Below are 57,671 nucleotides of genomic sequence, written 5' to 3'. Positions count from 1 at the left end.
AGCTTATGTACAAGCTCGTACGCTTTGCCAGAGTTCATCGCGTCAATCGCTTGCTGAGCGTTGGCTTTTAGGTCTTCGTGACCAAATAGACGCATCAGCAGAGCTACGTTGACTGCCACTGCGCCAACTTGAGCATCAGTGCCTTTACCCGTCAGGATATCAGTTGTGATGGCTTTGTTCTCTTCTGGCTCGCCGCCCTTAATCGCTTCAAGAGGGTGAGTGTTCAAACCAAAGTCAGCCGGAGTCACTGTGTACTCGTGAATCTTGCCATCTTTGATTTCAGCAACCATGGTTTCGCCGTGAATCGCTACTTCATCAAGGCCGCTACCGTGAACAACCGCCGCGCGCTTCATGCCCATTTGCAGCATGGTTTCCGCGATAGGGCGTACAAGCTCTTTGCTGTAAACACCCATTAGCTCGATGTTAGGGCGAGCTGGGTTAATCAGTGGGCCAAGGATATTGAAGATAGTGCGCGTTTTCATGGTTTGACGAACAGGCATCGCGTGACGTACACCAACGTGATACTGCGGAGCAAATAGGAACGCTACGCCAAGTTCATCAACAGCCGTACGCGTGTCTTCTGCTGTCATCGCTAGGTTGATACCGAACAAATCCAATAGGTCAGAAGAACCTGATTTGCTCGATACGCTGCGGTTACCGTGCTTCGCGACTTTTAAGCCACACGCTGCGGCAACAAATGCAGAAGTCGTCGAAATATTAATGGTGTTGTGACCGTCGCCACCTGTACCAACGATGTCTGCGAAATCGTAATCAGGGCGAGGGAACGGGTTTGCATTCGCAAGCAGTGCTTTCGCCGCACCAGCGATCTCATCGGGCGTTTCGCCTTTGATTTTTAGTGCAGTCAGCGCAGAAGCCATCAAGATTGGGTCAAGTTCCCCCTTGATGATCACATCAAACAATTGTTGGCTTTCTTCTTGAGTAAGAGACTGCTGTTCGTAAAGTTTATTAATCTGTTCCATGATCGTTTCCTATTTTCCAGTCTTTTCAAGGCGAAGAGGTTTCTCAAGAGCCCATTCGATAGCGTTTGCTAGAAGCGTTGCACCGTAGGTCGTCATAATTGATTCAGGGTGGAATTGGAATCCACACACCTTGTCTTGTTCTTGAACCACAGACATCACCAAATCATCGACTTCAGCTGTCACCGTTAGGCTATCAGATACATGCGTTGCCACTAAAGAGTGATAGCGAGCGATAGCCAGTGGCGAAGGTAAGCCTTGGTAAGTCGCATGGTTTTGGTGTTCCATCATCGACACCTTACCATGAATGATTTCGCCAGCGCCTGCAACGGTGCCGCCATAGGCTTCAACAATCGCTTGGTGGCCTAAGCAAATACCAATCATTGGTACTTTACCTTTTAGAAGCTGAATTAGCTCTGGCATACAGCCCGCATCTGCTGGAGCGCCAGGGCCTGGCGAAAGCAGTGCAACGGGGTTGTCTAGTTCGTTGATCGCAGCTTCAACAACCTTTGCCGGAATGTTGTTACGGTAAATCTTTACGCTGTGACCTAATGAACGAAACTGGTCTACAAGGTTGTAAGTGAATGAGTCGAAGTTATCGATGAATACAATATCAGCCATGATTACGACTCCTTCTTGTTTGATGTGTTCTGATTTACTGCAGCGCTTTTAGTGTGTGCAGCTTGAATCGCTGAGATAACCGCTTGTGCCTTGCCGCGAGTTTCATCGGCTTCTGCTTGTGGGTCTGAGTCAAATACGACCCCAGCGCCTGCTTGTACTTGTGCCACGCCATCTTCAACGTAAGCAGAGCGAATTACGATACAAGTATCTAGAGTCCCTTCACCAGTTAGATAACCGACTGCACCACCGTAGCTACCACGACGCGTTTTTTCTACGTCTCGAATAAGCTGCATTGCGCGGATTTTTGGTGCGCCCGTTAGCGTGCCCATGTTCATACAAGCTTGGTAAGCGTGCAGAGCATCTAAGTCTTCACGGAGCTGACCAACAACACGAGAAACCAAGTGCATTACATGGCTGTAGCGGTCTACTTTCAGTAAGTCTGCTACGTGGCGAGTGCCAGCTTCGGCAATACGTGCCACATCGTTACGCGCTAGGTCAACTAGCATCATGTGCTCGGCGTTTTCTTTCTTGTCGGTACGCAGTTCAAGCTCGATACGGCTGTCTAGGTCGAAATCGATTTGACCGTCAGGGCGCTTACCACGACGACGAGTACCAGCAATCGGGTAGATCTCGATTTGGTTGGTTTCTGTCTCGTATTTCAGAGCGCTTTCTGGAGAAGCACCGAACAGAGTAAACAACTCGTCTTGCATGTAGAACATGTAAGGGCTTGGGTTACTTTGTTTGAGTTCTTTATAAGCCGCCAGTGGAGCAGGGCAAGGTAGAGTAAAGCGGCGTGAAGGTACCACTTGGAATACATCGCCTTTAACTACGTACTCTTTTAAATCACGAACCGTTTGGCAGAAGTCTTCATCTGAAACGCTTGGTACAGCTTCAACGTTGTCTAACGGCGTTACTTCAGTGATGGCTTTCAGGGACTGACACTGAGTTTGAATGTCGGCTAGACGGTCAGTTAATTGCGCTTTGATGTTGTCATCTTGAGCAAATAAGCTCGCGTGAAGTAGGCCTTCGTTCTCTTGGTGATCGAAACGCAATAGTGTTTCAGCTACGTAGAATACAAAGTCAGGACAATTGTTGGTTGCTTCAGCATCACCTAGTGGCTCAAAGTTTGCCACGATGTCGTAAGCGAATAAGCCCGCCATGAATAATGCGTGTTTGTTATCCGCGTCTTGCTCAAAGCTGTGCTGAACCAAACGCAGTGCATCGAATGAAGAGGCTTCTCTTAAACGTGAGTCTTCGTCTAATTCGTTGCTTGGTTCGATAAAAGTCAGCGTCAAAACGTTATCAGTAAGGTCAGATTTAATTTCTGCTTTCACGTTTTGAGTGAGATGTTCGATAAGCGCTTGACCGTTTTCAGTCAATGCTTGAAAGGTTACTTCATGTCCGCGACATACGATGCGAACAGCAGAGTCGATAAGGAGTAGGCTTGTCAGGTTCTGTTTAGATTCAATCTCGGCAGATTCCAACAAAAGACTATCAGTTTTGTTTTCACACAAAGTATGAAAAACGCTGGTTGGATCTTGCGAGTAAGGAACTGAGGAATTGATGACCTCAATGGTTCCCAGCTTTTTGATTTCAATGGCCTTGTTCACAAGACCTCCTTTATGATTCTTTAAATTTCCTGCCGTACATAGTCGCATAAAGATACCTTTCACCCAATCTAGAATATGGTCAATTCGATGATTTGTTAGTCAGTTGAATGTGAGATGTTCGACAAATTAAAAAGCCCGCTATTAAAGCGGGCTTAGTGATAACTTTTTTATAAACAAACTGTTTAATTAGAAGTACACGTTAGCCCACCAAGAACTTGTCCAAGTGCGCCACCAATTAAGCTCTGAACTTGCTTCTACTGAAGAAAGTTCTAAAACTTTATCTTTATGGTTTTGGTTAAATTCTTGTAACATGGTGAACCTATCAAATGTGATACTTCGTATTTGTGTACTAGTTAACTAGTTTTCTGCTTGCGGGTCAAGTGTGTTGACACAAATATAACGATAAAAATTGAAAACAATGAAAAAGAATATATGAGAATTGATCTACATAGTCATACAACAGCCTCAGATGGCCGACTTACTCCACCTGAGCTAATTGACCGAGCGCTTGGCTTTAACATCGAAGCGCTAGCGATTACAGATCATGACACGACTGATGGGCTTGCTGAAGCACGCAGCTACATTGCGGATAACAACCTTCCTATTCAGTTGATAAACGGCATTGAGATTTCGACTGTTTGGCAAAACAAAGATATCCATATTGTTGGGTTAAACGTTGATCCTGAGTCACCAGAACTCAAAGCGCTCATTGAACAACAGAAGCAACACCGTATTGGACGTGCAGAGATGATTGCTCAACGTCTTGAGAAAGCGACTCGTGAAGGGGTACTAGAAGAAGTTAAATTGATTGCGGGTGATGCGCCTATTACTCGCGCTCACTTTGCTAAGTGGTTAGTCGATAACGGCTACGCAAAAACCATGCAGCAGGTGTTTAAAAAGTTTCTTACTCGCAATAACCCAGGTTATGTGCCGCCAACGTGGTGTTCAATGAGTGATGCTGTCACGGCTATTCATGCTGCTGGTGGACAAGCCGTGCTCGCTCACCCTGGGCGATATGGCCTTACAGCCAAGTGGGTTAAGCGCCTGCTAGCGGCATTTGTTGAAGCGAAAGGGGATGCGATGGAAGTAGCTCAACCTCAGCAAGCGCAACAAGAAAGACGCACACTCGCGGATTATGCTATACAATACAAACTATTAGCCTCCCAAGGCAGTGATTTCCATTACCCATCTCCGTGGATGGAACTTGGACGCAATCTCTGGCTACCTTCTGGGGTCGAGGAAGTATGGAAAGATTGGGAGTTTCAAACGGTTTCACCATCTGAATAGTCTTTAGGTGAGCCAGCTCCTTCTGATGATAGAGTCGAGAGATTCGATAACGAGGATCAACAATGAGCCAGTTTTTTTATGTACACCCAGATAACCCACAAGCACGCTTAATTACTCAAGCGGTTGCGATTATTCGCAATGGCGGCGTTGTGGTTTATCCAACAGATTCCGGTTATGCGCTGGGCTGTCAGCTTGAAAACAAACAAGCACTTGAACGTATCTGTAAAATTCGTCGCATCGATGACAAGCACAATTTCACCTTGTTATGTCGTGATCTTTCTGAATTATCACTGTATGCACGCGTCGATAACGTGGCTTTCCGTCTACTGAAAGCACATACACCAGGTGCTTACACGTTTATCTTTAAAGCAACCAAAGAAGTGCCAAAGCGTTTGATGAACGCCAAGCGTAAAACGATTGGTATTCGTGTCCCAGACAACAAGATTGCACTCGACCTTTTGGAAGCGATGGGTGAACCATTAATGTCGACGTCTCTGATTCTGCCGGGTAACGAGACTACGGAGTCGGATCCAGAAGAAATTCGTGACAGCCTAGAGCATGCGGTTGATGTGATTTTGAATGGCGGTTACTTAGGTGAGCAACCGACGACGGTTATTGACTTCAGTGACGATGATGCCGTGGTTCTACGTCGTGGTGCTGGCGATCCTGCGCCGTTTGAATAATCGCTTTACTGATTAACATTCTGTAACGATACAGCAAACCTGCCACAGTAAATAACAAGTGCTTTTTGGCAGGTTATTTGCGATAATACGCGACCGCGATTTGGTCGCGAAAAATTCATTCGACGTCTGTGAAGACGACAATTAGGTAGAAAAGAGTAAATGAGCGAAAAATTACAGAAGGTTTTAGCGCGAGCTGGTCACGGTTCTCGTCGTGAACTAGAAGGTTTAATCAAATCTGGTCGTGTAAGTGTTAACGGTCAAGTTGCGAAACTGGGCGAGCGTCTTGAAGACGAGAACTCAGTGATCCGTATCGATGGCCATACTGTTTCAGGCAAGGCTTCTGAAGAAGTGGTTTGTCGTGTACTTGCTTACTACAAACCTGAAGGTGAGCTTTGTACTCGTCACGACCCTGAAGGCCGCCGTACTGTTTTCGATCGTCTACCTAAGATCCGTGGTTCTCGTTGGATTTCAGTTGGTCGTCTTGATGCAAACACATCAGGCCTTTTGCTTTTCACTACTGATGGTGAGCTTGCAAACCGTCTAATGCACCCAAGCCGTCAGGTTGAGCGTGAGTACCTAGTACGTGTATTCGGTGAAGTGACTGAGCAAAAAGTTAAAAACGTTACTCGTGGTGTACAACTAGAAGACGGCATGGCTCGTTTTGAAGATGTTGTTTACGCTGGTGGTGAAGGTATGAACCATACTTTCTATGTAGCGATTAACGAAGGTCGTAACCGTGAAGTTCGTCGTCTTTGGGAATCACAAGAAACAACAGTAAGCCGCCTGAAACGTGTACGTTACGGTGATATCTACCTTGATAAGAAACTGCCTCGTGGCGGTTGGAAAGAGCTAGATCTTCAAGAAGTTAACTACTTGCGTGAGCTTGTTGAGCTTAAGCCTGAGAAAGAGACACTGTTGGATCTTGATCCTTCAAACACTTCTCGTAAGCGTGAGCGTTCTCGTAGCCAAAAAATTCGTCGCGCTGTTAAGCGTCACGAAGAGCGTGCAAACGCACCAAAAGGCCGTAGCAACCAAACTAAGCGTAAGAAGCCTGCAACTCGCGGTACTACAACACCTGATTCAGGTCGTAGCGCTCCAGCTGCAAACAAAGGCAAACCTCAGGCTAACAAAAGTAAGCCTAAACTGAACAACGGTCGTCCGGCTAAACCAGCTAAGCCAAGAACACGTCAGTAATTACGTAATTTATTGCGCGTAAAGCTTCATTAGCTAAAAGCACTGAATACTAAAAAACCTGCTCATTGAGCAGGTTTTTTTACGTCTAGAAGAAATAAAAGATTCGGGATGCGAGTAATCGAGTATCGAAAACATACTGCCATAATCGGCAGTAAGCATGCTCTTCGCATCTCTTATCTCGTGTAGGCGCATCTATAATCTGCTCGTATCTCGTATCTCGTTTCTTTTACTTATGATTCGAAAAGTTATCGCCTTTCGCCAGTCGGTCGTAAAGCACAACATTCACTGATGCCGCTAGATTCATACAGCCGTTGGTCGGAACGTAAATCGTCTCACGACAGAAATCTGTGATTTCTTTCTTTAGCGTGCCATCTTCTGGGCCAAAAATGTAAAACGCACGTGGTGGGTGCTTGTAATCAGGTAGAGGCTTAGCACCTTCAATCAGATCAACAGCAACCGGCACGCAGCCTACTGGAATAATATCTTTCAGTTCTTCAACACCAATCAAAGGCAGGGCTAAGTGCTTTTCTTTGGTATCGGTATGGAATTTTCGCGCATGGTCGTAGCGTGTGCCAGTGTAAAACACAGAGTTGGCGCCGTAGCAGCCAGCTGCTCGCATCACTGAGCCTACGTTTTCTGGCGTCTTTGGGTTAACTAGGCCAATGCAGGCATAGCCTTTTGATTGTGTGTCTGTTTTTGCTTTGGTCATAATCAGTGAATCTAACGTTGATGATGAAAGTGATGAATCACGATGGAAAATAGCGTGATAAAAATAGCCGAGCAATGGGCTCGGCTAACTTTTAACTCGCTTACATGAATACTTGTTTACTCATGCAGATGAGCGTCAACAGCGGTATTAGTCGCGTTTCCACAGCATGTGACAGAACTTATGTTCTGGATCACGGCTGATTAACATGCGAGCAAATACGTCGTCTAGAACGTCATCAGCTTCATTCACAAGACCAATGCGCACTTCAGCGTAGATCTCTTTGTCGACTTCAAAGCCAACATGTTCAACCCAATCATCGCCAGTTTCAACAAGCTCTGCTGCGCCACGATCTTCAAACTGAGCAGTGAAAAGAATCACGTCTGCAGGCTCTAGGTTGTCAGGTGCCATCTCTAGGAAGATGTCGTATGCAGTGTCAATTGCGTCGTCATAAGACATTAGGTCGTTAGCTTCGGTCATAATAAGTATCTTAGCTTGCGCGGTTCATGTATTTACGTTCAGCAGTGTTTACTACTACTTTGTCGCCAGTCGCGATGTATTCAGGCACTTGAATAGTAAGACCTGTAGAAAGACGAGCAGGCTTAGTACGAGCAGACGCTGATGCACCTTTGATTGAAGGATCAGTCTCTTCGATAACTAGTTCAACAGATGTTGGTAGCTCAAGCGTTGCAGCGTTGCCGTCGATAAGGATCGCGTACATGCCTTGAGTTTCTTCGTTGATGAACAGTAGTTCGTCTTCGATAGTCTCACCGTTGAAGATGAATTGTGTGTAATCTTCGTTGTCCATGAAGATGTACTCGTTGCCATCAACGTAAGAGAACATTACTGCACGCTTAGTTACGTCAATAGTTTCAACAATTTCGTCAGCCTTGTGGCGAACTTCAGTTTTAACGCCAGTTGCTACATCGTTACCACGGAAGCGGTAAATCTTTTGGCCGCCACGGCCGCCTGGTGTTGTTACTTCGATATCTTTAACGATCACTGTTTTGCTTTCTACTGTGATAGCAAAACCTTTTTTAATTTCACTTGCTCTAGGCATTTTGTGTTTGTCCTTAGTGGGTCTATCCGCTGATTATATCTCGGAGATGCTATAAATAGGAATAGCTTGAATCATAAAGTCACCTAGGCGATCATAGAGTTATAGTTAAATCATTATTTTATTTACCGAAACGACCTATGCAGCTACCCGTTATTGACCCAACACAGCCTTTTCAACCTGAATTTCAACCTGTGGTTAACGATCTGATTACCTTTCTAAAAGGTGGGTTAGGATCTAATCTGCACAGTATTTATATTTATGGCAGTGTGGCTCGTAAGCAAGCCGTCTTCGGTCGCTCCAATCTAGATGTGGTTGTGGTGACCCATCGACCGTTTCCTGACCAACGAACCACTTTGTTGAACACCATCAAATGGCGTTTCCAAAAGAGCTTCCCGCAGGTAACTCAAGTGGCGATAAAAACTACCTTAGTGAGTGAGATAGTCGATTTCGACAATATCTTCACTTGGGGTTTTATGCTCAAGCATTTAGCCGTGTGTGTGCATGGTGAAGACTTATCAGATTGCTATGGTGATTTTGAAACGAGTTGGGAAATTGCCAAGCATTGGAATATGGATGCGGAAAACTGGTTAGCGGTGTATCGCAACAAGATTGCCCGAGCTACAACGCCAGAACAACAAGTGGCCGCACAAGTGATCATTGCCAAGAAGCTTCTGCGAGCGAGTTACTCTTTGGTGATGTATCGCGATAAGTATTGGTTCGATGATCCTGTAGAGTGTGGTCAACAGTTCTTGAAGTATCACCCAGATAGAGAAGTCGAAATTCAAAGGTTGGGTATTTTACTCTCAGGTAGACCGATCCCTAAACGTTCGGTGATCGGTATTCTTGATGGCTTTGGTGAGTGGTTAGTTAAGCAATATCAGAAAACCGAGTTTAGAATCGGATAGAGTTTCTTAATCTATCGATATAAAAAAGCAGAGCGAATTGAACATTCCTCTGCTTTTTTGTTTTGATGAAACCTCGACAATAATCTTAGAATAAACCTAATTGCTGTCCACTGACTCTCTCAAAATCTAACCCGATGAAGGGTAAGATAGCTTCAGCGACGGGTTTAATCTGTTTGTCGATGTAATGCTGATAATCAATACCACTCTTTAAATACTCTTTAGGCTCAGGGCCGCTCAGAGTAATCAAATATTCAATACGTCCTTTGTTTTGGTATTGAAGAGGGCGCCCTAACTGAGCATTGATTTCATCGGCCATACGAGCTGCACGAACCTGCGGTGGAATGTTCTTTTGGTATTCATGTAGCTTACGACGCAGACGCTTCTGGTAAACCAGTAAATCGTCATGTTTGCCAGCAGAGGTTTCATCAACAAACTGTCTGACGTAGTCGGTTGGATCTTGATCGTGAAACACCATCTCATACAAGGTTTGTTGGAACTGTTGTGCCAACGGCGTCCAGTCTGTTCTTGCACTCTCAAGCCCTTTGAAGATGATTTTCTCTTGGTCGCCTTGATTGATTAAACCGGCATAGCGCTTCTTCGAGCCAGTTTCTGAACCTCGAATGGTTGGCATAAGAAACTTGCGATAGTGAGTCTCATATTCCAATTCGAGTATAGAGGTTAGGTTGTAGGTTTCTTTTAAGTGATTCGTCCACCAATCGTTGATGTAAGTGACAAGTTCATTCCCGATCTCGTCTGCTTTTAGCTGATCATAGCTGCCGTTCAGAGACACGAAGGTTGAATCGGTATCGCCATAAATCACCTGATAGCCTTTGTTTTCGATCAGAACCTTGGTTTGCTTCATGATTTCATGACCGCGCATGGTGATCGACGAGGCTAGGCGAGTATCAAAGAAGCGACAACCAGACGAACCCAACACACCATAAAACGAGTTCATGATGATCTTAATCGCTTGAGAGAACGCCTTCTCGTTGTTCTTCTTCGCCACATCACGTGCAGCCCATAGGTTTTCGATCATCTCTGGCAGAAAGTGCTTTGAACGGTGGAATTGACCGCCTCTAAAACCCTCGACCGCTTGGTTTTCTTCAGGGCCTAGTTCCAGCTTCAATCCTTCGATTAACCCCATAGGGTCAATCAGGAACGAGCGGATGATTGATGGGTATAGGCTCTTGAAGTCGAGCACCAATACAGAGTCGTACAGGTTGGGAATTGAATCCATCACATAACCACCGGGGCTAGCAATCCAGTTCTCAGGCTCTAAGTTAGGCGCGACATAACCCGCTCTGTGTATCTGTGGTAGGTACAAATTAGTAAAAGCAGCAACAGAACCGCCAACACGATCAAGCTCGACACCAGTCAGTCGCGAGCGCTCAATCGCGAAGTCGAGTAGGTGAGTGTGCTCGAAGATGCTGTTTACCAGTACGCAGTCTTGAAGGTTGTACTTAGCGAGTGAGGGTTTATCGAACTTAAACATTCGGTTTATCTCATCCATACGGTCATGAACGTTATGGATGTCTTTGCCTTCCCCAAGCAGCTCTTGCGATACCGACTCAAGAGACCAAGAACGGAAGTGGTAGGTCGCTGTCTTGAGCATATCAATACCATCCAAGACAACGCGCCCCGGAATCGTGATAAAACCTTGCTGATTTTGAGCAGAACTGCGGAAAAAGCTCGGTTGGTTGTCTCTGCCGATGTTGAGCTTCACTTCGTTCCATTCTGAACGTTTGTGCAGCAGCCTAAAATCGAAGTCGATAACATTCCAGCCAATGATGATGTCAGGATCAAATTCAGAGAACCAAGCTATCATGGCTTCAAGTAGCGCTTTCTCGTTGGCAACCCATTGGATATTGGTTTCAGCTTGTTGTGCTTCGCCGACCATGATTACTCGGCTGTCCATCGGGCTGTCTAGGCCAATTGAATAAAGCACGCCTTTTTCCGAACACTCAATATCAAGCGAGACCACAGATAGACTGGGTAAGTAATCACCTGCTCGGCATTTTGCGTTTGAGACTCGATGATGCTGATTTTTTTGCACAGCAGATCCGGTGAACTCAATACTTCCCTTGATAAAACGTTCCATCAAGAATCGATCGGCGAGTCGAATATCGCTTTCAAAGGTTTGGATTTCTTCGTTGTGAAAGGCTTGCGCTAAACCAAAGCTGCTTCTCGACAGTGAGGTGTAACACGCGGCGAGAGGTGTTTGCTCGAATGTGGCTAATTCTAGAGGCTTAAATTGGCAATCGATCGACTCTTTCGCTGCGATTGCCTGACATGCCTCAACGTCAGATTGAGCGACAAAAAATACCGGTTTTTCATTTTGAATCGTCAGCAGAGTAGGGCCTTGAGGGGTGCTTAACCACAAGTCGATTTGTGTGCGCCCTGAAAAATCTCTTGCTTGTCTTGTGAGTACAAAGCCTTGCTGAATATCCAATGTAGTAACCTATTGAAATGGGGAATCGAATACTACCATCTAGCGACCCTCTGCGCACAAAAGGCAGTAAAAATACTAACTAAATTCTAGTTAGTAGAGGCAAATAACGGGACTCTATAAGCAAATAAGTGAAATTGTCGCGAATGGTTATTCAATGGTATTGAAAATATCTTTATCTTATGTAATTTTATTGGGTGTTGTTTTAACTGGTTGATTTTTAGAAAAAGCTTGTTGTTTTAGTTAGCTTATTTGTTAATAAGTACTTGCTAAAGTTCGTGTTTCAGCACATATTCAACAGAGCTTTTTTTTAGTAATTAAGTTAAGATGTACTCAATGCTGCGATCCACTGTTCCTTTGTTCAATTGTTTCAAACAGATGAAATGACACAGTGGTTGCAGAGCCAATTAATAGTGTGGAGATACAAGTTTGATAAATGTTTTCCTTGTAGATGATCACGAGCTGGTTCGCACAGGGATACGACGTATTATTGAAGACGTCCGTGGAATGAACGTAGCAGGGGAAGCTGAAAGCGGTGAAGATGCTGCAAAATGGTGTCGTACTAACAATACTGACGTTATTTTGATGGATATGAATATGCCTGGTATTGGTGGCTTAGAGGCAACCAAGAAAATCTTGCGTTTCAACCCTGATGTTAAAATCATCGTTTTAACTGTTCATACGGAAAATCCGTTTCCAACTAAAGTGATGCAAGCTGGAGCTGCTGGTTACCTTACTAAAGGGGCAGGTCCGGATGAAATGGTAAATGCAATTCGAGTGGTTAACAGTGGCCAACGATACATTTCACCAGAAATTGCGCAGCAGATGGCTTTGAGCCAATTCTCTCCTGCGTCTGAAAATCCATTCGCAGACTTATCTGAACGTGAACTTCAAATCATGATGATGATTACCAAAGGTCAGAAAGTGACGGATATTTCAGAACAACTCAATCTAAGTCCTAAAACAGTCAACAGTTACCGCTACCGTTTGTTCAGCAAGCTGGATATCAGTGGCGATGTAGAGCTGACGCATTTAGCGATTAGACATGGAATGTTAGACACTGAGACCCTTTAATACTGAGATCGTATAGTGACCAACTTGTTTGACTCAGTCTCATTCCTCAAGACAGTAACAGAGCAGCCCGGCGTTTATCGAATGTATAACGCCGAGGCTGCCGTTATTTACGTCGGTAAAGCTAAGAACCTCAAAAAACGCCTTTCCAGTTATTTCCGTAAAAAAGTCGACAGTGAAAAAACACGCGCTCTAGTTAGTAATATTGACAAGATCGATGTCACTGTAACGCACACGGAAACAGAAGCGCTCATTCTTGAGCACAACTACATCAAGCAGTACTTGCCTAAATACAACGTACTTTTGCGTGATGATAAGTCGTACCCTTATATTTTTATTAGCGGTCACAAGCATCCTCGTTTGTCGATGCACCGTGGTGCTAAGAAGAAAAAGGGCGAATACTTTGGTCCTTATCCTGATTCCGGCGCTGTGCGTGAGACGCTACACCTAATCCAAAAGATTTTCCCTGCCCGCCAGTGTGAAGATACGGTTTATGCCAATAGAACGCGCCCGTGTTTGATGTATCAGATTGGTCGTTGTGCTGCGCCATGTGTTAGCTCAATCATCTCTGATGAAGAGTACAGTGAACTTATCGACTACGTTCGTCTGTTCCTGCAAGGGAAAGACAAATTAGTCCTTGAGACGCTCATCGACAAAATGGACAAGGCAAGCCGTGAGCTTCGTTTTGAACAAGCTGCCGCTTTCCGTGATCAAATCCAAGCGATTCGACGTGTGCAAGAACAACAATACGTATCTGACGATTCAATGGAAGATATGGACGTGTTGGGATTTGCTCAAGAGAATGGCGTAGCGTGTATTCATATCTTGATGATTCGCCAAGGCAAGGTTTTAGGCAGTAGAAGCCATTTCCCTAAAATTCCCAACAATACGGTGCGAGAAGAGGTCTTTTCGAGCTTTTTAAGCCAATACTATCTTGCGCATAGTGAAGCGAGAACCATCCCAACCCGTTTGATTCTCAATGCCGATTTGATGGAAGATGTCACACCGATTCAAGAAGCCTTGTGTGAAGTAGCGGGTCGTAAGATTCACTTCAATACCAACCCTTCAGGTACTCGAGGTCGTTACCTTAAATTGTCTAATACCAATGCATTGACGGCTATTACCACCAAGATTAATCACAAGATGACGATTAATCAGCGCTTCAAAGAGCTCCAAGAAGTGCTGTCGATGGATGCTATCAAGCGCATGGAATGTTTTGATATCAGTCATACCATGGGTGAAAGCACGATTGCGTCGTGTGTGGTGTTCAATCAAGAAGGCCCGGTTAAACCAGAGTACCGTCGTTACAACATCACCGGCATTACAGGTGGCGATGATTATGCAGCGATGGCTCAGGCGCTTGAGAGACGTTATTCGAAGCAACTCGATGTCGACAAGATCCCAGACATCATCTTTATCGATGGTGGTAAAGGTCAGCTAAACCGCGCTCATGAGATCATTTCTCAATATTGGGGTGATTGGCCGTTTAGACCAAGAATGATGGGTATTGCGAAAGGCGTGACGCGTAAACCGGGTTTAGAAACTTTGGTAACCCTTGAAGGTGAAGAGTTTAATTTACCTAGCGATGCACCAGCGCTGCATCTTATCCAGCACATTCGTGATGAGAGCCATAATCATGCGATTGCAGGGCACAGGGCGAAACGTGGTAAAACGCGCAGAACCAGTGCTTTGGAAGGAATTGAAGGGGTAGGACCTAAACGTCGTCAAGCTTTGCTGAAATATATGGGTGGCTTACAAGAACTTAAGCGTGCAACTGTCGAAGAAATAGCCAAAGTGCCGGGCATTAGTCATTCTTTGGCAGAAAACATTTATCAAGCATTGAAACAATAGTAAAAATCCCGCACCATTAAAGCGCAATTAATAAGAGCCCAATAATATGCGTTTGAATATACCTAACATTTTGTCCTTACTGAGACTATTTTTGATCCCAGTATTCGTTGTCGTTTTCTATCTACCTTATCAATGGGCTCCTTTCGCTGCTGCGATGGTGTTTTGGGTAGCCGGTTTCACTGATTGGCTAGATGGCATGCTAGCTCGTAAGTTAGGGCAAACGTCTCGCTTCGGTGCCTTCATTGACCCTGTGGCTGACAAAGTGTTGGTCGCTACGGCTCTTATCCTGATTACAGAGCATTACCACTCTATTTGGATAACTATTCCAGCCGTGACCATGATTGCTCGTGAGATCATCATTTCAGCGCTTCGTGAATGGATGGCTGAAATCGGTAAACGCGCAAGTGTTGCGGTATCTTGGGTTGGTAAAGTCAAAACGGTTTCTCAGATGTTCGCTCTTTGGGTACTTATCTGGAGATACGACGACTGGATGGTGTGGGTAGGTTACATTGCACTGTATGTCGCCACCGTTCTTACTTATTGGTCAATGGCACAATACTTGATGGCTGCCAAAGACGATTTGTTAGACGAAAAACATCATTGATGAAGAAGCGAGCTGAGGCTCGCTTTTTTTGATCTTTAACCTAAGGTTAAGTTATCAATAGTGGATATCTAATGTGATATAGATCTCCTTTGAATAACCCGCTCACAGTGTGTTTTGAACATAAAGTCAGCTATTTGGCCTGTTTCGTATGAAATCTATTCAAACGAATTAAAAATACAAAAATAATATTGACTCAATCGTCTGAATCCGTAGAATGCATCCCGTACCCAAGAGGATGGCAATGAGCGATTCGATTGGAGTTACTAAGGCGCCTTGGCAGAGTGGCTATGCAGCGGATTGCAAATCCGTGGACCTCGGTTCGACTCCGGGAGGCGCCTCCATTCTCTCTTTCTTCTAGAAAGAATTTGAATGAAAATGCGATACTAGCTCAGTTGGTAGAGCGCAACCTTGCCAAGGTTGAGGTCATCGGTTCGAACCCGATGTATCGCTCCAAATTTTGTAATGTTGATTGGCGTCAGCATTAAGATGGTGTTTTACTTTTCAGTAATCGGCATCGCAATAAAGAATTGCGTGCCCTGGTGGTGGAATTGGTAGACACAAGGGATTTAAAATCCCTCGGCGTTCGCGCTGTGCCGGTTCAAGTCCGGCCCGGGGCACCATCTATTAAAGTCTTTATATCGATAAAGCAAATGCGATACTAGCTCAGTTGGTAGAGCGCAACCTTGCCAAGGTTGAGGTCATCGGTTCGAACCCGATGTATCGCTCCAAATTAAAAAGCCCGAACAGAAATGTTCGGGCTTTTTGGTTTCTGTGGTTTAGCTTTTGCGTGTAAGTACTTTGCTTGCTCGAGCCCTCACTTAGAATTCATCTCTATCTCTATCTCTATCTCTATCTCTATCTCTATCTCTATCTCAAAATTTCGCAATCAAGTTCGTTTAGATAAGTTAGTTTTTAAAAGCGAGATTCCCTATGAACTCGTTCCTCGTACTAGGGAATGACGAAAAGATGCCACAGCCTCGAAGCTATCACTAACGCCGCCTGTATACCTGCCTCGTCAGCCTTGGGCTCGAGGAACGAATGAACAGGGGAGCTCTTTCTTAAACGATAGTGTTGACGATATTTACAGCAATTGCTTAGCCACCACTGCTATTTATCAAGCTATTATTAAAAACTATTGATCGTTCATTTCACTTTATGTTACTTTTCCGCGCAATCTCGGAATGAACAATGTTCAAGAAGAGCAACGATTGCTTCTGGGGGATACGCGTAGTGACCATTCTTGCTGATTGGGACATTACGTAGGGTAGGTATTGGCTAGTCCTTTAGCTGATAGACGGGATACTTATGGCGCAGTTCGCCATGTTAATGGGAAACCCAACATTGAACACACTAATTACAACATTGCTAATCAGCTCTGCATTTCCAAAGGGACCAGCTCCTCATAGCTGCCCGATCCTGCAAAAATGTCCAATTCTTCAAAACAGTAGCATTACTGAACCTTGAGCTCACGCTAACAATTTATCGCTGTCTTAAGACGGCTTAATTTCGTATTCGTCATTTGACTTATGCGAGCGTACAGCTATATCTCATTTCTAGACAATACGTGTACTTCACTATGAACTCTCTCCAAATTTAACGAGAGTTGGTAGGTAATTGCGTCTGATGGAGGTGAGTATGAACACATTCAAGGGGACTTTTATGACTACCGCCTTTGAAGTCGATATCAATACTATCGCAAATTCATTTTCAACTATGGTTCCTATCTTAGAGGGAACGTACGACCTAACACCTGACGCTATTTTGCTAGAACAAGAACAGCATGAGTCGGATGTTCGCTCTTACCCAAGACGCCTGCCTATTGCTATTAAACGAGCATGTGGCGCTTTAGTTGAAGATACTCGTGGCCAACTCTTTCTCGATTGCTTAGCCGGTGCAGGTACACTTTCTCTGGGTTACAACCACCCTGAGATTAACCAAGCACTTAAAGACCAACTCGATTCTGGTTTGCCATACCAAACACTTGATATCACGACTCAAGCAAAAGAGACGTTTATCAAGCGAGTTAAAGCTTTTCTTCCTCAAGACTTTTCAAATAACTCGGTTCTTCAATTCTGTGGCCCATCTGGCGCTGACGCTGTGGAAGCGGCGATCAAGCTCGCCAAGCAAACCACAGGTCGCAACACCATGTTTGCTTTCCGTGGTGCTTACCATGGTATGACGAACGGCACCATGGGTATGATGGGTAACCTCGGCACTAAAGAGCGTCGTAGCGGCTTGATGTCTGATGTGCACTTCATGCCTTTCCCATACAACCTACGCTGCCCGTTTGGTATTGGTGGTGAAGTGGGTGCTAACGCGAGCATTCGTTACATCGAACGTATGTTGAATGATGACGAGTCTGGCATCATGAAACCGGCGGCGATGATCGTTGAGCCTGTGCAAGGTGAGGGCGGTGTGATTCCTGCTCCAGCATCTTGGTTACAAGGCCTACGTCGCATCTGTGATGAGCACGGCATCCTACTGATTTTTGATGAGATTCAGTGTGGTGTGGGCAAAACTGGCCATCGATTTGCGTTTGAAGAGTCTGGTGTTAATCCAGATATCTTATGTTTATCTAAAGCGATTGGTGGCGGACTGCCTATGTCGCTGCTTGTGTTCGATAAGAGCATTGATACATGGAAAGCGGGTGAGCACACCGGTACATTCCGTGGTAACCAATTAGCAATGGTCTCTGGCGCTAAGGCGTTGGAGATCATCGAACGAGATGGCTTAGTTGAGCACGCGAACATCGCAGGCCAATATTTACGTCACGGGCTTGAGAAGATTCAATCACGCGTTAGCTGTATTGCTGAAGTTCGTGGTAAAGGCCTGATGCTCGGTGCTGAGATCAAACAACCAAATGGTGAGCTTAACAAGTTTGGCGAACCACAATCAGACGGCGAACTAACCCTAGCGATTCAACGAGCAGCGTTAGAGCGTGGCTTGATGGTTGAAAAGGGTGGTCGTGATGGCTCGGTAATTCGTTTCCTTCCGCCAATGATTATCTCTTTTGAGCAGATTGACTTTGCACTCCGCGTAATGGAAGAAGCGATCATCGCAGCGGGCGGTGGCTTACAACAAGACCCAGCTTCAAGCGAACAAGCAAACCAAGAATGGAACAAGCATTTCATCCATACAGGTTTAGGCGGTAGCGACGAATTTGCTAACGTGATGAACCAAACCACTCAAGCGATGAAAGCGGTTTTTGAACAGGTTGAAACCCCTTATTCGGGTTTAGATCCTAAAGTGCTAGAAGCAGCTATCAATGCTGTCGACCTTGATAACAATCAACACGCTTTGGTTGATGTTGTAGATAGTACTGCAGACCTTGTCGCTGCAAACTCCATCTTCGTGCAACACCCAGATTGCATTGCACACCTTCACACTCCTCCTCTTATGGCTTCGGTAGCAGCGGAATCGATTATCGCGGCGTTGAATCAATCAATGGATTCATGGGACCAAGCATCGGCTGCGACTTATGTTGAGCAGCGCGTTGTGGATTGGATGTGTGACAAATACCAACTTGGCGCACAAGCTGACGGTGTTTTCACTAGCGGAGGCACGCAAAGTAACCTAATGGGTTTATTGCTTGCGAGAGACTGGGTTGCGGATAAGCACAATGGTCATTCTATCCAAAAGCTTGGCTTACCAGAATACGCGAGCAAACTGCGTATCTTATGTTCAAAGAAATCTCACTTCACGGTTCAAAAGTCAGCCTCTCTACTAGGGCTAGGCGAAGCGGCAGTGTGCTGTGTTGATACCAATGCAAACGGCACTATCAAGCCTGACTTGCTAGACGCAGAAGTGAAAGCACTGAAAGCACAAGGTCTGATTCCTTTTGCTGTGATTGGTACTGCGGGCACAACCGATCATGGTGCTATCGATGACCTTGATGCGATTGCAGAAATCGCAAGTCAGCAAGATCTTTGGTTCCATGTCGACAGTGCTTACGGTGGCGCGCTTATCTTAAGTAGCCATAAAGCTCGCCTGAAAGGCATCGAGAAAGCGGATTCAGTGAGCGTTGATTTCCACAAGTTGTTCTTCCAAACAATCAGCTGTGGTGCTGTGTTGCTGAAAGACAAAGCGAACTTTAAGTTCCTACTGCATCACGCAGACTACTTGAATCGCGAGCACGATGAGCTGCCAAATCTTGTCGATAAGTCTATTGCGACCACCAAGCGTTTTGATGCATTGAAAGTCTTCATGACGATGCAAAGCGTTGGACCAAAGCAGTTGGGTGATATGTACGACCATCTTCTTGAGCAAACGCTAGAAGTGGCAGACCTGATTCAAAACCAAGCTGACTTAGAGCTACTCGCAGAGCCGTCACTATCAACAGTGCTGTTCCGATCTAAGCCGTCAGCAAACGGCGAGCTAGATTTAGACAAACTGAATCAAACGTTAAGACTGGAAGCTCTGACTCGTGGTGTTGCCGTGCTTGGCGAAACGGTCGTCGACGGTAAAAGCGCGCTGAAATTTACAATCTTGAATCCGTGCTTAACGACATCAGATTTCAAATCTCTAATTAACAAAATTCAAACTTTAGCTATTGAGCTAGCAGAACAACAAGGGTAATTAAAACTATGGCTATTCTACAAATTGGTGCAGGCGGCGTTGGTTGGGTTGTTGCACACAAAGCAGCACAAAATAACGAAGTACTGGGTGATATCACAATCGCTTCTCGTACCATCGCGAAGTGTGAAAAAATCATCGAATCTATCAAGGGCAAAAACAACCTTAAAGATTCAACTAAGAAACTAGAAGCACGTTCAGTAGACGCTGATGATGTTGATGCGCTTGTTGCTTTGATTAAAGAAGTTCAGCCAGATCTTGTTATCAACGCTGGTCCTCCTTGGGTAAACATGGCAATCATGGAAGCGTGTTACCAAACTAAAGTCTCTTACCTAGATACATCGGTAGCGGTTGACCTATGTTCTGAAGGCCAGCAAGTACCACAAGCTTATGATTGGCAATGGGGTTATCGTGAGAAGTTCGCAGAAGCGGGCATCACAGGTATTCTTGGCGCTGGTTTCGATCCTGGTGTGGTATCAATCTTTGCTGCGTACGCGGTTAAGCACTTGTTCGATGAGATTGACTCAATTGATGTAATGGATGTGAATGCTGGTGACCACGGCAAGAAGTTTGCGACAAACTTTGACCCAGAAACCAACATGCTTGAGATCCAAGGCGATTCTTTCTACTGGGAAAATGAAGAGTGGAAACAAGTACCTTGTCACTCTCGTATGCTTGAGTTTGAATTCCCGAACTGTGGTTCTCACAAAGTTTACTCAATGGCGCACGATGAAGTTCGTTCAATGAAAGAGTTCATCCCAGCTAAGCGTATCGAATTTTGGATGGGCTTTGGTGATGCATACTTGAACTACTTCAACTGCATGCGTGATATCGGTCTTCTTAGCCCAGATCCGCTAACACTGCACGATGGTACTGTGGTTCAGCCTCTGCATGTTCTTAAAGCACTACTACCGGATCCAACATCTCTAGCTCCGGGTTACACTGGTTTAACGTGTATCGGTACTTGGGTTCAAGGTAAGAAAGATGGTAAAGAGCGTAGCGTATTCATCTACAATAACGCAGACCACGAAGTGGCTTACGAAGACGTAGAGCACCAAGCGATCTCTTACACAACTGGTGTTCCAGCGATTACCGCTGCACTTCAGTTCTTCCGTGGCGAATGGGCTGATAAAGGCGTGTTCAACATGGAACAGCTAAATCCAGATCCGTTCCTAGCAACTATGCCGGAAATTGGTCTAGATTGGCATGTTCAAGAGCTTGAAGCAGGCCAAGGTCTTCCAGTGATTCATGAGCTGAAAAAATAAGAACTGATTTCTTGTTTTGATTGCTAATTAAAGGGGACATGGATTGTTCCCTTTTCGATGATGATAGCCTTGAAGCTTTGGTATCATTTACTTTGATTTTGTAACTCACTGCGCTCGGACAGGACAAAATCAAAATAAATCACACCAAAATTGTTAATTTACCTTTCCATCTATAGATGCTGCTTGAGTGTTTACAAAAATGACGTTTAAGAAAGAAGAACTAAAAACCCCATATTTCATGATCAACGAAGACAAGTTGATTGCGAACTTAGAAAAAGCCAAGCAACTGAAAGAGATTTCAGGTGTGAAATTGGTACTTGCGCTTAAGTGCTTCTCGACTTGGGGCGTGTTTGACATCATCAAACCGTACCTAGACGGTACTACTAGTTCTGGCCCTTATGAAGTGAAATTAGGTCACGAAACTTTTGGCGGTGAAACTCATGCTTACAGTGTGGGCTACAGTGAAGATGACGTGAGAGAGGTTGCTGACATCTGCGACAAGATGATCTTCAACTCTCAAAGCCAACTTGCTGCTTACCGTCATATTGTTGAAGGTAAAGCTTCACTGGGTTTACGTTTAAATCCGGGCGTGAGCTGCGCAGGGCAAGACTTGGCGAATCCAGCACGTCAATTCTCGCGTTTGGGCGTGCAAGCTGACCACATCAAACCAGAAATTTTCGATGAGATTAATGGTGTGATGTTCCACATGAACTGTGAGAACAAAGACGTCGATGCGTTTATCGGCCTGCTTGATTCAATCTCAGAACAGTTTGGTGAGCACTTAGATAAGTTGGACTGGGTGAGCATGGGCGGAGGTGTGTTCTTCACATGGCCTGGCTATGACATCGAAAAACTCGGTCTTGCGCTGAAAGCCTTCTCTGAAAAGCACGGTGTGCAGATGTATCTTGAGCCGGGTGAAGCGATCATCACTAAAACAACCGACCTAGTTGTGACAGTGGTCGATATTGTTGAGAACGTGAAGAAAACAGCGATTGTGGATTCAGCGACTGAGGCGCACCGCCTTGACACGCTTATCTACAATGAGCCCGCATCAGTATTGGAAGCATCAGAAACAGGCAGCCATGACTACGTGATTGGTTCGTGTTCATGTCTTGCGGGCGATCAGTTCTGCGAAGCGAGCTTTGATGAGCCACTTAAGATTGGTCAAAAGCTGCATCTGTTAGACAGCGCGGGTTACACAATGGTGAAATTGAACTGGTTCAATGGCCTTAAAATGCCTTCAATCTACTGTGAACGTAGCAGTGGTGAAGTTCAGAAGCTAAATGAATTCGGCTATGAAGACTTCAAACGCTCATTATCACAATGGTCAGTTAAGTAACTGAATCACAAGTTCAGAGCAATACAAAGAGCAGCTAATGAGCTGCTCTTTTTTGTTCTTTAATTTTGTTTATTTAGCTTTCAATCATCACACGAGTATCTTCACTGAGCGTTTCGAGTTCATTAACTACGTCGTCGATCTGTACTTCGATTGGCAGCTTAACGGCGATTTTTGATGTGAATAGACTTGAGCTAACACCGCCGCCACCAGCGATAAAGACGCGGTGACAATCCATATCGAGAATACTGATTCCTTGTCTATCCAATACATGAGTCACTTCGTTGACGATACCTGCTCGGTCGTTAGAGTCGAGTCTCAAGTGATGGACCGTGTCTTGAACATTGTATGTATGATCGGAATCGACAAACTGCACGATGAGATCTGGATTGGCGCTGAACGCTTCTTTTACAATCGATTCGTTGATGGCTGGAAGTTGAACCTTTAGTACGCCTGCGACTTGGTCTTCAATAAAGTTCACTTTACTGATGAGCCATTTGCCGTCGTTTTCGTGAGTAACCGCAGCAAGCTGTTTGATTGTTGCCGGTGATGCTTTTCCGATAAAGTTTACGATAAATGTACTGTTCATATCAGCCCCCAAGGTTTCAATTATTCTTTGCTAATTAAATGTTTGATATCACGCGATAAAGTTCTTTAATTTCAGTGTAGAAGGTTACATCGAACAATGTTTGACCTAGGTCAATTTTTGAAACTAAGCTTCGATGCAAAAAAAGAGAATGAAGAGTAGGGCACAAAAAAAGCGGCTAGAGAGCCGCTTTTTAGAAGAGTTGTCACTGTGATTGATGATTCAGCAACTTATATTCAATAACTTATATTGAGTAGTACTAGAGACGAATTAGAACGTTACTTTGAAGTTCATACCAACAAACTGAGAGTCGTATGGTGCGCCAGCATCGTAAGCAAAACGTGCAGCGTCTTGGTTATCCCACCAAGGGTTAGTATTCAGGTTAACTTCTGCATCACCGCCCCATGCGTCACTTACCCAGTAGTGAATGTGTCCAACAGGGTTAAGGAAGAATAGCGACACATCACCCATGGTTTGAGAGCCCATCACTTCGCCACCTGAAGCAATGATATCCTGCTCTGCTTCTAGCATCATTTCACCGACAACCGCACCGAAGAAAGGTGTGATGAAGAGATCTTGCCATGAAGGTACTTCTGCAAACGCTTCTACGCCGTATTCCCAGAAGAACGTCGACATAGTCCAAGAGTATAAGAATGACTCAAACTCGTCGTAACCTGCGTGTCGAGCTGCGGTGTAGTAAACACCACCGAAATATGGGTGCATTACGTAGTTTAGGAAGTGTTCGTCACGGTCCCATGTTGGACCAGCAGAAACGTTATCTTTCCACTTTTTACCTAATGAGCTGATATCACGTTGGTCATCATCCCACTTAGTAATACTTTCAGGGAGCAGAGTCATTAGACCCACTGTCGCGACACTCAAGCCAAGAATGGTGTAGGTTTGACCCATTAGGTAATCCCAATCTTTCTCCTGACTCACCAACATGTGTTTTGGTTGTTGGATTGAGAAGTCGTACTCATCACTCGACTCGCTCAGTGCGTAATTGGTACTAGGCTTGTAGGTGTACAAGTTGTCATTAAAACAGTAATCTTGAGCACATTCATCCGAGTAAGAAAGGTTGATTGGCTGGTCGAAGTCGTATTGGCTTGCAACCGAGTTAACTGACATTAGCATTGAAAATGCGGCAGTAACCTTTGCTAGTAACGGTGATTTGGCCACAAGGGTCTCCATGACAAAGTTTGGAATTGATCAGGGTCACAATTATCTATTAAATGCCTGATTTAGGGAACTAATAATTTATAGCTTTTCCTAAGAAAACCTTAGGCTTAACATTATTAATATTAGTGAAAAGGCGAATTGCTCCAAATTCAACCATAGACCAGTTTGTAAATAATGCAGTGTCTTTTTATGACAACAAGGGATAGAAATATGACGAAAATCGCAATGTTAAGCACAGGTGAAGAAGTTCTTCATGGAGACATTGTAGATACAAACGCAGCTTGGATGTCTGCTGAGTTTTATCAGCATGGTTTTGCGCTTGCTAAGCGCTCAACTGTGGGTGATCAAATGAATGCTCTTGTTGAAGAACTGCTGATGCTGAGCTTTAACTATGATGTGGTTATCGTTAATGGTGGTTTAGGCCCGACAACCGATGATATGAGTGCTGCCGCCGCTGCAGCTGCTTCCGAGCAGAAACTCGTCATGTTCCCTGAATGGCTTGCTCGTATGGAAGAGATGTTCTCTGGACGTGGCATGCCAATGCCAGACAGCAACCTTAAACAAGCTTTGTTACCTGCGAGTTCAGAGATTGTCGATAACCCTGTAGGGACGGCTTGTGGCTTCAAACTGAAAATTAACGATGCGACTTTCTATTTCACGCCGGGTGTACCAAGTGAATTCAAGCGCATGGTGACGTTTGAGATTCTTCCTGACTTGTCGTGTACCTACCCTCAAGTGGTTGCCTCTGAATGCAGTCGACTGTTTACGTTTGGTTTGTCTGAGTCCGGTATCTCTGATGTTTTGGATCAACTAAAGCTGCCAGAAGGTTATGAACTTGGTTATCGCTCTTATCTGCCGTTCATTGAGGTCAAACTGTTTGGTCCTAAGGCAGACTTAGAAACTCGCGTTAAGCTTCTGCAGATGGTTTACAAGCTGCTAGAGAGTAATGTCGTTAGTGTTGATGAGCCGATGGTTGACCATATTGGACACATCATGGCGGAAAAAAAGAAGACGTTATCTGTGTCTGAAGTGTCGACCAAAGGTTCACTGTCAGCGTGGCTGCAATTGAATGAGCAGATAGAAGATTGCTTCGGACACTCATGGGTGATGGCTGAGCCAAAAGAGAGCGAACTTGAAAAGAGCGATCCATTAGCCGCGACCTTTGCGCTGGCTGGAGCAACAAGAGATAAGTGCGGAACTGAATTGGCTTTGGTGACTGGTAAGCTGGAAGGCAACACATTCAGCGTTGCATTGTCGACTGAAGCAGGCGAGTGGGGGCAGGTACTTGAGTTTTATCGTCAGTACTCGCGTGAAGACCAACGCAACGTGATTAAGACCGTTGCCGCCGATATGCTGAGAAGGCATTTAGATAACAAACCGATGTTTGGTACTTATTCTTCGGTTAAGCGATTAAAAGACATGTTTATTCCAGCGGCTATCATTAAGTAGCTATGTAAGCTAACGATGTAAGCGAACTCGCTAAGTCTGTATTAAAAACGCTAGAAAAAACGAAATAAAAAGGCCCAACATCTAAATAGGTGTTGGGCCTTTTGTTTATCTAGCCTTCTAGATAACCAAACAAGCAGCGATGTTTACACGCAACTCATGTCTGTAAGAACTCGATTACAAACCGCTTGTCATATGTAGGCTGTAGAACAAACCACGGCCGATTAACTCTGAAGCCAAGAACAATACTAGTGCTAAGCCAAGGTTAACTGGGTTCACTTTTGCTTTGTTCAGCATAGGTAGAATCCAAATCAACAAGCTTGCCATTAGCAGTGCCACTTGAAGAATCACATAGCTACCTAAACCATCGACTAACTCAGACGCTTTTGCCGCTGAAGTTTGGATGTCTCCGATTAGGTTCAGTTTTCCTACTGTCACAAGCAAGCTGATAGCAACAGCGATAACAGCCAACATGGTGATGTTACGGTCAACCGTAAAGCGGCTGTCGTTTGCGAATACAATCACGAACTGAGATAACAGCAAGCCACCCACAACCATCGTCATGATGAAGCTCAGTGGTGTGTAGATGTTGTCCCACGTCGGTACTGTGTTGATCATGTATACGTTGATCATCGCGTACATGAAGATAACACCCAGTACCATCGCGCCAACCATCAGTGCTTTCTGGATAGCAACGCCACCTTTCTTGACTACCGACAGTAACCATTGCAGGCCACCGACAGCGAAGAATGCCGCACCGAAGAACACTTCGTTAGACAACCAAGCCGAACCTAGCTGATTAAAAGCGTTAAACGCGCGCAGTGGAGAGCCAAGGTGCGTTGTCGAGAACATGAAGCCAAGCCCCATCAGTACCCATAGGATAAACATTGGAACCTTGTAGCTGTTCAGTTTCTCTTCGTCATGACCAAGTACCAGTGCACGTGCGCCAATCAGTAAGTAACCACCAACCGCAGTTTGCGCCAGCACCGTAAAGAAGATTAAAGACCACTCATGAAAAATCATCTTACACCTCCTTCGGGTTTGCTAGGTGACCGCTGGTATCGCCAGTCGGCTTCGCGTTTTTGTTCAGCTTAATCACGATGTTTGGTAGCGTTTCTGTTGAAGATGGCAGTGGAGCCACATCCGCACCAGAGCCGTACTTCTCGCGAAGTGTATTGATTTCACCAAACTCCAATGCACGAAGTGGGCAAGACTCAACACAGATAGGCTGTTTGCCTTCAGAAACACGTTGGTAACAACCATCGCATTTCGTCATATGACCTTTCTTAGCATTGTATTGTGGTGCGCCGTAAGGACACGCATTGCTACAGTGCTGACAACCAATACATACGCTCTCATCAACCACAACCAAACCGTCTTCATCACGTTTGTGCATTGCGCCCGAAGGACACACTTTCACACACGCTGGGTTAGTACAGTGGTTACAAGCGATAGATAGGTAGTAAGAAAAGACATCTTTCTGAACCCAGGTATCACCATCTTGAGTGAAGCCACCACCGGCATATTCGTATACGCGACGGTAGTTCGTTTTGATGTCTAGATCGTTATAATCTTTACAAGCAAGCTGACAGGTTTTACAACCCGTGCATTTACTTGAATCAATGTAAAAGCCGTATTGTTTCATTCCAACCTACCTTATGCTTTCTTTAGCGCTTTGATTTGAACTAGGTTTGTATGCTGAGGGTTACCCTTAGCAAGTGGGCTCGGGCGCTGAGTCGTCAGCACGTTGATAGAGCCTGCATGGTCGATCTTCTGACCATCTGGTGCGTACCATGCACCTTCGCCTAGTGCGACAACTCGAGGAAGAATCCTAGGTGTCACTTTCGCTGGAATATGTACTTCGCCACGGTCGTTGAAAATACTCACCATGTCGCCGCTTTCAATACCACGTTCTTTTGCATCGATTGGGTTGATCCACAACTCTTGCGGTGCTGCTGCTTTGATTTCTGCAACGTTGCCGTAAGTCGAGTGAGTACGAGCCTTGTAGTGGAAACCGGTTAGCTGAAGTGGGTACTTCTCTGCTAGTGGGTCGTTATGACCTTCGAAAGAGTCCGCGTAAATCGGAAGTGGGTGAATCACTTCGTCTTCTTTCAGCTTCCAAGTCTTCGCGATATCAGCCAGTTGCTCTGAGTAGATCTCGATCTTGCCACTTGGTGTGGTCAGTGGGTTCGCTTCAGGATCTTTACGGAAATCTTCATAAGCGATGTAGTGGTGGTCGTAGCTACGTTTGTAGATACCCAGCTCTTTCATCTCTTCGAAGGTTGGCAGTGTTGGATCGTTCTTACGAGTTTCTGCGTAAAGGTGCTCAATCCATTGCTCTTGAGTACGGCCTTCGGTGAACTCTTTTTCTACGCCCATTCGTTTCGCAAGCTGAGTACACATCTCGTAGATAGATTTCGCTTCAAACTGAGGCTCAATCGCTTTCTGCGCGTAGATGAAGTAAGGCATGTTCGCCGCTTTACCGTCCATACACCAGTCGTCTTGCTCAGACGTTGTTAAGTCTGGCAGGATGATATCGGCGTACTTCGCTGAAGACGTCATATGGTTATCAACCACGACAATCATTTCACACGCACTTTCATCTTGAAGAATCGCGTGAGTCTTGTTGATGTCTGAGTGTTGGTTAATGATGCAGTTACCTGCGTAGTTCCAGATCATCTTGATTGGGTTCTTAAGGCGTTCTGCACCGCGAACACCATCAGTGATGTCGGTCATTTCATGGTGACGGTAAATCGCGTCTGTCCACATGAACATTGAAATAGACGTTTCAATTGGGTTTGGCACAGTAGGGAAGCGCACAAATGGAATGTTGATGTCGCTTTCACGAGCGCCTGTTGAACCGCCTGATACGCCCACAGAACCAGTGAGCAGTGACAGCATCGCGATTGCACGACACGCTAGTTCACCGTTCGCAGTGCGTTGTAAGCCCCAACCTTGGTGAATCGCACATGGTTTCGCTGTGCCCATTTCACGGCCAAGCTTAACGATGGTGTCAACTGGAATACCGGTGATCTTAGAAGCCCATTCTGGTGTCTTCTCTACGCCATCTTCACCTAAACCTAGGATGTAAGATTTGTAGTCGCTGTTTTTAGGCGCTGATGCAGGAAGGGTCTTCTCATCGTAACCGACACAGTATTTGTCTAGGAACGGTTGGTCGACAAGGTCTTCAGTGATCATCACGTGTGCAAGACCCGCTACCAATGCCGCATCTGTAGAAGGACGAATTGGGATCCATTGATCTTCACGGCCACCGGCAGTATCGGTGTAGCGAGGGTCGATGATGATCGTTCTTGCGTTTGATTTGTTTTTGCTTTCAACGTAGTGGTGGATCTGGCCGCCACCAGACATACGTGTCTCAGCAGGGTTGTTACCAAACTGAATGTTAAGTTTAGTGTTCTCTAAATCAGAGAAAGAGTTGTTGTTTGCCCAACCGCCGTAGGTGTAGCTCAAGCCTTTCGTGATTTGCGCTGTTGAGTAGTCACCGTAATGGTTTAAGTAACCACCACTTAGGTTCATTAGACGAGCAATCAGCGTTTGAGCTGGTGGCCAAGATTTAGTAACCGTGCCGCCCAGCGTACCTGTACCGTAGTTTAGGTAGATAGTGTCGTTACCGTAGTCTTTGATAAGGCGTTGCATGGTGCCAGCGACTTCATCATAAGCCTCTTCCCAGCTAATACGCTTAAACTTACCTTCACCACGTTTACCCACACGTTTCATTGGGTACTTTAGGCGATCTGGGTTATAAACACGGCGGCGCATCGAGCGACCACGTAGACACGCACGAACTTGGTGATGACCGTATTCGTCAGTGCCTGTGTTGTCTGTTTCTACGTATTTGATTTCACCGTTTTGTACATGCATACGCAGTGGGCAGCGAGAGCCACAGTTTACTGTACATGCACTCCATACGATTTTCTCATCCACATTTTCAGCAACTGCAGCCGCTACTGGTTTGGATTTGAAAGGTAATGCAATACCGCCCGCAAGTGCAGCTGCACTACCTACTGCAGAGGAAGCTTTCATGAAGCCTCTTCGAGTAAGATTCATTACCCCAGATTCTTTCTTATTCGTCATTCTAAGATGCCTTTTGCTATTGATAGCTAGCACTTTATAGGTAGTTTGTTCTTTATGTATTTATTTCGAATTATTGATTGATTGGCATCAAATAAGTGTGGAATTTAAAGTTTATGAATTGAATGTATAAAATAGATCAAAGAATGAAATGAGTTAATTAATATAATTATCTTTAAACCTATAACGGTATAAATAATAATGATTATCGATACGCATAAATTGTTGGGTTCGCTATTTTATCAAGCGACAAGTAAAGAACAGTTAATCACCATTGTCGAAGCTTTGGTTGAGAGCGAAGTACTCTCTGAAGAATGCTTGCAGGCATTAAGAAGCGAAGACGAAGATGCGCTCGCAGCAGAGTTCAGCCGCCTGTTTGAAGGCGTTGGAGACATGCCAGCTCCGCCTTGGGGTTCTGTGTACCTAGATAAAGACCGCGTTGTGTTTGGTGCTTCTACGGTTGAGTATCGCCAGTTTTTAGAATTGAATCAGATTGAATTAGACACTGGGTTAAGAGAGCCGGAAGATCAATTTGGTTTAATGTTATTCGCTCATGCGTATTTGTTAGAAAATAATAATATTAATTCAGCCGGTGAATTACTTGAGGGTCACTTATTAACTTGGTCTTCTGTTTATTTAGAAAAACTAAATAAAGCATCAGAGTTATCTTTTTATAAAAAACTATCGGTTGATGTAATAGATTGGTTTAAGTACTTAATATCTGAATATAATTTAAACGTTGCTACTAAAAAGTTATATATCGACTAATGTCTGAACAAATAAATTCAAATAGACGCGGTTTCTTAACTCGACTTTCTAAACCGGTTAAAGCAGCCGCGAATTATGAAGAGATATCACAGCGCTTGCATGCAAGACCGCCAAGAGCGGTCGATGAGGTGCTGTTTGAGCGTCTTTGCGACGGTTGTGGATTGTGTGAACAATCGTGTCCAAATAGCGTTATTGAGATGCTAGAGGGCAGTGCGCTGCTGAATTTGGATTACAACAGTTGTTCTATGTGTAACAAATGCACTGAAGTGTGTCCGACCGGCGCACTTCATCCAACGGTCACGCCTTATATCGACCTCAAGCCGAGCTTTGCGGATAGCTGCAATAATTACATGCAAATGGACTGTTCAGCATGCCAAACGGCGTGTTCAGCTGGTGCAATACACATCGAAGTAGGAGAGTTGCCTACAGTGGACAAAGATAAGTGTAACGGCTGTGGAGAGTGCCGAAGCGCTTGTTATATTGGCTCTGTGACTCTTAACCTGACTCAGCAATAAACGTTTGGCTTTGTATGACACAAGCCAACAGGAAGATTTGGTTGAGTGATAGACGAGTCGCTTTAGATACCTAAAGACATAAATAGAAAAGGGTCCGCATTCCTAAAGGAAGCGGACCCTTTTTTGATTCTTATTGACGATATTCGAACAAAGTGACCTAAAGCCAGCTGGCTTATGCGCGTTTTTGCTTGTTTCTATGAATAACGTTACTCAGCGATAGCTCAGTCTTTGCTTTACAGATACAAGGCAATATCTCATTACCTTGCGTGTAAGCCATAGCAAAACCAACGTACTCGACCTCACCAGAATCCAACGTGCAGCGGCAAGCGCCACAGTGACCATCTCGGCAGTTGTATTCTGGCTCTAACCCAGCTTGTTCCATTGTTTCCAACAGAGTGTTTGAAGGGTTAGATTCAATTGAAGTCAGTTTGTTGATTTTGATTGTTGGCATTACAGCTCAAATCCTTCAAAGTCGTCAGCTTTTACTTCGTTGTCGATTTGGCCAACTAGGTAAGAACTGATTTCTGCTTCTTGTGGAGCAACTTGAACGTTATCTGAAGACAACCAAGCGTTGATCCATGGAATTGGGTTCGACGTTGCTGCTGGGTAAGCCGTACCTAGGCCAACAGCCTGCATACGGATGTTGGTAATGTACTCAACGTATTGGCAAAGAATGTCTTTGTTCAGACCAATCATAGAGCCATCTTTGAATAGGTATTCTGCCCACTCTTTCTCTTGCTCAGCCGCTTCTTTGAATAGGTCGAAACACTCTTGCTTACACTCTTCAGCGATCTGCATGAATTCAAAATCATCTTGACCATTGCGTAGCAAGTTGATCATGTGCTGTGTACCAGTAAGGTGAAGGGCTTCATCACGAGCGATTAGCTTGATGATCTTCGCGTTACCTTCCATTAGCTCACGCTCAGCGAATGCAAATGAACATGCGAAACTTACGTAGAAACGAATCGCTTCTAGTGCGTTTACAGACATTAGACATAGGTAAAGTTTCTTCTTCAGGTCGTGAAGTGAAATCTTGACGTCTTCGCCGTTGATGCTGTGGTTGCCTTCACCGTAGCGGTGGTAGTCAGCCGTTAGCTTGATTAGGTCGTCGTAGTAGAAAGCGATGTCTTTAGCACGCTTCAGAATCTCTTCATTTTCAACGATGTCGTCGAATACTACGCCTGGATCATTCACGATGTTACGGATGATGTGCGTGTAAGAACGAGAGTGAATCGTTTCAGAGAAAGACCAAGTTTCAATCCAAGTTTCAACTTCTGGTAGAGATACCAATGGAAGTAGGGCAACGTTAGGGCTGCGGCCTTGGATTGAATCTAGAAGCGTTTGGTACTTCAAGTTAGAGATGAAGATGTGCTTTTCATGCTCAGGAAGCTTGTTGTAGTCGATACGGTCGCTAGACACGTCTACTTCTTCTGGACGCCAGAAGAAAGAAAGCTGCTTCTCGATAAGCTTTTCGAAGATTTCGAATTTCTGTTGGTCGTAACGTGCAACGTTTACCGACTGACCCAAGAACATTGGTTCTTTTAGCTGGTCATTTTTTTGTTGAGAAAAAGTACTGTAAGCCATAAATGCCTCAAATCCTTTAAAGACCCGCAATAAAACGGACCCTGTTAATGCTTTAAACCCAGAGAAGATAACTTCTCTGGGGTCTTAATGTTTATTGCGGTTTAGATCTTACAACCGCCGCCTTCACAATCTTCTTCCGGCACTTGAACTGCGTCGCCTTGGTCGTCTTTAGCACCATCACGAGTGTTATGGTAGTAAAGCGTCTTAACACCGTACTTGTACGCTGTTAGTAGGTCTTGAAGCAGTTGCTTCATTGGTACTTTACCGCTGTCGTAAACACTTGGGTCATAGTTAGTGTTTGCAGAGATAGCTTGGTCAACGAATTTTTGCATGATACCCACTAGGTGTAGGTAACCGTCGTTAGAACCAATGTTCCAAAGTAGCTCGTAGTTCTCTTTAAGATTTAGGAAATCTGGAACCACTTGCTTAAGGATGCCGTCTTTCGATGCTTTCACTGATACGTAACCACGTGGTGGCTCGATACCGTTAGTCGCGTTCGAGATTTGAGACGATGTCTCAGAAGGCATAAGCGCTGTTAGCGTAGAGTTACGCAGACCGTGCTCCATGATCTCTTCACGTAGAGAATCCCAATCGTAGTGCAGTGGCTCTTCACATACTAAGTCGATATCTTTTTTGTAAGTATCGATTGGCAGTAGGCCTTTCGCGTAGTTGGTCTCGTGGAAAGATGGGCAACGGCCTTGCTCTTTCGCTAGTTCAACAGATGCTTTTAGCAAGTGGTATTGAATTGCTTCAAAAGTACGGTGAGTCAGGCCATTCGCGCTGCCATCAGAGTACTTAACACCATTCTTCGCTAGGTAGTATGCGTAGTTGATTACACCTACACCTAAAGTACGACGGTTCATTGTCGACTTGTATGCAGCTGGAAGCGGGTAGTCTTGGTAATCAAGCAGTGCATCTAGAGCACGAACAACCAGCTCAGAAAGCTCTGCTAGGTCGTCCAGTTCATTGATTGCGCCAAGGTTGAATGCTGAAAGCGTACATAGTGCAATTTCGCCTTCGTCATCTTCTACGTTAGAAAGTGGCTTAGTAGGAAGCGCGATTTCTAGACATAGGTTCGATTGACGAACAGGTGCTACTTCAGAATCAAACGGGCTGTGTGTATTACAGTGGTCAACGTTCTGAATGTAGATACGACCAGTAGAAGCACGCTCTTGCATTAGCAGAGAGAAAAGCTCAACGGCTTTAACCGTTTCACGCTTCACTGAAGGATCGTTTTCGTACTTAACGTATAGCTCTTCAAAACGGTCTTGGTTTTCGAAGAACGCATCGTAAAGGCCAGGTACGTCTGAAGGTGAGAACAGGCTGATGTTGCCACCCTGAACTAGGCGAGAGTACATAAGCTTGTTCAGCTGTACGCCGTAATCCATGTGACGAACTCGGTTCTCTTCAACGCCGCGGTTGTTTTTCAGTACTAATAGAGACTGAACTTCACCGTGCCATAGTGGGTAGAATACCGTTGCTGCACCGCCACGAACACCACCTTGAGAACAACATTTTACTGCTGTTTGGAAGTATTTGTAGAAAGGGATACAGCCTGTGTGGAACGCTTCACCATTACGGATTTCAGAACCAAGCGCACGGATACGACCTGCGTTGATACCAATACCAGCACGTTGAGATACGTAACGAACAATTGAGCTTGCTGTCGCGTTGATTGAATCAAGGCTGTCACCACACTCGATCAGTACACAAGAACTGAATTGACGAGTAGGCGTACGTACACCAGACATGATCGGTGTAGGTAGAGAAATCTTAAACGTAGACGATGCGTCGTAAAAACGTTTGATGTAGTCAAGACGAGTCGATTTCGGGTATTTAGCGAATAGACACGCAGCAACTAAAATGTAAAGGAACTGAGCACTCTCGTAGATTTCTTTCGTTACACGGTTTTGCACGAAGTATTTACCTTCGAGCTGCTTAACCGCTGCGTAAGAGAAGTCTAAGTCACGTTTGTGGTCGATGTACTCGTCAAGCTCTTCGAATTCAGCTTTCGTGTAATCTTCCATAAGGTGGCTATCGTATTTACCCATATCAACCAGTTTTGCAACGTGGTCATACAGTGCAGGCGGCTCGTATTCGCCGTACGCTTTTTTACGTAGGTGGAATACAGACAGACGTGCTGCTAGATATTGGTAATCAGGAGTCTCTTCAGAGATTAAATCCGCTGCTGACTTGATGATAGTTTCATGAATGTCAGTAGTGGTGATGCCATCGTAAAACTGAATGTGAGCTTTCAATTCTACTTGTGATACAGAAACATTGTGCAAGCCTTCAGCTGCCCATGTAATCACGCGATGGATCTTCTCTAGATCGATCGTTTCTTTGCGCCCGTTACGCTTGGTAACAGTAAGTTGTTGGTTCATTCTGCTTAATTTCCCTAACAAAACTGAACAAGGCCGTGTTTTTGTGTATTTCTGTGTAATTTTTGTAAATTACGTTTCGGCTTTGTGATCTTGGTCTACCCATACATTGTAGTTCAAACACAACATATAGGGGTCATTTGTTTGTTGGGTTACAAGATAGTGCTACAACTGATATTTTTCAAGGTAAAGAAATGGGGTTGCTTGTGGATAAGTGGTGGATTGAAAAAAAACTGTAAGTGACCACTAACTGATGAGGTTATATGTGACTTGATTGTATAAAAGTCGGCTTTTAATGATGCTTTATTTTTGCACGCCCATAAAAAAAAATTCCTTGATCTTTGGCCAAAATGGGCGATTGATTTTAGGCGATTAAATTTAAATCGAGGTGGTCAAAATGGAAGCTAGCGCACGAAATTTAGACTGAAAAAAGTCGCAAAGTTATGGTAATTGCAACTCTTTTCATTCGTCTTTTTTACAAAAGGTTTTACGGTAGGGCTACCGATATTTTTTAGCCAAAGTTTTGCGTGTGGACGATGTAGTTTACGTCTACATTTGTGCCTAAACGATAAGTGTCCGTAAGAGGATTGTAGTGCAGCCCTGTAATCCCTAGTTCTTGCAGCGGAGTGTTATCGACCATCTTGATAAGTTCTGCAGGGCGAATGAACTTCTCGTGCTCATGAGTGCCCTCAGGAACAATCTTAAGTAGCTTTTCTGCACCAACAATAGCGAACAGGTAAGATTTGAAGTTACGGTTCAAGGTAGAGAAGAACACGTGACCACCCGGTTTCACTAATTTTGAACATGCACTAATCACAGATTGTGGATCAGGAACGTGCTCTAGCATTTCCATACATGTCACCACATCGTAAGTTTGTGGATTCTGTTCTGCATGGTCTTCGATGGTGCTCTGGATGTAATCGAGCTTGGTGCCAGTTTCCAATGCGTGAAGACGTGCCACTTCTAGCGGTTCTTTACCCATATCTAGGCCAGTGACTACTGCGCCCTCAACAGCCATGCTTTCAGCCAAAATGCCGCCACCGCAGCCAACATCGAGGACTTTCTTACCAAATAAACCTTCGGTCTTTTCTAGCACGTAATTTAGGCGCAGTGGGTTGATTTGATGTAGAGGCTTAAACTCGCCTTCCAGATCCCACCAGCGCGACGCCATGTCTTCGAATTTCTTGATTTCTGCTGGGTCTACGTTCTGTGATTTAGTCATAATCGGCATTTCCAAGTTAAATAATGCATCCATGAAATTGCAGGCATTATAACTTGCCTTTTCGCGCTGACCAGAAGATCTACAATTTTGCTAGTTTATTGGATGTAAAGTGACCATGTTTCAGCAAGATATGATGCGGAGGTGCAATTTCTCATCAATTGATTGGCTACAAGGGTCACAAGATGGTAAAAGGAGAGGGAAAGTGATGCCTCCGTAGGTAAATTTGTGTTATATTTTTCGGTCTTATACGTATTCAAAAATACGATCTGACTATAGAGGGAAAATGGCTCTATGAGCGATCTAGCGAAAGAGATCACGCCCGTAAATATTGAAGATGAGCTTAGAGGTTCATACCTAGACTACGCGATGTCCGTCATCGTTGGTCGTGCCCTTCCAGATGTGCGTGATGGCCTAAAACCTGTACACCGCCGCGTTTTGTTCGCGATGAATGTACTAGGTAATGATTGGAACAAACCATATAAAAAGTCTGCTCGTGTAGTAGGTGATGTAATCGGTAAATACCACCCACATGGTGATAGTGCTGTATACGATACTATTGTTCGTATGGCGCAACCGTTCTCACTGCGTTACATGCTAGTTGATGGCCAAGGTAACTTTGGTTCTATCGATGGCGACTCCGCGGCTGCAATGCGTTATACCGAAGTTCGTATGGCGAAAATTGCTCACGAGCTCCTGGCTGACCTTGATAAGGAAACTGTGGATTACGTACCGAACTACGATGGTACAGAACAAATTCCAGCAGTACTTCCTACAAAAATTCCTAACCTATTGGTAAACGGTGCTTCTGGTATCGCAGTAGGTATGGCTACCAACATCCCACCACATAACCTTGGTGAAGTTGTTGATGGCTGTTTAGCATTTATCAATAATGAAGATATCACTATTGATGAGCTAATGGACTATATCCCTGGTCCTGACTTCCCAACAGCAGCACTTATCAGTGGTCGTAAAGGCATCGTAGATGCTTACAAGACTGGCCGCGGTAAGGTTTACATGCGTTCAAAAGCGGATATCGAAGTAGAGAAGAATGGTAAAGAAACCATTATCGTTACTGAGATCCCTTACCAAGTAAACAAAGCTCGTTTGATCGAGAAGATTGCTGAACTGGTTAAAGATAAGAAAGTAGAAGGCATCAGTGCACTGCGTGACGAGTCTGATAAAGACGGTATGCGTATTGTTATTGAATGTAAGCGTGATGCAGTAGGCGAAGTGGTTCTTAACAACCTATACGCTCAAACTCAACTGCAAACGACTTTCGGTATCAACATGGTTGCGTTGAATAACGGTCAACCACAGTTGTTCAACATCAAAGACATGCTTAAGTGCTTCGTAGACCACCGTCGCGAAGTTGTGACTCGTCGTACTATCTTCGAATTGAAGAAAGCACGCGACCGTGCACACATCCTTGAAGCATTGTCTCTAGCACTTGCTAACATTGATGAAATCATTGAACTGATCAAGAGCGCGCCAACACCAGCAGAAGCTAAAGTTGGTTTAGTGTCTCGTGGTTGGGATCTTGGTAACGTTGCTTCAATGCTTGAGCGTGCAGGTACTGACGCAGCTCGTCCTGATTGGTTAGAAGACCAATACGGCATCCGCGATGGTCAATACTTCCTAACGGAAACACAAGCACAAGCAATTCTAGAACTTCGTCTTCACCGCCTAACTGGCCTTGAGCACGAGAAGATTCTAGACGAATACAAAGCACTTCTAGAAGAGATCGCTGAGCTAATGCACATTCTTGCAAGCACTGAGCGTTTGATGGAAGTTATCCGTGAAGAACTTGAAGCAGTACGTGAAATCTATGGCGACGAGCGTCGTACAGAAATCACAGCGGCAGTTCATGACATCGACATGGAAGAGCTGATTGCTCAAGAAGACGTTGTAGTAACGCTTTCTAACGCAGGTTACGTTAAGTACCAAATCCTAAGCGACTACGAAGCTCAGCGTCGTGGTGGTAAAGGTAAGAGTGCAACTAAGATGAAAGATGAGGATTACATTGAGCGTCTGCTTGTTGCTAATACTCACGATAACATCCTATGTTTCTCTACTCGTGGTAAGACATACCGTCTGAAAGTTTACCAACTGCCATTAGCAAGTCGTACTGCTCGTGGTAAGCCTATCGTTAACATTCTTCCTCTAGAAGAAGGTGAGCGTATCACGGCTATCCTGCCTGTTTCTGAGTTCTCTAACGAGAAATTCATCTTCATGGCAACGGGTGACGGTACTGTTAAGAAGACATCACTGGATCAGTTCGCAAACGTACGTGCTAACGGCCTAATTGCCGTTAACCTACGTGACGATGATTCACTGATTGGCGTTGACATCACTAACGGTGATAGCGACATCATGCTGTTCTCTAAATCGGGCAAAGTTGTTCGCTTTAACGAGGACAAAGTACGTGCAATGGGCCGTACTGCCTCTGGTGTTCGTGGTATGAAGCTTCCAGAAGACGATCAAGTAGTATCGTTGATTGTTCCTTCTAACGAAGGCGATATCCTAACTGTGACTCAAAACGGTTACGGTAAGCGTACTGAACTAGCTGAATACCCAACGAAAGGCCGTGCAACGCAAGGTGTGGTTTCTATCAAAGTCTCTGAACGTAATGGCCCAGTTGTTGGCGCTGTTCAAGTTGAAGAAGGCGACGAAATGATGATGATCACCGACGCAGGTACGCTAGTACGTACTCGCGTTGCGGAAGTGAGCCAAGTTGGTCGTAACACTCAAGGTGTAACACTGATTCGTACTTCTGACGACGAGAACGTTGTAGGTCTACAACGTATCGACGAAGTAGAAGAAGCTGAGGTTGTTGAAGGCGAAGCTGAAGTAGCAAACGCTGAAGCAGCAGTCGTTTCTGAATCAAGTGAAGAGCAAGCATCAGACGCTTCTGATAGCGAGCAAGACACTGAGTAATCTTTCACTTCTATAAATAGAAGTTGAGACAAAAAGCCGAGCCATTGTGCTCGGTTTTTTATTACCTAGAATTTGGCTGTGACTTGTTTAAAAGCCAATAGCTAAACCTCGATCAATATTGTTTTAGTGAGAAAAAGGTACAGTAAAGCGTCAATGAAAGGAGAATGGAATGGATATCTGGTTACTGATTGCTTTGCTGCTAATGAGCCTATTTCTAGTGGCAATCGTGATCGCATCAAACAGAAAAACCAGTCATCTTAAAGGCAACCTCCTTATTTCATGTGTGGCGATATTAGCCAGCATTCTGGTTTGGTCTCAGATGAAACAAGAAGCCCCTCAACTTACTTCAAGTGACGACAGCAGCTATACAGCAACAGATTTCCAAAATGAACTTCAGCAGAGCCTGGAGCAAGACCCTAATCAATCAGACCTTTGGTTTAAGCTTGGTGGTGTTTATATGCAGAAAGGGGAGTTTGATGCTGCATTTACCTGTTACGACTATGCGATTCGTTTAGACCCACAGGCGCCTTCAGGGCTTTATGCAGCTAAAGCGAGCGCCTTGTATTACCTAAGTTCACAGGCGATGAGTGATGATGTGAAAGTGCTCTTAAATCAATCCATGGAGCTTGATCCCAACGATCGTACGGCATTGATGTTGATAGCGACCGATCACTTCATCAGTATGCGCTACCAACAAGCGATCGATGCTTGGACTCAAATTCTCGATTCTAACCAGAAAGGCATTGATCGTGTCTCTATCATCCATTCGATCAACCAAGCTAAGCAAATGATCCGTTAAACGGGCACTATCTGTAATTTCGAGATTATTTGCTTTCTTGCATCTCAATTAAACCGCCAGCGTTGTGGATCTGTGTAAACCCTTGAGCTTTCAAATACTGGTAAGCTTGTCCTGAGCGGTTACCACTGCGGCAATACAAAACGATAGGTTGAGCTTTGTCTATGCTGGCAAAGTGCGTAGCGACTTCAGAAAGAGGGTAGTTAATCGCATTGTCCAGATGACCTTGCTTGAACTCTCCTGGTGTCCTGACATCAACGACCAGCGCACCTTCCTCAATCATTTCCCACCCTGTTTCTGCTCGTTCTGAGGCGTGAAGTCCTGAACTTGTTAATGCGATGCATAATGCCGAAAGCGAAAGTAAGTGCTTCATTCTTTGTTCCTTGAATTAGCTAAAAGGTAATGTGAAATTGGGACGGTTGAGTGCGCCCAAATCTAAAAAACCAGCCACACCTTTACAGTGTGACTGGTTTTATCTTATTGGTCTATTTGAAGGAACTAGTATTCGTAGTTAGCTTCACGCTTTTCAGCTTGCTCTTCCCACTTAGGAACCACGGTGTCTAAGAAGTGTTGCTTCTCAGCATTCATCTTATCCATGTCCATTCCTAGCGCTTTCTGAGCGGCTTCTTTGGTTGAGATATCTGGAATCTCGATTGGATCGGTAATGCCTTTCTTCGCAAGTAGACGAACAATCTTAGTTCGCGCGTCTGCTGCGCGGTCAACAGCCGTTCCAAGAACCTCTAGGGCTACTTCAGGCGCGTGCATGTGAACACCATGAGATGCGATAGCGTAGTCCCAACGCCATTGCGCATGACGAATATCTTGTAAGATAGGTGCCATCTCTTGTTCTGTTGCGCCTGCTTCCCATGCTGCGCCTGCTTCAAAGTGAGCGGCTACGATTTGTTTCTCAGCGGTCAGCTTCATGTTTAGTACTTGAGCTTTGCGGCTTGAAACGATGTTACGCATGGTCTCTTTAGATTGAGTATGGCAGTTAGCACAAGTGTCTTCGAAGCGGTCAAACGGGTTACCTACTTTATGGTCGGTGTAAACGGTACCGTCTTCTTTCGTCACTTTAGGCATGTGGCAGTCAACACAAGCGACGTTGTTCTTACCGTGAATACCTTCACGCCAAGTTTCGTAACCTGGGTGCTGAGCCTTTAGCATTGGTGCTTTAGAGACTTTATGTGTCCAATCTTTAAAACCAATCTGATCGTAGTACTCTTCCATCTGTTCAACACGCGTCCCTTTATCCCAAGGGAATTTCACACCTTTGGTTGGACCCGTGAAGTAGTATTCCACGTGACACTGAGCACACACAGAGGCTTGCTGATCAAAGCGACCTTGCTCTTCGAAGTTCTTCCCAATCGCATCGAACGCACGTTCAACATAAGGACGAGTGATCTTTAGTGCAGGTTCGCCAATTTTAAAGCCTTCACTTTGAGTATCGTGACAGTCGGCACAACCAATTGGATTGACTATCTCGCTGCCAAGACGAGCCCATTTACCTTCAAAGTAGCCGTCTTCACCACGCTCTTCAATAACGCGTGCTACGTCTGGGCTTTTACAGCTCCAGCACGCCATTGGCATTGGGCCTGAATTTTCGTCGGTTGGTCCGCCAGTACGCAGGGTTTGTCTTACATCATCAACCGCATAAAAGTGGCCGCGGGCTTTGTTGTAGTCTTTCGCGAAACCGTAGCCCGCCCATAGAATAACCATGTTTGGATCTTCTTTTAGTGCGTCTTCAATGGCTTCGCTCTCTGACGTTTGTCTCCATGAATGGTATTGATCTGGGTGGTTTTGCTCGAACTGGTCGTTACGAGGATCACCAATTTCTTTTTGTTCAGACGCAGCAAAACTGGTCGCGCTTACTAGTGATGCGCTAACCATTAATAATGCTGTGACGGAATTACGTATCCAATGCTTTTTCACAGTGATATCTCCAATATACTGATTTTTATACCAAGCGTTGTGAGTTTGCTATTCAAATTAAGAACTGGAGAATTGCTGTTTATATTAATTCATAAATAAACACATTTTGTTACGTGTCGGATGTTTGCTTGTTTTAGATCAATTAATGACAGTGACTTCAATCACGTTGAAGTTTATATAGCCCTAAAGGGGTATGTGGACATCAAGTTAGACTGGTCTTATTGAGAATTATTATCATATATAACAAACAATTACCCGACATGCCCTCACTATAAATAGGGTGATTGTGTTCACATATTACCCTTTGTATATTTCGCTTTACCTAATTAGGGGCATATTCTAAATATAGAAAGCGTTGTGGCTTATCCAAAATAAGAATTGATATCATTTAAGCGGTAATAATATCGTTTAAGGGTACTTTTGTTTAACCGGAATATTATTTAGTTGAGAGTTAAATAATGCCGGTATAAGGAAAGGATAAAATGGGCAATATTAAATTGGCCATAGTCATAATGCTTAAATCCCTTCTAGCATTCTGCCTCTATGGTTATTCCATTCATGCTGTTGCAGAGCATGCTGTTACGCCAGTAGGAGAGTCAACAAGACATGAAGTCGAATTAATACGTGACAAAGATTACAAGTGTGTCCAATGCCATAAAGATTCTAAAGAAACGGTATTTGGTTCACATGGTGAGAGTGCGCACGCTTTGCTTGGCCGTGAAGTGAATTGCACAGATTGTCATAGTTCTATTGGCCCCGATCACCGTGATGGTGCACCTGAGGTGGTGAAGTATCGCGCGGCTCAATCACAACCCGGAACCGAAAAGGTTTTCCTCGATCCTAGCTTAATCCTAGATGCCAACAGCCAATGTATAGATTGTCATAAGCCTGATGATCTGCGCGAAGCGAGTTGGACTCATGACGTACACGCACAAAACTTAACGTGTTCAAACTGTCACGATGTGCATGCGAGTGAAGCGAAGGTGCTTGGCTTAGATAAAAAGCAAACCATCAAGCTGTGTGTGGATTGCCATTCAGACTTCAACCAGAAGAAAGAAGGGGAGTAATCTATGAGCTGCTCAAGAAGAAACTTTTTAGCTGGCGCGGGTGCCGTTATTTTCACAACTGGTGTTGCAGGTACTGCAGCGGTTACAAGCCGCAAAACGCTGGCGAATGTTCAGGAAGATGGCACCAAGCGTTACGGAATGGTTCATGACGAAACCGCTTGTATTGGCTGTACTGCTTGTACTGAGGCGTGTCGTGAAGTAAACAAAGTGCCTGAAGGCGTATCGCGCTTAGAAATCATAAAGAGCGAACCTCAAGGTGAATATCCAAATGTTGATTACCGTTTCACTCGTAACTCTTGTCAACATTGTGATAATGCACCTTGTGTGATGGTTTGCCCAACAGGCGCCGCCTATAAAGATGAGAAGACAGGAATTGTTGATGTACATAAAGAGAAGTGTGTCGGCTGTGGTTATTGCCTGCTAGCTTGTCCATATCAAGTGCGCTTCTTCCATCCTGAGAATAAGTCGGCCGACAAATGTAACTTCTGCCGCGATACCAATCTTGCACAAGGTAAATTACCTGCTTGTGTTGAATCTTGCCCTACCAATGCGCTGATATTTGGCGACTTAAATGACCCTAAGAGCGAGATAAACCAGGTACTTAAATCTGAAGTGGTTTACAGAGATAAGGCTTATCTAGGTACTCAGCCAAAACTCTATAAAGTGCCACACCAAAAAGGGGAGATTTGATTATGAGTGCATGGGATACAGCGTTTCAATCAGGTACCGTGGTTTGGGACTGGATCATTGCTATCTATCTGTTTTTGGCGGGTATGTCAGCGGGTGCAGTGATGATCTCGATCTATCTCAAGAGAAAGGTTATTGATGGGGATCCAGCGAATAATGGTGTATTAAAGGCAACGGCTTTTCTAGCACCATTCGGGATCATCTCAGGTTTATTGATCTTGGTTTTCCACCTGACGAAACCACTATCATTTTGGAAGATCATGATCTTTTATAATCCGACGTCAGTGATGTCGATGGGTGTGATCTTATTCCAAGTGTATATGGTGATCCTATTTGTTTGGATCGGCATTATATTCCGAAATCAGGTTGCCGTATTCTTGAGTGATCAAGCATGGTTAAAAGGGCGACTCGATTTTGTCAGTAACTGGATTGGCAAATTAGAATCTTTTGAGAATGTTTTTGAAATATTCTTGGCTGTGCTTGCGCTATTACTTGCGGCTTACACTGGCTTCTTACTCTCTGCGCTAAATACCTTCCCAATGCTGAATAACCCAGTGTTGCCGATATTGTTCTTATTCTCGAGTTTATCCTCGGGAGCGGCGGCATGTATTTTATTTGGTGTGTTGGTCTTTAAGGAGTCTCCGCATAGTGCCAGTATTTCTTGGATCCACGGCTTCGAACGTCCTGTTGTTATGTTTGAACTGTTTGTCCTTGTTACTTTCTTCACTGGGTTGATATTTGCTGGTGGTCAAAGTGAACAGGCAGTATGGAACGCCATTGGCGGTGGTTTCTGGGCAAGTTGGTTCTGGTATGGCGTAATTGGTGTGGGTATGGTTTTACCCTTGTTGCTTAACGCCGTGACACCAGCATCGGTTCGCCATAGTACTGTGTATATTTTCTCTGTTACTTCGCTGAGCCTGATGGGCGTATTAATGCTAAGAACGTTTGTCCTTTATGCAGGACAATTAACGTTAGCTTAATTTCGCTCAAGGTTATAAGTGAGTGGATGTTGGATATTAAACATCTGCTCACTAAATTTCTTTTCGCTGAGTAACAGTAGCTAGTTGAGTAATAATAGCTAGTTGAGTTACATCAGCTAGTTGAGCAATCAATGCCAATAATGGTTTAACTTGGTTCTGCTTAGGTAGATCCTGATTGAGGTGATATGGTCGGTTCTTTGGGGCTGTTTAGTTTAATTTTAGTCGCTGTTCTCAGCAGCATTATTGCTGTGCATTCGATGTATCAAATGCTAACTAAACAAGCACAAAATGTGGCTTTAATTCGCAGTTTCTCCCTCTCTAGCGCTTTGTTTTCCATTGGCGCTATCGTTTTACTTGGCTATGCCTTTGTCGGTGACGACTTTTCCATCCTCTATGTTGCAGAACACTCCAATACTCAATTACCCACCTTCTTCAAAATGGCCGCTGTGTGGGCTGGACATGAAGGCTCATTGCTATTTTGGGTGTTAACCATCAGCTGTTGGTCGGGTGTGATTGCCCTACAAAAGCAATATTCTTCTGAGTATCAGAGCCGCGTATTGTGGGTGATGAATGTGTTACTCGCGATATTCGCCTGGTTTACCTTGTTTGCTTCGAATCCGTTTGAATTGAACTCCACCTTGCCACTTGAAGGGCGCGATCTTAACCCTATGCTGCAAGACGTTGGTTTGATATTCCATCCGCCTCTGTTGTATTTGGGTTATGTTGGTTTCTCTGTGGTCTTGGCATTTGCTGTGGCCGCTTTGCTGGTGGATCCGATTGAGTTCGATTGGGTCGCTCATTGTCGCAGTTGTTGTTTGGTCGCTTGGAGCTTTTTAACCGCTGGGATCATTCTTGGTTCTTGGTGGGCATACTACGAGTTAGGGTGGGGTGGTTGGTGGTTCTGGGACCCGGTAGAAAATGCCAGCCTATTACCTTGGCTAACATCAACCGCTCTATTGCACAGTTTGGGTGTTGCTAAAGGCAAGCAACAGTTGCTGAAGTGGTCACTTAGCCTTGCTTTCATTACGTTTTGTTTAAGTATCCTCGGTACTTTTATTGTTCGATCTGGCGTCCTCACTTCCGTTCATGCTTTTGCTGTTGACCCAACCAAAGGTATCGCGCTGTTGCTGATACTGGTTTTGGTGTTAGTGAGTTCGTTTTCTCTTCTTATTGTTCGTGGTGAATCTTTCGAGTCGGATCCAATCACTAGCTTTGCGAGTAAAATTTTTTTGAGTTTAGTGGCGGTACTTATATTTGTACTGGCTACGGCGGTGGTGGTGTTTGGTACCTTCTACCCAATGGTTTTTGAATTACTTGGCCTTGGAAACATATCCGTAGGTGCACCTTATTTTAATTTACTCATTGCGCCGTTGGCTCTGCTCGCGATGGCAGTGGTAGGTTTAGCGCCATTGCTCAGTATCAAACCTCAAGCGTCGAAAGGTGTGATTGGAATTATTGCCTTATTGTCTCTCTGCCTTGGCTTTGTAACTTATGTTTTGCAAGTTGAAGCGATCCAAGTGATGGTGCTAATGACATGGTCACTTGCGTTTTGGGTAGCTCTGACTCATGTTTACGGCTTGGCGGTAACGCGCAACTCTAAGTTTCAACGCAAAGTATGGGTGATGACGTTGGCGCATGTGGGTGTCGCACTATTAGCGATAGGCGCCGCGATGAACAGTTACCATTCATTTGAGCGAAGTTACAAATTGAGCCCAAGTGAAGAGGTTGAGTTTATGGACTGGACGCTCTCTCATCGCGATACAGAACTCTATGTCGCTTCGAACTTTACGGCAGAAAGAGCCTTGCTCAACCTCCATGCCGACGAACAAGCATTTTCTATCGAACCAGAGAGAAGACATTACCAAGTCAGAGTAATGAACATGAGTGAGCCAGCAATGAAGTGGTTCTGGCATGGCGACGTGTATATCACCATGGGTGAAAAAGTGGATTCAACCGCTTATGCATTCCGTGTTCAGTACAAAGCGTATGCGCGCTGGATTTGGTTCGGTGGTTTGATATCCATACTGGGGGCACTGCTTTCGTTAACTCATCGTAAAAAGAAAACCGTTAAGGCGTCACAGTATGCATACCAGCGTTCGTAACAAGCTAATTACTCTAATTGCCTTAGCATTGATTGTGGTGCTGGGATTTGTCTTTGCGCTTGATAATAAGCAGCAATCGACCATGGTGTCTGAACAACAAAGGGCATTTCCAGAATTTACATCGAGTGCGTTAGTGAATAGTGAAGGCGTCAGTGGTCAGCAGAAAGTTACGCTTACTGATGTCACGCAGCACCCTTATCAACTGGTTAATGTATGGGCATCTTGGTGCGGGATATGTAAAACCGAACATTCATTTTTGCTTCAACTTCACGATAAAGGCATTCCCATCGTTGGGCTTAATTATCGAGATAACTCTGGGGCTGCGATTAACGTGTTATCGAACGATGGCAACCCGTACTCAACCGTGATCAGTGACCCTCAAGGCAAGTTAGCATTAGAGTTGGGCGTAATCGGCACACCTGAAACGTATTTGGTTGATGCCAATGGCCAGATCATTAAAAAGCTATTGGGCGTGATTAATGAAATGGTATGGAAAGATGAGCTTGCGATGTATTTTGATGGTGTGAATGGATGATGAAGTCTCTAGTACAAACCTTGTTTATGCTGTCAGCTCTTTTAGTGATTAGCCTTTCAACCATGGCTGAAGATCTGTTTACTGCCAGTAATAAAGATACGAGTATTCAAGTTGAACTGTTTGAGTTTGAAAACCCAGAACAACAGCAACGTGCTATTAGCTTGGCGAAAACGTTACGCTGCCCACAATGTCAAAACCAAAATCTGATTGAATCCAACTCACCAATAGCAAAAGACTTACGCCTTGTTGTGTTCAATATGGTGAAAGCAGGGAAGAGTAATAATGAGATTACTCGATATATGACGGAAAGATTTGGTGAATTTGTACTTTATAAGCCGGCGATGAAGGTTTCAAATCTATTACTTTGGTTGCTACCGAGCCTATTATTTCTCTTATTTATATATTTATCAGTAAAAAGTGTTAGGAAGAGCTCATAAAAATTGTGTATTACTGTTTACCAATTGACCTGTATTTTGTAACATTGACCGATTATAAAGGCTAAGCACTGCTATATAAGGATGTATCTGTGGATAACGTAATCTCAAATTTAAAGAAAGAGTTCCATACTCATGTCCGATCTGATAAATGGGCAGAAAAATACAGTGCAAAGTCGAGCATTTCTACGCTTACTCAAGAAGAGTTAACCGAATTAGAGAACGCTTGGGTTCAGCTTGTCATCTGGAAGCAAACTCAAGTAAGTTGATCGTTCTGTAAAAAATCGTAGTCTTAGCCGCAACTGATTAATTTATAACCCCATGTTGGTCATCCCAATGTGGGGTTTTTTCTTATGTGAAAAATAATTGTTATATTATAACAATTTGTACGAGGTCGACCTTGAAAAAAATTGTTAACAGCCTCATAGTGTCTATCATTAGATAGTTAGCTACAAAATATTGCCTAGACATATAATGTAGTGTTGTTAAATACATCGAATTTTCAAGTGAGTATAGCTATGGCGGAAGTGCGTGCCAGAATAGATTTCAAAGTAGGGGTAACAAGCAGTATAGATGCTGAACTTCTGTCTTTTCATGGATTGAAAACAGATAAAGAGCATGTTGCTGTGATATTTAAATCAGCAGACAAGACACAAGACATACCTCTTGTTCGTATGCACTCTGAGTGCCTGACTGGTGATGTTTTCCATTCTTCTCGCTGTGACTGTGGCGAGCAGTTAGACGAAACCATTAGAATTATGGGTGAGACGGGTGGGGTGATCCTTTACTTACGCCAAGAAGGTCGTGGTATTGGTTTATACAATAAAATCGATGCATACCGCCTGCAAAGTGAAGGTATGAACACTTACGAAGCCAATAACCATCTAGGTTTCGGTGACGATTTGCGTGATTTTACTGAAGCTGCTGAAATGCTACGCGCCTTAGGTACTACAAAAATCCGCTTAGTCACCAACAACCCTAAGAAGATCAATGAGCTAAAATCTTTTGGTATTGAGATTGAAGAAGTGGTGAATACCTCTGCTCATATCAAATCGGGTAATGAAAGCTACCTGAAGGCAAAAGTCTCACACGGTAAGCATAATCTGGATATCTGATTAGCCTCTTTGTTACGCTTAACATAAAAATGTTTAAAGACCTCACATATGTGAGGTTTTTTTGTATTTATCTTGCAATAAAATTGTAAGTTTGTATTATTTCAATCCGTAGTGCAAATGATAATGGTTTGCACTATTACTACGAATAATAATTTAAAGCTCAACAAGGATGCTTCATGACCATTAAATCTTTAGTGACAAAAGCCGTAACTTCGTCACTCCTTTTTGCCTCTGCTTCTTCTTTCGCAGCAGTAACTCAAGATCAAGTTGTAGAACATTACGCAGATATTGCTCATGCCGTGTTTGCAGATTCAGTAATTACAGCAAAAGCGTTGAACTCTTCTATTGATACCTTCTTAGCTTCTCCTTCTGCTGGCAACTTCGAACAAGTAAAACAAGCTTGGCTTGAGTCTCGCGTACCATACCAACAGTCAGAAGTTTTCCGCTTCGGCAACGCTGTTGTTGATGATTGGGAAGGCCAACTGAACGCATGGCCACTTGATGAAGGCCTGATTGATTATGTTTCGACTGATTACCAATATGAACTTGGTAACGAAGGCGCTAGCGCAAACATCGTGGCTAACAAGACTTTCCAAATTGGTCAGACTACCGTTGATGCAACCAACATCACCCCTGAGCTAATCGCAGACTTGAACGAGATCGGTGGTTCTGAAGCGAACGTAGCGTCTGGCTACCACGCAATTGAATTCCTACTTTGGGGCCAAGATTTAAACGGTACAAACAGCGGTGCAGGTGAGCGTGCTTACACTGATTTCGTTGTTGGCGCTGAGTGTACTAACGGCAACTGTGACCGTCGTGGCGCATACCTAAAAGCATCTGCTGAGCTACTTATCCAAGACCTAGAATGGATGGAAAAGCAGTGGGCTGAAGGCGAGAAAGGCAACTACCGTCAAGAACTGCTTTCTGAATCTAGCGAAAACGGCCTACGTAAAATGTTATTCGGCATGGGTTCACTGTCTCTAGGTGAGCTAGCGGGTGAGCGTATGAAGGTTGCACTAGAAGCAAACTCTACTGAAGACGAGCACGATTGTTTCTCTGATAACACGCACAACTCTCACTACTACAACGAGCAAGGCATCTACAACGTTTACACGGGTCTATACAAGCGTGAAGACGGTACTCTGCTTTCCGGCCCAAGCCTGTTCGACCTAGTAGAGCAAAAAGATGAGCAAGCTGCGAAAGAGATTCAAAAGCAGTTTGACCTAGCACGTGCACAAGTAGGCGAATTAGTAACGTCTGCAGAGAAAAACAACCAGCACTTCGATCAGCTAATCGCTGCTGACAACGCTGCGGGTAATGCACTAGTAAACAAAACAATTGTTGCGCTAGTGTCTCAAACAGCGGCTATTGAGCGTGCTGCGGGTGTGATTGGCATTGATAGCCTAAACCCAGACACAGCGGATCACGAGTTCTAAGAACCCGAGCCGACACAAATGTAAGGGCTCTGATTGAGCCCTTAATTGTTTGATCCTCAAGAAAGCCACACCCACATAAAAACTAAAATCAAAAACACAGCAAGGCAATGTATGAAGTCGTATCTCTCAGCCTCACTATTAACCGCACTGTTTTTCGTATCTCCATTACACGCTCATGAAACCTACTCTGGCGGCAAAACGACCGTGAAGAAAGAGGGAGCGAACGCTTTTTCCCTTCCCGCAGCCAATCTACCAATGAGTAAGCGCTTGGATTTCAGCGTAGGTAATAGCTTCTTTAGAAACCCTTGGGTTCCTGCACCGTCATCAACCGATGCTCGTGATGGGTTAGGACCACTATTTAATACTAACGGCTGTCAAAACTGCCACATCAAAGATGGTCGTGGTCACGCGCCAGAAGAAGGAGATGAGAACGCAGTATCCATGTTGGTTCGTTTAAGCATTCCGGCTGAAACGCCAGAGCAGAGACAAGCCTTCATTCGAGATGGTGGAATTCCAGAGCCGACGTACGGCGGTCAGCTACAAGATTTTGCGCTTCAAGGTGTAAAACCAGAGGGCAAAGTGAACATTAGCTACACGGATGTTCCTGTTGAATTCAAAGACGGTACCGTCGTTACTCTGCGTAAACCCACTTTAAATATTACTGAACTTGCTTTCGGCGAGATGCATCCTAAGACCGAGTTTTCAGCTCGAGTGGCGCCGCCAATGATTGGTCTTGGTTTGCTTGAAAGTATCCCACAAGAAACGATTCTTGGATTTGCAGAGCAGCAATTGGCAGACAAACAGGGCGTGTCGGGTAAAGCCAACTATGTTCTTGATGTTCAAACCAATGAAATGGCGCTAGGTCGTTTCGGTTGGAAAGCCGGGCAGCCAAACTTAATGCAGCAAAACGCGGCGGCATTTAACGGTGACTTAGGCCTGACAAGCAGCTTATTTCCGAACGAAAACTGCACATCAGCTCAATCAACCTGTGATGATTTTCCAAATGGTGGTGAACCTGAAGTCAGCGATAATATCCTAGATTTTGTTGAGTTCTATTCGCAGCATTTGGCGGTTCCAATTCGTCGCAACGTTGATAAGCCTGCGGTTGTTCAAGGTAAAAAACTGTTTAAAGCTATTGGTTGCCAAAGTTGCCACCAAGCTGAAATTCGCACAGCAGAACGTGAAGGCTTACCTGCGTTGTCTAAACAGCTAATCAGCCCATATACCGATATGTTACTGCACGATATGGGAGAAGGCTTGGCCGACAATCGCCCAGAGTATCTAGCAAACGGTCAAGAGTGGCGCACCACGCCATTGTGGGGATTAGGCTATACCAAAGAAGTGAATGGTCACACCTTCTTACTTCATGACGGTCGTGCGAGAAATGTTATGGAAGCTGTGCTTTGGCATGGCGGTGAAGCAGAAATGGCGAAACAAAACGTTTTAGATCTTAGTAGCAGCGAGCGTGAAGCGTTATTGGCGTTTTTAAACTCGTTATAAGCTGAGTTGAATTCAGTTTAGTTAACGGCTAATGACTTAAGAAAGCCGCTATTAAACCACTTAGCGCCGCTGAACTTGTAGCAATACGAGGCCAGCGGTCGTTTCGCATTTAATGAACTCATATAATTAAAAGAAAAATTAGGAAGTAAGGTAACAGCATGACACATAAATTTTTGTTAATGCCTTTGTCGGCATTAATTATGGCAGGCTGCCAATCATCGGGTGAGCAAACGGCTTCATCTGAGGTTAACGGTGTCTCTTATCAAGCAGACACGACTGCTCATATCAGCCGTAGCGTGTATCAACAAGAGTTTGATTCAGCCGTGCTATTCGCTAAGCAAGCCGGTGAGCTGGAAGTCTTGATGCAGGGTTACTGTGAAACCAACAATATTGAGCTGGATGCGTTGGAAAATCAGTGGCAGCTCACCATGAACAGCTGGATGGCACTGCAAGGACAAGAAAGAGGCCCAACATCGGCATTGGAACAGAGCTGGAATGTTCAGTTTTGGCCAGACAAAAAGAACACCACAGGTCTAAAAATGCGTCAACTGACTCAGCAAGATAAAGCTTGGTCACAAGATGAAATCGCACAGCAGAGTGTGACTGTTCAAGGGCTTGGCGCCTTGGAGTGGTCTCTGTACGACGAGCAATCTCCATTGCTTCAAGACAAAGCTTCAGGTTGTCTATCTTCACAAGCTATCGCACAAAACCTGGCGATGAAATCGGCCTCTATTGCTGAAGCTTGGCAGGTTAACCCGTGGTTAGCACTGGACGAGATGCGTTGGGAATCGGAGTACATCGCTTTGTTGACCAATCAACTTGATTACAGCATGAAAAAACTGAGTCGTCCGATGGCTAAAATTGGTCATCCACGCCCTTACTTCTCGGAATCATGGCGCGCTCAAACCTCAATGACTCAGCTGAAATCGAACGTAGCGGCGCTAGAGAAATTGTACTTAGCAGATGGTAATGGTCTTGATGGTTTATTGAGAGAAAAGGGCTTAAATGACCTTGCCGATCGTGTAGCTGCCCAGTTCACGCTAACCTTAGATACTTGGCCTACAGACTCTAGCTTGTTTACTCTATTACAGAGCAAAGAGGGCTACCGAGAGGTGCTGACTCAATACAACAAACTAGAACGTTTGAAGTACCTGATTCATGAAGAAGTAGCGATAGAGCTTGGCGTGGTAATAGGATTTAATGCTACCGATGGTGACTGATAATACGAGAAGATCGTTACTCAAGGCTGCACTGGGTTGTGCAGCTGTTCCATTGCTTCCGTTTGGGTGTGCGACTCGAAAGGATGGGGTGAGTGCGTCGAACGATCCCCAACTGATTGGCTGTGCGCTTAATGGTCGTGGTCAATATTCTGCAGTTGTAGCTGACGAATTTGGCATGCCACTGAGCCAACTTCCCATCCCCAATCGTGGCCATGGCGTCGCGATTTGCCCAACCTCATCGCATGCGGTGGTTTTTGCTCGTCGTCCTGGTGACTATTTTATGGTGTTTGACTATAAAAACGGTCAGCAGATCAAAATGGTCGTCAAAGGTAACAACCGCCACTTCTATGGTCATGGGGTTTACTCATTAGATGGCAAGTTACTGTATGCCACCGAAGGGAAAACCGACACCAGCCAAGGCGTGATTGGCGTTTACGATGTCGCGCAAGGCTATCGTAAGGTCGAAGAGTTCACTGATTTCGGTATCGGCCCACATGAAGTGATCATCATGCCGGATGGTAATCTCGCGATCGGCGTTGGTGGCGTTCATACTGATGGTAGAACACCGAAAAACCTCGATTCGATGCTGCCGAGCTTGAGTTATGTTTCTCCTGAAGGTGTGTTACTTGATCAGGTTGAATTGTTGGATAAGAAGCTGAGCATTCGACATTTAGCCCATGATGGTGCTGAAACGGTACTTTGTGGCCAGCAATATCGTGGTGAACCAGATGAGTATCCTTCGCTATTGGCGATGCATACTAAAGGCGGCCAGTTTGAATCACTGAACGCAGAGCCTGAGCAATGGGCAAGGTTCAATCACTATATCGCCAGTATTGCGGCGTCAGACGATTGGATTATTGCGACTTCGCCAAGAGGCAATTGCTACGGTATTTGGTCGAAAGAGACCAAAGAATTAGTAGAACTGTCTGCATTATCTGACGCTTCTGGTGCTGTGCTGTTTGATGGTGAGTTTCGATTAAGCTCTGGGGCGGGCAGTGTGGTTAGCCAGCGCAAGCCTTATGAGAAATCAACTCAGCAATCATCGGTCCAGTGGGATAATCACTGGAGTGCAATTTGATTCATAAATCCCTTAAAAAATAACATGCTTACTCCCGTTTCTTTGCCATACTTATGGAATTGTTGGTGACGGAGTTAAGCATGTTAGCAAAATACTTCTGTGGATTATTGGTGTTAGTTTCCGTGCATGCATGGAGCTATGCGAGTTCTGACGAGAGCCGTTTCATTCCGGCGGAATCAGAACTCTCTTTCATGCTTATATATCCAGAGCTCACACAGAGTATCTATCAAGACACTTCTCTGCCTATCCTTTGGGATTCTCCTGAGCTGGTTAAAGCGTTTGAGTTCCAATTGTCGCTTCTTGAACAAGCGCAAATGGCACCACTCTTCGATCGACAACTCAAGCAAATTCGTCACTATCAATCCCATGCTCAATGGCAAGAGTTGGACATATTACTCACCGATACTTTTATCTACTACCTGAGCTACGTTGAAAATGCGCCGCTTGCCGGTAAAGAGTGGTACTTCTCGGGCAAGCTGCATTCCAAATTACCAGCGCCTTCTCCGCATATCCTGATGAGCTTAAAAAGCAGCGTCGCCAATGATTACTTATTGGAGATGGTGTTGTCTTACGCGCCGCCTGTTGGGGATTTTGACCAATTCAAAGCAACCTATTCGGTGTTAGAAACCGCCTCTGAACTCAATATTGAACGATATAGACAGAAAGGTTTGAAGCGCTTGGGTGACGAGCTTTCAGACAAGACGGTTCTTGTTGAGCGCATTGCTTTGGTTGGTGTTGATACCTCGATGATCGCGGTCGATTTTCCCAAGTTCGATCGAGATCTGCAAAAGGCGATTAAATCTTTCCAACGCATGCACGGTCTTACGGATGATGGGATCATCGGGCCAGACACGATCAAATGGATCAATATGGGCTTTGATGATCGACTTACTTCCCTAGCATTGAACGCCGAGCGTGCCCGCTTATGGCCAAGAAATAGAGACTCACTGATTGTGGTGAATGTACCTAGTTTTGATATGAAGTATTGGGAAGATGGGGAAGAGGTTTTTGAATCTAAAGTTGTGGTTGGGAGAAAATCGAGAAAAACACCACTCTTAGAGATAAAGCTTGATTCGGTTATCTTAAATCCGACTTGGAACGTGCCATGGAAAATCATGGTTAAAGATATCTTGCCTAAAGTAAAAGCCGACGAGAGTTATCTTGAAACACACAATTTTCAAGTGATCGATGGTTGGCGTTCGATGGAAACTGTCGATACTACCGAGATAGATTGGCAAACGATTAACTTTAACTCTTTTCCTTATCGAATGCGCCAGCAAGCAGGCTCTAGTAACGCATTGGGTTTGTATAAGTTCAATACGCCCAACAAGCGAGCCATCTATCTCCATGACACCCCAAGTAAAAGCTTGTTTAACGATGACTTCCGCGCCTATAGCTCTGGTTGTATTCGTGTTGAGCATGCCGAGGAACTCGCGGAGTTGTTATTTGCGACTAAGGTAAAGAAAGTGCCGAATCAGGATGATGAACTTGCGCCCAATACTAAGGTTCGTCTCAAGAAGCGAATTCCAGTGCATATCATTTATCAAACCGTGTTGTTTGAAGAAGGAGGCATACAATACCGCGGTGATATCTACCAATATGATAAAGAGGGCGGTTGATTGAAATATGGTCAAGAAAGGTGATCTTGACTGAAAAATGACAACCAAGCTTCTATTGATAAAATTATAATGAGTATCAATAACTAACCGTGCAAAGGTTACAAATACTAACGTTTTGCACGGTTTTTGTACGTTGACGCAGCAAATTCCATTATGTATCGTGCATTTTTCGTTCGATCTAATTGGTTTTTTTGCTGTATGTCTCAAAGTTTATTTTCACGCCGTCAGTTTCTGACTTACGCTGGTGGTACTGCTGTAGTCGCCTCTCTTACTCCTTCTATCGCTTTCGCTTCATACCCGGATCAACCAAGAACGATTAGCATGAACAATCTTCACACTGGTGAACGATTAGAGACTTGTTATTTCGATGGCACTAACTATGTTGGTGACGAGATGGCACGCCTTAGCAAACTGTGCCGTGACTTCCGCCGCAATGAGATTCATCCAATGGATAAGAACCTGTTTGATCAGATTACTCAGATTCAAAATGTACTGGGTATTCAAAAAGAAGTTCAAATCATCTCTGGCTACCGCTCTCCAGCAACCAACGAAGCGTTGCGCTCTAAGTCGAGTGGTGTCGCTAAAAAGAGCTATCACATGCTTGGTAAAGCGATCGATTTTCGTATCGATGGTGTTGATTTAAAGGAACTGAGAGACGTAGCTAAAAGTCTGCAAGCAGGTGGTGTTGGTTATTACGCTCGTAGTAACTTCATCCACATTGATACTGGTCCAGTTCGCAGCTGGTAGAGCTAAGCTGAGTTATTGAGTGATACGGTAGGCACTTGTCAAAGTAGACATCCAATGTCATAGTTTGCCCAAATTTCAGTTTGTTCTAATAATTCGGTTTATTGCTGCTCAGTTTGTTGCTGTTTAGTTTGTTATTGTTGGGTTTGTTGCCAATAACATAGCGATATTCGAGTTGTTCACCAGATTCGCTCTTTAAGGTTTGTATATGTCTCTTAAGTATCAAGTTGTACCTGTTACCTCTTTTTCTCAGAACTGCTCGATTGTGTGGTGTGATGAAACCATGGAAGGCATCGTTGTCGATCCGGGCGGTGATGTTCAACAACTCGCGGCTATCATTGAAGAACTCGGTGTTAAGGTTGTGAACTTGGTACTGACGCACGGTCACTTAGATCATGTTGGCGGTACGGTACCACTTGCTGAGATCTTGAAGGTTGAAATTGTGGGCCCGCATAAGGCAGACAACTTCTGGCTACAAGGTCTAGAGAATCAAAGTCAGATGTTTGGTTTCCCACTGTGTAAAGCTTTTGAACCAAACACTTGGTTAGAAGAGGGCGACAAAGTCACTTTTGGTAATCAAGTGATTGATGTGATTCACACGCCGGGCCACACGCCAGGTCACGTTGTACTGTTCAGTGAGCAAGCTCGTTTAGCGTTTGTGGGTGATGTGTTGTTTAACGGCGCAATTGGCCGTACTGACTTCCCACAAGGTGACTTCAATACGCTTATCGCTTCAATCAAGACTAAGCTTTGGCCACTAGGCAGTGACGTAACATTCGTTCCGGGCCATGGTCCTGAATCGACATTCGGTCGCGAGCGTGCATCAAACCCGTTCGTCGCAGATGAAATGCCTCTGTACTAATTAAATCTTTGATTTTCCAACCGATTATTTGTGTCGATTGATTGAAAATGAAGCTTAGCTTTTGTCCTGAAAGCTAAGCTTTTTTATTGTGTGTGAACTTACTGGTAAACCTTAATCAGAAAGACGTTCAGCGGCAGCCAAGTAGCGTCGAGCCAGCCCCACAAACTCTTCTCCACTCATATTCAAATCATGGGTTGATATGAAAATGTCATAACCGTGGAAGCCCCTTTGATATTTCATTCTGTTGGCAAGCATCGCCTGCAATCCAGAATAGTTTTTAATCACCGCGTTTGGACTGTTTGTCTCATTCGGTGAATCAAGGTTGTCCTGTGATTGGTTATCGTTGAAATTTACGTTGTCGGTATTCTGCGACTCTTTGTATTGGCTTAGTTCGACACAGCCACTTTCAGTACAACGCGCATGGTAATGCGATGAGTCGAGAACCATATCCTCAAAGTTGGACTCTTTGCCTGCTTGTTTGGCTCCTAAGTACAAAAGTGCTCGTTGGCTGAGCAATAATTCACAAGTTATTTTAGGGCAAATCGAATCGAGGTAGGGCGAGTAATCTTTTACTTTAATTCCGACCCAGGGCAGAGGTTGATGCCAACCATCTTGTTCATAAGTGCAAAGACCAATTTTTTGGATGTTACTCCATTTTAAAACCCAACCCCC

50 protein-coding genes, 4 tRNA genes and 1 other annotated feature (2 of these 55 only partly in view) are annotated in these 57,671 nt (G+C 44.6%); of the genes, 34 read left to right on the top strand and 20 right to left on the bottom strand.

Annotation, left to right across the window (positions count from 1 at the left end; translation table 11 throughout):
* The 4 genes from trpD to AB4583_RS00525 form a co-directional block, all read right to left on the bottom strand.
* On the bottom strand, positions 1–980 hold the 5' portion of the coding sequence (gene trpD / locus AB4583_RS00540) for an anthranilate phosphoribosyltransferase (RefSeq protein WP_372116021.1). 16 nt of this gene lie to the left of the window's left edge; 980 of the gene's 996 nt are visible here — the first part of the coding sequence; its start codon is at positions 978–980; its stop codon lies beyond the left edge, outside the window.
* A gap of 9 nt (positions 981–989) precedes the next feature.
* Positions 990–1,598 (bottom strand): aminodeoxychorismate/anthranilate synthase component II, encoded by a 609-nt coding sequence (locus AB4583_RS00535; RefSeq protein WP_017063544.1) that lies wholly within the window; start codon positions 1,596–1,598, stop codon positions 990–992.
* Between the two features lie 2 nt (positions 1,599–1,600).
* On the bottom strand, positions 1,601–3,208 hold the full coding sequence (locus AB4583_RS00530; RefSeq protein WP_017070758.1) for an anthranilate synthase component 1: 1,608 nt from the start codon (positions 3,206–3,208) through the stop codon (positions 1,601–1,603).
* Between the two features lie 125 nt (positions 3,209–3,333).
* Positions 3,334–3,448 (bottom strand) — a sequence feature (Trp leader region).
* Positions 3,395–3,520 carry a trp operon leader peptide gene (locus tag AB4583_RS00525; protein WP_009848753.1) on the bottom strand — a complete coding sequence of 42 codons (126 nt, stop codon included), beginning with the start codon at positions 3,518–3,520 and terminating at the stop codon, positions 3,395–3,397. It overlaps the preceding feature by 54 nt.
* 120 nt (positions 3,521–3,640) lie before the next feature.
* Between AB4583_RS00525 and rnm the strand changes: the two genes are divergently transcribed.
* From rnm to rluB, 3 genes are all read left to right on the top strand, one after another.
* On the top strand, positions 3,641–4,495 hold the full coding sequence (gene rnm, locus AB4583_RS00520) for an RNase RNM (protein WP_048659601.1): 855 nt from the start codon (positions 3,641–3,643) through the stop codon (positions 4,493–4,495).
* 62 nt (positions 4,496–4,557) lie between these two features.
* Entirely contained in the window at positions 4,558–5,178 is a 621-nt protein-coding gene (locus AB4583_RS00515; RefSeq protein ID WP_009848751.1) for an L-threonylcarbamoyladenylate synthase, read from the top strand.
* Between the two features lie 159 nt (positions 5,179–5,337).
* Positions 5,338–6,372 (top strand): 23S rRNA pseudouridine(2605) synthase RluB, encoded by a 1,035-nt coding sequence (rluB, locus tag AB4583_RS00510; protein ID WP_017055112.1) that lies wholly within the window; start codon positions 5,338–5,340, stop codon positions 6,370–6,372.
* A 226-nt stretch (positions 6,373–6,598) separates the two neighbouring features.
* Here the strand turns inward: rluB and AB4583_RS00505 are convergent, their stop codons facing one another.
* The 3 genes from AB4583_RS00505 to yeiP form a co-directional block, all read right to left on the bottom strand.
* Entirely contained in the window at positions 6,599–7,081 is a 483-nt protein-coding gene (locus tag AB4583_RS00505; RefSeq protein WP_017061495.1) for an RNA methyltransferase, read from the bottom strand.
* A gap of 147 nt (positions 7,082–7,228) precedes the next feature.
* Entirely contained in the window at positions 7,229–7,558 is a 330-nt protein-coding gene (locus AB4583_RS00500; RefSeq protein ID WP_004741258.1) for an HI1450 family dsDNA-mimic protein, read from the bottom strand.
* A gap of 10 nt (positions 7,559–7,568) precedes the next feature.
* On the bottom strand, positions 7,569–8,138 hold the full coding sequence (gene yeiP / locus AB4583_RS00495) for an elongation factor P-like protein YeiP (protein WP_017055115.1): 570 nt from the start codon (positions 8,136–8,138) through the stop codon (positions 7,569–7,571).
* A 137-nt stretch (positions 8,139–8,275) separates the two neighbouring features.
* Here yeiP and AB4583_RS00490 point away from each other — a divergent pair, with 137 nt between their 5' ends.
* A complete protein-coding gene (locus tag AB4583_RS00490; RefSeq protein WP_017069981.1) occupies positions 8,276–9,043 on the top strand; it encodes a hypothetical protein in 768 nt (255 codons plus the stop codon).
* An 85-nt stretch (positions 9,044–9,128) separates the two neighbouring features.
* Here AB4583_RS00490 and AB4583_RS00485 read toward each other — a convergent pair whose 3' ends face one another.
* A complete protein-coding gene (locus AB4583_RS00485) occupies positions 9,129–11,492 on the bottom strand; it encodes a DNA polymerase II (protein WP_372116020.1) in 2,364 nt (787 codons plus the stop codon).
* Positions 11,493–11,918: 426 nt separating this feature from the next.
* Between AB4583_RS00485 and uvrY the strand changes: the two genes are divergently transcribed.
* The 10 genes from uvrY (at position 11,919) to nspC (ending at position 22,191) form a co-directional block, all read left to right on the top strand.
* A complete protein-coding gene (gene uvrY, locus AB4583_RS00480) occupies positions 11,919–12,563 on the top strand; it encodes a UvrY/SirA/GacA family response regulator transcription factor (protein ID WP_004729778.1) in 645 nt (214 codons plus the stop codon).
* A 15-nt stretch (positions 12,564–12,578) separates the two neighbouring features.
* Complete coding sequence (gene uvrC / locus AB4583_RS00475) at positions 12,579–14,411, top strand: excinuclease ABC subunit UvrC (RefSeq protein ID WP_029235668.1); 1,833 nt, start codon at positions 12,579–12,581, stop codon at positions 14,409–14,411.
* Between the two features lie 46 nt (positions 14,412–14,457).
* Positions 14,458–15,015, top strand: coding sequence for a CDP-diacylglycerol--glycerol-3-phosphate 3-phosphatidyltransferase (gene pgsA, locus AB4583_RS00470; protein WP_017061490.1), 558 nt, complete (start codon positions 14,458–14,460; stop codon positions 15,013–15,015).
* A 267-nt stretch (positions 15,016–15,282) separates the two neighbouring features.
* Positions 15,283–15,356, top strand: a tRNA-Cys gene (locus AB4583_RS00465).
* A 36-nt stretch (positions 15,357–15,392) separates the two neighbouring features.
* Positions 15,393–15,468 (top strand) — tRNA-Gly (locus AB4583_RS00460).
* An 80-nt stretch (positions 15,469–15,548) separates the two neighbouring features.
* Positions 15,549–15,635 (top strand) — tRNA-Leu (locus tag AB4583_RS00455).
* A 32-nt stretch (positions 15,636–15,667) separates the two neighbouring features.
* Positions 15,668–15,743 (top strand) — tRNA-Gly (locus AB4583_RS00450).
* A 907-nt stretch (positions 15,744–16,650) separates the two neighbouring features.
* Positions 16,651–19,590, top strand: a complete 2,940-nt coding sequence (locus AB4583_RS00445) for a pyridoxal phosphate-dependent class III aminotransferase (RefSeq protein WP_372116019.1) — start codon at positions 16,651–16,653, stop codon at positions 19,588–19,590.
* An 8-nt stretch (positions 19,591–19,598) separates the two neighbouring features.
* Positions 19,599–20,852, top strand: a complete 1,254-nt coding sequence (locus AB4583_RS00440; RefSeq protein ID WP_017069176.1) for a carboxynorspermidine synthase — start codon at positions 19,599–19,601, stop codon at positions 20,850–20,852.
* A 199-nt stretch (positions 20,853–21,051) separates the two neighbouring features.
* On the top strand, positions 21,052–22,191 hold the full coding sequence (gene nspC, locus AB4583_RS00435) for a carboxynorspermidine decarboxylase (RefSeq protein ID WP_372116018.1): 1,140 nt from the start codon (positions 21,052–21,054) through the stop codon (positions 22,189–22,191).
* A gap of 73 nt (positions 22,192–22,264) precedes the next feature.
* Here the strand turns inward: nspC and AB4583_RS00430 are convergent, their stop codons facing one another.
* Both AB4583_RS00430 and AB4583_RS00425 read right to left on the bottom strand, forming a co-directional pair.
* Positions 22,265–22,777, bottom strand: coding sequence for a glycine cleavage system protein R (locus AB4583_RS00430; RefSeq protein WP_017069174.1), 513 nt, complete (start codon positions 22,775–22,777; stop codon positions 22,265–22,267).
* A 267-nt stretch (positions 22,778–23,044) separates the two neighbouring features.
* Positions 23,045–23,953 (bottom strand): DUF3943 domain-containing protein, encoded by a 909-nt coding sequence (locus AB4583_RS00425; protein WP_017069173.1) that lies wholly within the window; start codon positions 23,951–23,953, stop codon positions 23,045–23,047.
* 210 nt (positions 23,954–24,163) lie between these two features.
* On the opposite strand from AB4583_RS00425, the gene AB4583_RS00420 reads away from it, so the two are divergent.
* Positions 24,164–25,402 (top strand): CinA family nicotinamide mononucleotide deamidase-related protein, encoded by a 1,239-nt coding sequence (locus tag AB4583_RS00420; RefSeq protein WP_372116017.1) that lies wholly within the window; start codon positions 24,164–24,166, stop codon positions 25,400–25,402.
* A 174-nt stretch (positions 25,403–25,576) separates the two neighbouring features.
* On the opposite strand, the gene AB4583_RS00415 is transcribed toward AB4583_RS00420, so the two are convergent.
* Genes AB4583_RS00415 through AB4583_RS00405 form a run of 3 tightly spaced genes read right to left on the bottom strand, consistent with a single transcriptional unit; the run spans position 25,577 to position 29,494 of the window.
* Positions 25,577–26,422, bottom strand: a complete 846-nt coding sequence (locus AB4583_RS00415) for a DmsC/YnfH family molybdoenzyme membrane anchor subunit (RefSeq protein ID WP_017060997.1) — start codon at positions 26,420–26,422, stop codon at positions 25,577–25,579.
* 1 nt (position 26,423) lies between these two features.
* Positions 26,424–27,044 carry a DMSO/selenate family reductase complex B subunit gene (locus tag AB4583_RS00410; protein ID WP_004733360.1) on the bottom strand — a complete coding sequence of 207 codons (621 nt, stop codon included), beginning with the start codon at positions 27,042–27,044 and terminating at the stop codon, positions 26,424–26,426.
* An 11-nt stretch (positions 27,045–27,055) separates the two neighbouring features.
* The gene (locus AB4583_RS00405) at positions 27,056–29,494 is read right to left on the bottom strand and encodes a DmsA/YnfE/YnfF family dimethyl sulfoxide reductase (RefSeq protein WP_372116016.1); all 2,439 of its coding nucleotides are present in this window, start codon (positions 29,492–29,494) and stop codon (positions 27,056–27,058) included.
* A 198-nt stretch (positions 29,495–29,692) separates the two neighbouring features.
* Between AB4583_RS00405 and AB4583_RS00400 the strand changes: the two genes are divergently transcribed.
* Positions 29,693–30,259, top strand: coding sequence for a molecular chaperone (locus AB4583_RS00400; RefSeq protein WP_017060995.1), 567 nt, complete (start codon positions 29,693–29,695; stop codon positions 30,257–30,259).
* The gene (gene napF, locus AB4583_RS00395) at positions 30,259–30,774 is read left to right on the top strand and encodes a ferredoxin-type protein NapF (protein WP_017060994.1); all 516 of its coding nucleotides are present in this window, start codon (positions 30,259–30,261) and stop codon (positions 30,772–30,774) included. The genes AB4583_RS00400 and napF overlap by 1 nt, the downstream gene beginning before the upstream one ends.
* Before the next feature lie 172 nt (positions 30,775–30,946).
* Here napF and yfaE read toward each other — a convergent pair whose 3' ends face one another.
* The 4 genes from yfaE to ubiG all read right to left on the bottom strand — a co-directional run bounded on the left by yfaE (position 30,947) and on the right by ubiG (position 35,994).
* Entirely contained in the window at positions 30,947–31,225 is a 279-nt protein-coding gene (gene yfaE / locus AB4583_RS00390; RefSeq protein ID WP_010438115.1) for a class I ribonucleotide reductase maintenance protein YfaE, read from the bottom strand.
* Positions 31,225–32,358 (bottom strand): class Ia ribonucleoside-diphosphate reductase subunit beta, encoded by a 1,134-nt coding sequence (gene nrdB / locus AB4583_RS00385; RefSeq protein ID WP_017063554.1) that lies wholly within the window; start codon positions 32,356–32,358, stop codon positions 31,225–31,227. Before nrdB ends, yfaE begins: the two co-directional genes overlap by 1 nt.
* A 101-nt stretch (positions 32,359–32,459) precedes the next feature.
* A complete protein-coding gene (gene nrdA, locus AB4583_RS00380; protein ID WP_372051911.1) occupies positions 32,460–34,742 on the bottom strand; it encodes a class 1a ribonucleoside-diphosphate reductase subunit alpha in 2,283 nt (760 codons plus the stop codon).
* A 508-nt stretch (positions 34,743–35,250) separates the two neighbouring features.
* Complete coding sequence (gene ubiG / locus AB4583_RS00375; RefSeq protein ID WP_017063556.1) at positions 35,251–35,994, bottom strand: bifunctional 2-polyprenyl-6-hydroxyphenol methylase/3-demethylubiquinol 3-O-methyltransferase UbiG; 744 nt, start codon at positions 35,992–35,994, stop codon at positions 35,251–35,253.
* A 258-nt stretch (positions 35,995–36,252) separates the two neighbouring features.
* On the opposite strand from ubiG, the gene gyrA reads away from it, so the two are divergent.
* Both gyrA and AB4583_RS00365 read left to right on the top strand, forming a co-directional pair.
* Complete coding sequence (gyrA, locus tag AB4583_RS00370; RefSeq protein ID WP_017072500.1) at positions 36,253–38,895, top strand: DNA topoisomerase (ATP-hydrolyzing) subunit A; 2,643 nt, start codon at positions 36,253–36,255, stop codon at positions 38,893–38,895.
* A gap of 169 nt (positions 38,896–39,064) precedes the next feature.
* Positions 39,065–39,694, top strand: coding sequence for a tetratricopeptide repeat protein (locus tag AB4583_RS00365; RefSeq protein ID WP_017066842.1), 630 nt, complete (start codon positions 39,065–39,067; stop codon positions 39,692–39,694).
* 25 nt (positions 39,695–39,719) lie between these two features.
* Here AB4583_RS00365 and AB4583_RS00360 read toward each other — a convergent pair whose 3' ends face one another.
* Positions 39,720–40,064 (bottom strand): rhodanese-like domain-containing protein, encoded by a 345-nt coding sequence (locus tag AB4583_RS00360; protein WP_017063559.1) that lies wholly within the window; start codon positions 40,062–40,064, stop codon positions 39,720–39,722.
* 125 nt (positions 40,065–40,189) lie between these two features.
* The gene (nrfA, locus tag AB4583_RS00355) at positions 40,190–41,620 is read right to left on the bottom strand and encodes an ammonia-forming nitrite reductase cytochrome c552 subunit (RefSeq protein WP_170963067.1); all 1,431 of its coding nucleotides are present in this window, start codon (positions 41,618–41,620) and stop codon (positions 40,190–40,192) included.
* 482 nt (positions 41,621–42,102) lie between these two features.
* Between nrfA and nrfB the strand changes: the two genes are divergently transcribed.
* From nrfB to AB4583_RS00280, 15 genes are all read left to right on the top strand, one after another.
* Complete coding sequence (gene nrfB / locus AB4583_RS00350) at positions 42,103–42,687, top strand: cytochrome c nitrite reductase pentaheme subunit (RefSeq protein WP_372116015.1); 585 nt, start codon at positions 42,103–42,105, stop codon at positions 42,685–42,687.
* Between the two features lie 3 nt (positions 42,688–42,690).
* The gene (nrfC, locus tag AB4583_RS00345) at positions 42,691–43,377 is read left to right on the top strand and encodes a cytochrome c nitrite reductase Fe-S protein (protein ID WP_017072498.1); all 687 of its coding nucleotides are present in this window, start codon (positions 42,691–42,693) and stop codon (positions 43,375–43,377) included.
* A gap of 2 nt (positions 43,378–43,379) precedes the next feature.
* Positions 43,380–44,354, top strand: coding sequence for a cytochrome c nitrite reductase subunit NrfD (gene nrfD / locus AB4583_RS00340; RefSeq protein WP_372116014.1), 975 nt, complete (start codon positions 43,380–43,382; stop codon positions 44,352–44,354).
* Between the two features lie 185 nt (positions 44,355–44,539).
* On the top strand, positions 44,540–46,456 hold the full coding sequence (locus AB4583_RS00335; RefSeq protein ID WP_372116013.1) for a heme lyase CcmF/NrfE family subunit: 1,917 nt from the start codon (positions 44,540–44,542) through the stop codon (positions 46,454–46,456).
* A complete protein-coding gene (locus AB4583_RS00330) occupies positions 46,437–46,991 on the top strand; it encodes a DsbE family thiol:disulfide interchange protein (protein ID WP_372116012.1) in 555 nt (184 codons plus the stop codon). Before AB4583_RS00335 ends, AB4583_RS00330 begins: the two co-directional genes overlap by 20 nt.
* Complete coding sequence (gene nrfF / locus AB4583_RS00325; RefSeq protein ID WP_372116011.1) at positions 46,988–47,428, top strand: heme lyase NrfEFG subunit NrfF; 441 nt, start codon at positions 46,988–46,990, stop codon at positions 47,426–47,428. The genes AB4583_RS00330 and nrfF overlap by 4 nt, the downstream gene beginning before the upstream one ends.
* A gap of 89 nt (positions 47,429–47,517) precedes the next feature.
* Positions 47,518–47,694 carry a hypothetical protein gene (locus tag AB4583_RS00320; RefSeq protein ID WP_017063565.1) on the top strand — a complete coding sequence of 59 codons (177 nt, stop codon included), beginning with the start codon at positions 47,518–47,520 and terminating at the stop codon, positions 47,692–47,694.
* A gap of 249 nt (positions 47,695–47,943) precedes the next feature.
* Positions 47,944–48,540, top strand: a complete 597-nt coding sequence (gene ribA, locus AB4583_RS00315; protein ID WP_009848836.1) for a GTP cyclohydrolase II — start codon at positions 47,944–47,946, stop codon at positions 48,538–48,540.
* A gap of 176 nt (positions 48,541–48,716) precedes the next feature.
* Positions 48,717–49,976 (top strand): imelysin family protein, encoded by a 1,260-nt coding sequence (locus tag AB4583_RS00310; protein WP_372051919.1) that lies wholly within the window; start codon positions 48,717–48,719, stop codon positions 49,974–49,976.
* A gap of 111 nt (positions 49,977–50,087) precedes the next feature.
* A complete protein-coding gene (locus tag AB4583_RS00305; protein ID WP_372051920.1) occupies positions 50,088–51,476 on the top strand; it encodes a di-heme oxidoredictase family protein in 1,389 nt (462 codons plus the stop codon).
* A gap of 158 nt (positions 51,477–51,634) precedes the next feature.
* A complete protein-coding gene (locus AB4583_RS00300) occupies positions 51,635–52,696 on the top strand; it encodes an imelysin family protein (protein WP_017070259.1) in 1,062 nt (353 codons plus the stop codon).
* A complete protein-coding gene (locus AB4583_RS00295) occupies positions 52,686–53,774 on the top strand; it encodes a DUF1513 domain-containing protein (protein WP_372116010.1) in 1,089 nt (362 codons plus the stop codon). Before AB4583_RS00300 ends, AB4583_RS00295 begins: the two co-directional genes overlap by 11 nt.
* A gap of 80 nt (positions 53,775–53,854) precedes the next feature.
* Positions 53,855–55,393 carry a murein L,D-transpeptidase gene (locus AB4583_RS00290; RefSeq protein WP_372116009.1) on the top strand — a complete coding sequence of 513 codons (1,539 nt, stop codon included), beginning with the start codon at positions 53,855–53,857 and terminating at the stop codon, positions 55,391–55,393.
* 198 nt (positions 55,394–55,591) lie between these two features.
* On the top strand, positions 55,592–56,140 hold the full coding sequence (locus AB4583_RS00285; protein WP_017060953.1) for a YcbK family protein: 549 nt from the start codon (positions 55,592–55,594) through the stop codon (positions 56,138–56,140).
* A gap of 205 nt (positions 56,141–56,345) precedes the next feature.
* On the top strand, positions 56,346–56,999 hold the full coding sequence (locus tag AB4583_RS00280) for an MBL fold metallo-hydrolase (RefSeq protein WP_017060954.1): 654 nt from the start codon (positions 56,346–56,348) through the stop codon (positions 56,997–56,999).
* A 111-nt stretch (positions 57,000–57,110) separates the two neighbouring features.
* On the opposite strand, the gene AB4583_RS00275 is transcribed toward AB4583_RS00280, so the two are convergent.
* On the bottom strand, positions 57,111–57,671 hold the 3' portion of the coding sequence (locus tag AB4583_RS00275) for a DUF2982 domain-containing protein (protein ID WP_017060955.1). The gene runs 240 nt beyond the window's last position; the window shows 561 of its 801 coding nt (coding positions 241–801); the start codon falls outside the window, past its right edge — the gene reads right to left on this strand; its stop codon occupies positions 57,111–57,113.

The sequence above is a fragment of the Vibrio sp. 10N.222.49.C12 genome, from assembly GCF_041475025.1.
Taxonomy (GTDB): Bacteria; Pseudomonadota; Gammaproteobacteria; order Enterobacterales; family Vibrionaceae; genus Vibrio; species Vibrio crassostreae_C.
This window is presented reverse-complemented; position numbering and strand designations above follow the sequence as displayed.

What these genes read in the sequence shown, in the direction of transcription:
- AB4583_RS00535 (WP_017063544.1), bottom strand. Translation starts at nt 1,598, where the DNA reads ATGGCTGATATTGTATTCATCGATAACTTCGACTCATTCACTTACAAC.
- AB4583_RS00525 (WP_009848753.1), bottom strand. Translation starts at nt 3,520, where the DNA reads ATGTTACAAGAATTTAACCAAAACCATAAAGATAAAGTTTTAGAACTT.
- rnm (WP_048659601.1), top strand. Translation starts at nt 3,641, where the DNA reads ATGAGAATTGATCTACATAGTCATACAACAGCCTCAGATGGCCGACTT.
- AB4583_RS00515 (WP_009848751.1), top strand. Translation starts at nt 4,558, where the DNA reads ATGAGCCAGTTTTTTTATGTACACCCAGATAACCCACAAGCACGCTTA.
- rluB (WP_017055112.1), top strand. Translation starts at nt 5,338, where the DNA reads ATGAGCGAAAAATTACAGAAGGTTTTAGCGCGAGCTGGTCACGGTTCT.
- AB4583_RS00505 (WP_017061495.1), bottom strand. Translation starts at nt 7,081, where the DNA reads ATGACCAAAGCAAAAACAGACACACAATCAAAAGGCTATGCCTGCATT.
- AB4583_RS00500 (WP_004741258.1), bottom strand. Translation starts at nt 7,558, where the DNA reads ATGACCGAAGCTAACGACCTAATGTCTTATGACGACGCAATTGACACT.
- yeiP (WP_017055115.1), bottom strand. Translation starts at nt 8,138, where the DNA reads ATGCCTAGAGCAAGTGAAATTAAAAAAGGTTTTGCTATCACAGTAGAA.
- AB4583_RS00490 (WP_017069981.1), top strand. Translation starts at nt 8,276, where the DNA reads ATGCAGCTACCCGTTATTGACCCAACACAGCCTTTTCAACCTGAATTT.
- pgsA (WP_017061490.1), top strand. Translation starts at nt 14,458, where the DNA reads ATGCGTTTGAATATACCTAACATTTTGTCCTTACTGAGACTATTTTTG.
- AB4583_RS00445 (WP_372116019.1), top strand. Translation starts at nt 16,651, where the DNA reads ATGAACACATTCAAGGGGACTTTTATGACTACCGCCTTTGAAGTCGAT.
- AB4583_RS00440 (WP_017069176.1), top strand. Translation starts at nt 19,599, where the DNA reads ATGGCTATTCTACAAATTGGTGCAGGCGGCGTTGGTTGGGTTGTTGCA.
- nspC (WP_372116018.1), top strand. Translation starts at nt 21,052, where the DNA reads ATGACGTTTAAGAAAGAAGAACTAAAAACCCCATATTTCATGATCAAC.
- AB4583_RS00430 (WP_017069174.1), bottom strand. Translation starts at nt 22,777, where the DNA reads ATGAACAGTACATTTATCGTAAACTTTATCGGAAAAGCATCACCGGCA.
- AB4583_RS00420 (WP_372116017.1), top strand. Translation starts at nt 24,164, where the DNA reads ATGACGAAAATCGCAATGTTAAGCACAGGTGAAGAAGTTCTTCATGGA.
- AB4583_RS00415 (WP_017060997.1), bottom strand. Translation starts at nt 26,422, where the DNA reads ATGATTTTTCATGAGTGGTCTTTAATCTTCTTTACGGTGCTGGCGCAA.
- AB4583_RS00410 (WP_004733360.1), bottom strand. Translation starts at nt 27,044, where the DNA reads ATGAAACAATACGGCTTTTACATTGATTCAAGTAAATGCACGGGTTGT.
- AB4583_RS00405 (WP_372116016.1), bottom strand. Translation starts at nt 29,494, where the DNA reads ATGACGAATAAGAAAGAATCTGGGGTAATGAATCTTACTCGAAGAGGC.
- AB4583_RS00400 (WP_017060995.1), top strand. Translation starts at nt 29,693, where the DNA reads ATGATTATCGATACGCATAAATTGTTGGGTTCGCTATTTTATCAAGCG.
- napF (WP_017060994.1), top strand. Translation starts at nt 30,259, where the DNA reads ATGTCTGAACAAATAAATTCAAATAGACGCGGTTTCTTAACTCGACTT.
- yfaE (WP_010438115.1), bottom strand. Translation starts at nt 31,225, where the DNA reads ATGCCAACAATCAAAATCAACAAACTGACTTCAATTGAATCTAACCCT.
- nrdB (WP_017063554.1), bottom strand. Translation starts at nt 32,358, where the DNA reads ATGGCTTACAGTACTTTTTCTCAACAAAAAAATGACCAGCTAAAAGAA.
- nrdA (WP_372051911.1), bottom strand. Translation starts at nt 34,742, where the DNA reads ATGAACCAACAACTTACTGTTACCAAGCGTAACGGGCGCAAAGAAACG.
- ubiG (WP_017063556.1), bottom strand. Translation starts at nt 35,994, where the DNA reads ATGGATGCATTATTTAACTTGGAAATGCCGATTATGACTAAATCACAG.
- gyrA (WP_017072500.1), top strand. Translation starts at nt 36,253, where the DNA reads ATGAGCGATCTAGCGAAAGAGATCACGCCCGTAAATATTGAAGATGAG.
- AB4583_RS00365 (WP_017066842.1), top strand. Translation starts at nt 39,065, where the DNA reads ATGGATATCTGGTTACTGATTGCTTTGCTGCTAATGAGCCTATTTCTA.
- AB4583_RS00360 (WP_017063559.1), bottom strand. Translation starts at nt 40,064, where the DNA reads ATGAAGCACTTACTTTCGCTTTCGGCATTATGCATCGCATTAACAAGT.
- nrfB (WP_372116015.1), top strand. Translation starts at nt 42,103, where the DNA reads ATGGGCAATATTAAATTGGCCATAGTCATAATGCTTAAATCCCTTCTA.
- nrfC (WP_017072498.1), top strand. Translation starts at nt 42,691, where the DNA reads ATGAGCTGCTCAAGAAGAAACTTTTTAGCTGGCGCGGGTGCCGTTATT.
- nrfD (WP_372116014.1), top strand. Translation starts at nt 43,380, where the DNA reads ATGAGTGCATGGGATACAGCGTTTCAATCAGGTACCGTGGTTTGGGAC.
- AB4583_RS00335 (WP_372116013.1), top strand. Translation starts at nt 44,540, where the DNA reads ATGGTCGGTTCTTTGGGGCTGTTTAGTTTAATTTTAGTCGCTGTTCTC.
- AB4583_RS00330 (WP_372116012.1), top strand. Translation starts at nt 46,437, where the DNA reads ATGCATACCAGCGTTCGTAACAAGCTAATTACTCTAATTGCCTTAGCA.
- nrfF (WP_372116011.1), top strand. Translation starts at nt 46,988, where the DNA reads ATGATGAAGTCTCTAGTACAAACCTTGTTTATGCTGTCAGCTCTTTTA.
- ribA (WP_009848836.1), top strand. Translation starts at nt 47,944, where the DNA reads ATGGCGGAAGTGCGTGCCAGAATAGATTTCAAAGTAGGGGTAACAAGC.
- AB4583_RS00310 (WP_372051919.1), top strand. Translation starts at nt 48,717, where the DNA reads ATGACCATTAAATCTTTAGTGACAAAAGCCGTAACTTCGTCACTCCTT.
- AB4583_RS00305 (WP_372051920.1), top strand. Translation starts at nt 50,088, where the DNA reads ATGAAGTCGTATCTCTCAGCCTCACTATTAACCGCACTGTTTTTCGTA.
- AB4583_RS00300 (WP_017070259.1), top strand. Translation starts at nt 51,635, where the DNA reads ATGACACATAAATTTTTGTTAATGCCTTTGTCGGCATTAATTATGGCA.
- AB4583_RS00295 (WP_372116010.1), top strand. Translation starts at nt 52,686, where the DNA reads ATGGTGACTGATAATACGAGAAGATCGTTACTCAAGGCTGCACTGGGT.
- AB4583_RS00290 (WP_372116009.1), top strand. Translation starts at nt 53,855, where the DNA reads ATGTTAGCAAAATACTTCTGTGGATTATTGGTGTTAGTTTCCGTGCAT.
- AB4583_RS00285 (WP_017060953.1), top strand. Translation starts at nt 55,592, where the DNA reads ATGTCTCAAAGTTTATTTTCACGCCGTCAGTTTCTGACTTACGCTGGT.
- AB4583_RS00280 (WP_017060954.1), top strand. Translation starts at nt 56,346, where the DNA reads ATGTCTCTTAAGTATCAAGTTGTACCTGTTACCTCTTTTTCTCAGAAC.